This is a genomic window from Streptomyces sp. NPDC006552, assembly GCF_040611655.1.
Lineage (GTDB): Bacteria > Actinomycetota > Actinomycetes > Streptomycetales > Streptomycetaceae > Streptomyces.
Genome location: NZ_JBEXOS010000014.1, coordinates 1 through 54,029, shown reverse-complemented (window position 1 = coordinate 54,029; position 54,029 = coordinate 1). Strand labels below are relative to the sequence as shown.

Sequence of the window (54,029 nt, the reverse complement as noted above, 5' to 3'; positions counted from 1 at the left end):
GGATGACTCAGTTCCCGGCGACCGACTTCACGGCCACCGTCACCGGCGCCGAACCAGAGACCAGTTCGAGCGTCAGGCCCGCCGTGGCGGGGGTGTCCACCAGCTCGGCGATGACCGCGGCCACATCGTCACGCGGAACCGATCCGCGCCCGGTCGAGGCCTCCAGGCGGACCAGTCCGGTGCCCGCGTCGTCGGTGAGGGACCCGGGCCGCAGGATGGTCCAGTCCAGGCCCGTGCGGCGGCGTACGTCGTCGTCGGCCGCGCCCTTGGCACGCAGGTACACGTCGAAGATCTCGTCGCCCTGGTGCGCGGAGTCCGCGCCCATCGACGAGATCACGATGTACCGGCGCACCCCGGCCCGCTCCGCCGCGTCGGCGAAGAGCACGGCGGCGTCCCGGTCGACGGTGTCCTTACGGGCGGTGCCGCTGCCCGGCCCCGCGCCCGCCGCGAAGACGGCCGCGTCCGCCCCCTGGAGGTGCGCCGCGACCTCCTCCACGGACGCCGACTCCAAGTCGCACAGCACCGGCTCCGCACCGGCGGCGCGCAGATCGTCGCCCTGCTCGGGGTTGCGAATGATCCCCGCTGCTTCGTCACCGCGCGCGGAGAGCACCCGCTCCAGCCGCAGCGCGATCTGACCGTGACCTCCTGCAATGACAATGCGCATGCTTCCGACCGTACGCCCGGCGACGGCAGTTCACCGCGCAACCACCTCCGGGGCTCGCCGCCCGACCGCCCGTCTCGCCCCGCCCGTACATGTGGCGCGCTAAGCCGGGCCGCCTCCCTCGTACTTGGCCGTCCTTCCTTGCCGGGGCAGATCGAGCGCCACGGCGGCCGCGGAGTCGCAGTACTCCCGTACGGCGCTGGTCCGCGCCACCACCCGCCCCCGGTGCACGACGATGCGGCTGTAGGCGAGCGACAACGCGGCGGACAGCCGTTCGCCGCGTACCGCGAGCAGCTCCGCGGGGAAGCCCGCCTCCAGGCGCACCTCCGGCAGCCCCATCGCCGCCCTGGCCGCCGAACTCACCGCTTCGTACGCGTCCTCGGCCCGTAGCCCGTGACGGGAGGCCAGCAGGTAGGCGGCCTCCAGAGGGTCGCCCCGGCCCACCGGGTTCGACAGGTCCCGCAGGGCCCCGCTGCCCGCCGCCACGCGCACCCCGGCCGCGCGCAGCAGGCGGACCGGCGCGACGTCCCGGCTGTCCACCCCCGCGCAGCCGCTCTGCGGCAGGCACACGGCCATCACCCCGGCCGAGGCGAGCCGGTCCACGGTGCGTCGCGCCGCCTCGCCCTGCACCCGCGCGAGGCCGCCCAGAGGTCCCACGACGACCCCGGAACGCAGCCCGGCCGCGGCCGCCGCGAGCCGGCCGAGCCGTACCGGGTCGGCCCCGTCCGTGTGCAGGTCCACCGGGCAGCCGTGCTCGGCGGCGACCTCAAGTACCGCCTCTACGTAACCGGTCGGGTCGGGGTCCAGGTCGGGGCAACCGCCTACTACGGATGCGCCCATCTTCACCGCGTCCCGCAACATCGCGAGCCCGTCCGCCCCGGCGAGGCCGGTCAGCAACCGGGGCATCGCCACCGTCCGCAGATCCGCGAGCCCCACCAGCGAACGCCGCGCCTTCAGGGCGGCCTCCATCGAACCGAGCCCCTCCATGTCGCCGATCCGCACATGGGAGCGCAACGCGGTGGCACCGTGCCCGAGTTGCAGCAGCGCGGACTCGGTGGCGCGCCGCTGGACGTCCCCGGCGTCGTAGGAGACGGGTCCGTCGCAGTCGGCGGACAGGGCCGTGTCGCCGTGGGCGTGCGGCTCGGCGGGGGCGGGCAGCAGGAGGTAGCCGGAGAGGTCCACGCGCGCGGTGCGGGCGGTCAGGCTGCCGACCGTGCCGACCGCCTCGATGCGCCCGCCGCCCAGCCGCACGTCCACGGTCCTGCCGTCGGCGAGCCGGGCGCCGCACAGCAACAGGCCGGAGCCGTCGGGCGCGTCGCCTGGAGAGCCGGGGGAGCCGGGGGAGGGGGGCTGCTGAGGCGGGGTGTCGGGCATCGCGCTCCAGAGGGCTCGTCGGACTCGTGCTGCGGGCAAGATCACGCAGGGGTGGGACGAGCCTAGGACGGCGGCGAGGGAGCTTCACGGAGGCCGAATTAGTCGTACAGATGGGGTCCGTGAGGCGGCCGCGTCACGGACCCCAAACGGATTTGGGCGTCGGCGCGCAACCGTGTAATGTCTTCATCGCTCGCCCCAATAGCTCAGTCGGTAGAGCGTCTCCATGGTAAGGAGAAGGTCTGCGGTTCGATTCCGCATTGGGGCTCTGGTGTGAAGTTCCCTCACCTCCGGGTGAGGGGTCATCGCATCACAGCGGTGTAGCTCAGTCGGTAGAGCAAGCGGCTCATAATCGCTGTGTCACCGGTTCAAGTCCGGTCACCGCTACTGACAGTAGCCGATTGTGGGGTCTGTCCTTCGGTCGGCTACTCTTTTATGCGTTGAACCTGTCCCATCCGTTCGTCAAGGAGCACTCACGTGGCTGCCACAGACGTCCGCCCGAAGATCACGCTGGCCTGCGTGGAGTGCAAGGAGCGGAACTACATCACCAAGAAGAACCGGCGTAACGACCCGGACCGACTGGAGATGAAGAAGCACTGCCCGCGTTGCAACGCGCACACCGCGCACCGCGAAACGCGATAAATCAGGCTTGTACTCGAGGCCGTCCCCGTAAGGGGGCGGCCTCGAGTCGTTGACACACCCAGGAGGTGCCGAGTCCATGGCGCTCGACCAGTCCTTCGTGGGGCGGACCTACCCGCCCACCGCCCCGTACGAGGTCGGCCGGGAGAAGATCCGTGAGTTCGCCGAGGCCGTGGGGGACGCCAACCCCGCCTACGTCGACCGCGAGGCCGCCCAGCGACTCGGCCACGTGGACGTGATCGCCCCGCCCACCTTCGTCTTCGCGATCTCCTTCAAGGCCGCCGGCGACGTCGTGCACGACCCGGAGCTGGGGCTCGACTACAGCCGCGTCGTCCACGGCGACCAGAAGTTCGCCTATACGCGCCCGGTGCGCGCGGGCGACAAGTTGACGGTCACCTCGACGATCGAGGGCATCAAGTCCCTCGCGGGCAACGACATCATCGACGTCCGCGGCGAGGTCCACGACGAGGCGGGCGAGCACGTCGTGACCGCCTGGACCAAACTCGTCTCGCGCGCCGCTGAGGGGGCCTGACCATGGCGACGACCATCAAGTACGCGGACGTCGAGGTCGGCACCGAGCTGCCGGCGCAGACCTTCCCCGTGACCCGCGCCACCCTCGTCCAGTACGCGGGCGCCTCCGGTGACTTCAACCCGATCCACTGGAACGAGAAGTTCGCCGTCGAGGTCGGCCTGCCGGACGTGATCGCGCACGGCATGTTCACCATGGCCGAGGCGATCCGCGTCGTCACCGACTGGACCGGCGACCCGGCCGCCGTCGTCGAGTACGGTGTGCGCTTCACCAAGCCGGTCGTCGTCCCGAACGACGACAAGGGCGCCGAGATCGCGGTCAGTGCCAAGGTCGCGGCCAAGCTCGACGACAACCGCGTCCGGGTCGACCTGACCGCCATGAGCGCGGGCCAGAAGGTCCTCGGAATGTCGCGGGCGGTCGTGCAGCTCGCTTAGCAGGGGCCGACCGGCCGCTACGTAGCAGAGAGTAAGGGGCGTCCTCCCGGAGGACGCCCCTTACGTGTGCTCTTGCGCACACTCGTCAGAGTGCACGCGGCCCCTTGACCCAGGTAGTGATTGGCCACTAACTTAGCCGCATGGTCAGGATGAGTGCCGAGGAGCGGCGCGAGAGCGTCATTCGTGCGGCGATGATCGAATTTGCCCGCGGTGGCTACAAGGGGACGTCCACCGAGGCGATCGCCAAGCGCGTCGGGGTGTCGCAGCCCTACCTCTTCCGGCTCTTCCCGGACAAGGAGGCCATCTTCCTCGCGGCGGCCTGGCGCTGTTGCGAACGGACCACCGAGGTGTTCCGCACGGCGTCCGAGGGGCTCGAAGGTGAAGCCGCCCTGCACGCGATGGGGGCGGCGTACCAGGCGCTCATCGCCGACGAGCCCGAAGTGCTGCTCATGCAGATGCAGATGTACGTCGCCGTGGCCTCGGCGGAGGCCGGGGGGGACCGGGAGTTCGGAGAGACGCTGCGGGCCGGCTGGATGGAGATGTACGACACCACCCGCCTCGCGCTGGGGGCGGACGTCGGTGACACCACCCAGTTCCTCGCCTACGGCATGCTCGTCAATGTCCTGGTCTCCATGGGCTTCCCGCCCGACCACCGGGTCTGGACCGGCTTCTACGAGTCGGTGCAGCCGGGGAAGTGAACCCGCGCACCACCACGGTGCGCATCTGCTCGGCCAGAGAAGTTAGTCATCAATAACTAACCATCGATCGCTGGGGGAACCGATGTCAGCAGCACAGCCACACCCGTCCGCACCGCGCGGGGGAGCCGTATGGGCCCTCGTCATCACCAGCGTCGCCGGCTTCATGGCGGCGCTCGACAACCTCGTCGTCACCACCGCCCTGCCCTCCATCCGCACGGACCTCGGCGGCGCCCTCGACGACCTGGAGTGGACGGTCAGCGCCTACACGCTCACCTTCGCCGTGCTGCTGATGTTCGGCGCGGCGCTCGGCGACCGGTTCGGCCGCAGGCGCCTCTTCCTGGTCGGCCTGACCGTGTTCACCGGGGCCTCGGCCGCCGCGGCCCTCGCCACCGGTATCGAGCCGCTCATCGCGGCCCGCGCGGTCCAGGGCGTCGGCGCCGCGATCATGATGCCGCTGACGCTGACCCTGCTGACCGCGGCCGTCCCGGCGGCCAGGCGCGGGATGGCGTACGGCATCTGGGGCGCGGTCAACGGCCTCGCCGTCGCCTCCGGACCGCTCATCGGCGGCAGCCTCACCGAGCACGTCTCCTGGCACTGGATCTTCTGGCTGAACGTTCCGCTGGGCCTCGCGCTGCTGCCCCTCGCCCGGCTGCGCCTGAGCGAGTCCTACGGCTCCGGCGCGCGCCTGGACGTCGTCGGCACCCTGCTCGCCAGCGGCGGCCTCTTCGGCATCGTGTACGCCCTGGTGCGGGCGCCCCGCGACGGATGGAGCAGCCCGGTCGTCCTGATGGGCCTCTTCGCCGGGAGCGCGCTGCTGGCCGGATTCGTCCGCCACGGCATCCACGGCAAGAACCCCATGCTTCCCATGCGGCTGTTCCGCTCCCGCGCCTTCGCCGGCATCAACGCCGCGAGCCTGCTGATGTTCCTCGGCATGTTCGGGTCGATCTTCCTGCTCAGCCAGTTCATGCAGGGCGTGCTCGGCTACTCGCCGACCGAGGCGGGCCTGCGGATGCTGCCGTGGACCGGGATGCCGATGCTCATCGCGCCGGTCGCCGGATACCTCGCCGACCGGATCGGCGGCCGCCCGGTCGTCGCCAGCGGCCTGTTCCTCCAGGCCCTCGGGCTCGCGTACTACGCCCTGACGGTCGCGACCGACGTCTCCTACACCGCCCAGCTGCCCGCGCTCATCATCAGCGGCGTCGGGATGTCCCTGTACTTCGCGCCCGCCTCCCACCTGGTCATGTCCAGCGTCCGGCCGCACGAGCAGGGCATCGCCTCCGGTTCCAACAACGCCCTGCGCGAGGTCGGCGGCGCCCTCGGCATCGCGGTGATGTCCTCGATCTTCGCGGCGCAGGGCGCCTACGACTCCGCGCAGCACTTCGTGGACGGCATACGGCCCGCCTTGTGGGTGGGGGCCGCGGCGGTCGCCGTCGCCGGTGCCGCCACGCTCTGCATCCCGCGACGGACCACCACAGAGGCGGAGCCGGACGTCGAACCGGCTCTCGTCCTGGAAAACGCCTGACATCCGTACGCACCCGACCTGACACCCGTGCGCACTGAAAGGGACCACTCGTGCCGACCTTGCCCTGGACCGTGCCGAACACCCCACCCGCGCGCGCGAAGGCCACCGTCTTCGCCTCCCGCTTCGAGACCCGCACCCTGTGGGGCGCCCTGTACTTCTTCTTCCATACGCCCACGGTCTGGCGCCAGGTGAGCCGCGCCCCCGGCGCCTACGGGGCGAGCCTGAAGGCGCAGCCCCTGAAGCGCACGTTCTGGACCCTCTCCGCCTGGGAGTCGCCCCAGGCGCTGAAGGACTTCGCCGCCCGCGCGCCGCACGGGCCCGTCGCGGCCGGACTGCGCGGGCAGATGCGGTCCGTCACCTACCGCACGTGGCAGGCATCGGCCGAGGAGCTGCCGGTCGGCTGGAAGGACGCCATGCGGCGCTTCCCGTGACCCCCGGCCCACCGCCCGTGCCTCCGGGCCCGGGGACGGCCCCGTCCGAGCGGCGGGGCCGTTCTCGTACCCTGGGGCGCGTGCAGGAACTCCACGACGCTCCCCTCGCCCCCCTGACCACCTTCCGGCTCGGCGGTCCCGCCACCCGGCTGCTGACCGCCACGACCGACGCGGACGTGATCGACGCCGTGCGCGAGGCCGACGCCGCCGGCACCCCGCTGCTGATCATCGGCGGCGGCAGCAACCTCGTCATCGGCGACCAGGGCTTCGCGGGCACCGCCCTGCGCATCGCCACCAAGGGCTGCACCCTCGACGGCACGAAGCTGGAGCTGGCGGCCGGCGAGGTCTGGACCGACGCCGTGGAGCGCACCGTCGAGGCGGGGCTCGCGGGCATCGAGTGCCTCGCCGGCATCCCCGGCTCGGCCGGCGCGACGCCGATCCAGAACGTGGGGGCGTACGGCCAGGAGGTCTCCGCCACGATCACCGACGTGGTCGCCTATGACCGCACCACCGGCGAGACGCTGACGCTGGCCAACGCCGACTGCGCCTTCTCGTACCGCCACAGCCGCTTCAAGGCCGAACCCGACCGCTACGTGGTGCTGCGTGTGCGCTTCGAGCTGGAGGACGCGGGCGGTCTGAGCGCGCCCATCAAGTACCCGGAGACCGCCCGCACCCTCGGTGTCGAGGCCGGGGACCGGGTGCCCGCCGCGACCGCGCGCGAGACCGTCCTGAAGCTGCGCGCGGGCAAGGGCATGGTGCTCGACCCCGAGGACCACGACACCTGGTCGGCCGGCTCGTTCTTCACCAACCCGATCCTCACGGAGGCGGAGTTCGCCGCCTTCCGCGCCCGCGTGGCCGAGCGGCTCGGCCCCGACGCGACGGCGCCCGCGTTCCCGGCGGGCGAGGGGCTCACGAAGACCTCGGCGGCCTGGCTCATCGACAAGGCGGGCTTCACCAAGGGGTACGGGACCGGCCCGGCCCGCATCTCCACCAAGCACACCCTCGCCCTGACCAACCGCGGCGCGGCCACCACCGAGGACCTGCTCGCCCTGGCCCGCGAGGTCGTGGCGGGCGTCCGGGACGCCTTCGGCGTGACCCTGGTCAACGAGCCGGTCACCGTCGGCGCCCACCTCTGAGAAGCCCCGGCGGCGTGACAGCGCCTAGTAGGCGACCCCGACGCCCTGCTTGACCGTCGCCGGGTCGTCCACCATGGCCAGCATCGCGTGCGCCACGTCCGCGCGGGAGATGAAGCGGCCCGAGCGCGGGAACCCGCCCACGACCTTCCGGTAGGAGCCCGACAGCGGCTTGTCCTGCAGCCGCGGCGGGCGCACCGAGGTCCAGTCGGTGGCGCTGCGCGCCAGCTCCGCCTCCATGGCGGCCAGATCGACGTAGATGTTCTTCAGGAGCGCGTCGACCACCTTCATCGCCGCGCGGTCCCGCAGCGGCTGGTGCGCGGGCTGCGGGCCGACGGGCGCCGCGCTGACCACCACGAGCCGGCGCACGCCCTCCGCCTCCATCGCCTTCAGGACCGAACGGGTCAGCTCCGTCGCGATCCCCGCGTCCGCGCGCTTGCGGGCGCCGAGTCCGGAGAGCACGGCGTCGCGGCCCGCGACCGCCGGACGCAGCGACGCGGGGTCCGCCAGGTCGCCGCGGAACACCTCCAGGCCCCCGCCGGCGACCGTGAACCGCGCCGGGTCCCGCACCACCGCCGTGACGTCGTGGCCGGCCGCCAGGGCCTGCCGGACGATCTCCTGCCCGATGCCGCCCGTGGCACCGAAAACCGTGAGCTTCATGGTCTACCCCCAGAGTGCGACCGCCGGTGGGTGAGTATTCACTCACCAGCTCTCGCCCTTAGAGTGAGTGAGTACTCACCCCCGCGTCAAGCATGTTGGAGGCCGCATGGACCAGAGACCGGCCCGTGTCCGCATCATCGAAGCGGCCCACGACCTCATGCGGGACATCGGCCTCGTCCGCACCACCACCAAGCAGATCGCCCTGGCCGCCGGGTGCTCGGAAGCGGCGCTCTACAAGTACTTCGCCAACAAGGAAGAGCTGTTCGTCACCGTGCTCCGCGAGCGGCTGCCGAAGCTCGGCTCGCTCTTCGGCCGGCTGCTCACCGAAAGCGCGGAGGACCCCGACCGCACCGTCGAGGAGAACCTCACCGACATCGCGCGGGAAGCGGCCCTCTTCTATGAGCAGACGTTCCCGATGGCCGCGTCCCTGTATGCGGAGCCCCAGCTGAAACGGCGCCATGAAGACGTCATGCGTGAGCTGGGCACCGGACCGCACCGGCCGATCCAAGGGCTCGACGCCTACTTGCGCGCCGAACAGCGCGCGGGCCGCATCCATGCCGAAGCCGACACGTATGCGGCCGCCTCCCTCCTCCTGGGAGCCTGCGCGCAGCGCGCCTTCGCCTACGAGATGTCCCCGGACGGCAAGCCGCCGGAGTCCGTGGACATGTTTGCGACCCGCATCGCCCGCACGCTCCTCACCGGCATCGCATAAAGTCTCCTCGTTCCAGGGGGAGGGATCTTCGATGCGTGCAGCGGTACGCCGGACGGCCGTGTCCGCGGCGGGCGCGGTGCTGGTGGCCATGGTCGCGACGGCCGGATGCAGCCGGGCGGCCCCCACCGGGGACGACAGCGCGGCCGCAACCGACGGCCAGAGCGCCTACGCCACCGTCGGCCGGCTGCCCGAGCGACTGGACTCCGACGGCACCACGGTCGTGGTCGGCTCGCCGTCGGCCGATACACGCGTGCGCCTCTACGAAGACCTGCGCTGCCCCGTGTGCGAGGAGTACGAGGTCGAGGGCGGCGGCGCGGCCCTGCGCGCGCTCGCACTGAAGGGCGAGGTCAGGACCGAGTACACCCTGGCCTCCTTCCTCGACGACCGCTTGGGCGGCGGCGGCTCCAAGCGCGCCGCCAACGCCCTGCGGGCCGCCCTGGCACAGGACAAGTTCATCGAGTTCCACGACGTCCTCTTCGCCCACCAGCCCGAAGAGGCCGTCGACGGCTACACCGACGCCTTCCTGCTGCGCATGGCGTCCCGCGTACCGGGGCTGCGCGGCAAGGAGTTCGACACGGCGGTGCGGACCATGAAGTACCGCGACTTCGTGACCGCGTCGCAGGCGGCCTACGAGCGGGACGGAGCCCGCGGAACGCCCACGTTCGCGGTCAACGGCGACGTCGTACCGGACCATCTGCGCGGCGCCATGTTCGAGCGGCAGCTGCTTCCGGTCGCGGTCCGGATGCTGGCCTCCGGGATCACACCGCCCCCGCAGGAGCCGTAGCGCTCACCCGGCCAGCCACTCGTCCACCCCGCCGAGCAGCTTCTCCTTGACCTCCACGGGCGCGGCCGAGCCGCGCACGGACTGCCGCGCCAGCTCGGCGAGTTCGGCGTCGGAGAAACCGTGGTGGCGGCGCGCGATGTCGTACTGCGCGGCCAGGCGCGAGCCGAACAGCAGCGGGTCGTCGGCGCCCAGCGCCATCGGCACCCCGGCCTCGAAGAGGGTGCGCAGCGGCACGTCACCGGGCTTCTCGTAGACGCCGAGCGCCACGTTCGAGGCCGGGCACACCTCGCAGGTCACCCCGCGGTCCGCGAGCCGCTTCAGCAGCCGCGGGTCCTCCGCGGCCCGCACCCCGTGCCCGATCCGGGTGGCGTCCAGATCGTCGAGGCAGTCCCGCACGGACGCCGGACCGGTCAGCTCGCCGCCGTGCGGCGCCGACAGCAGACCGCCCTCGCGCGCGATGTGGAAGGCCCGGTCGAAGTCGCGCGCCATGCCGCGCCGTTCGTCGTTGGAGAGCCCGAACCCGACGATGCCCCGGTCCGCGTAGCGCACGGCGAGACGCGCCAGGGTACGGGCGTCCAGCGGGTGCTTCATGCGGTTGGCGGCGACCAGGACGCGCATCCCGAGCCCGGTCTCCCGCGAGGCCCGGTCGACGGCGTCGAGGATGACCTCCATCGCGGCGATCAGCCCCCCGAGGCGCGGCGCGTACGACGTCGGGTCGACCTGGATCTCCAGCCACCCCGACCCGTCCGCGATGTCCTCCTCCGCGGCCTCCCGTACCAGGCGCTGAATGTCCTCGGGAGCCCGCAGACAGGAACGCGCCGCGTCGTAGAGCCGCTGGAAACGGAACCAGCCGCGCTCGTCCGTGGCCCGCAGCTTCGGCGGTTCGGCGCCGGTCAGCGCGTCGGGCAGCCGCACGCCGTACTTGTCGGCGAGTTCGAGCAGGGTCGTGGGCCGCATCGACCCGGTGAAGTGCAGATGCAGATGGGCCTTGGGCAGCTGATGTACGTCACGTCCTACACGCTCCATCCCAAGATCTTGCCGTACACACATGTCGTACTGGTAGCGCCTGTCTTCGTTCGGGGCCCCGCCCGAACGAAGAAACGGGCCGCCTCCGTAAGGAAGCGGCCCGTTCCGGCGCGGCGTACGGCAGTGGATCAGTCCTGCGCCTCGGTCAGCAGCTTCTGGATGCGCGAGACGCCCTCGACGAGGTCCCCGTCGCCCAGCGCGTACGAGAGCCGCAGGTAACCCGGGGTACCGAAGGCCTCGCCCGGAACGACCGCGACCTCGGCCTCCTCCAGGATCAGCGCCGCGAGTTCGACGGAGTCCTGCGGGCGCTTGCCGCGGATCTCCTTGCCGAGCAGCCCCTTCACGGACGGGTACGCGTAGAAGGCACCCTCCGGCTCCGGGCAGACGACGCCGTCGATCTCGTTGAGCATCCGCACGATCGTCTTACGACGCCGGTCGAAGGCCTCGCGCATCTCCTCGACGGCCGTCAGGTCGCCGGAGACGGCGGCGAGCGCGGCCGCCTGCGCCACGTTGGAGACGTTCGACGTGGCGTGCGACTGGAGGTTCGTCGCGGCCTTCACCACGTCCCTGGGGCCGATGATCCAGCCCACGCGCCAGCCGGTCATCGCGTACGTCTTCGCGACACCGTTCACGACGATGCACTTGTCGCGCAGCTCCGGGAGGATCGCCGGCAGCGACGTGAACGTCGCGTCCCCGTAGACGAGGTGCTCGTAGATCTCGTCCGTCATGACCCACAGGCCGTGCTCCACGGCCCAGCGGCCGATCGCCTCGGCGTCGGCCTCGCTGTACACCGCGCCCGTCGGGTTCGACGGCGAGACGAAGAGCACGACCTTCGTGCGCTCGGTGCGGGCGGCCTCCAGCTGCTCGACGGAGACGCGGTAGCCGGTCGTCTCGTCGGCCACGACCTCCACCGGCACACCGCCGGCGAGCCGGATCGACTCCGGGTAGGTCGTCCAGTACGGCGCCGGGACGATGACCTCGTCACCCGGGTCGAGGATCGCGGCGAACGCCTCGTAGATGGCCTGCTTGCCGCCGTTGGTCACCAGGATCTGCGAGGCGTCGACCTCGTAGCCGGAGTCACGCAGCGTCTTCGCGGCGATCGCTGCCTTCAGCTCGGGCAGGCCGCCGGCCGGCGTGTAGCGGTGGAACTTCGGGTTCTTGCACGCCTCGATGGCGGCCTCGACCACATAGCCGGGCGTCGGGAAGTCGGGTTCACCGGCGCCGAAGCCGATCACCGGGCGCCCGGCGGCCTTCAGGGCCTTGGCCTTGGCGTCGACGGCGAGGGTCGCGGACTCGGAGATGGAACCGACGCGGGCCGAGACCCGGCGCTCTGTAGGAGAGGAACCAGCAGACGGAGAAGGAGTTGCAGCGCTCATCACCCCATCGTTCCAGACCGGAAACCCGCCTGGCACACGGGTTTGGCAGACCATGAGATCCGCCCTTGATCCACAGGCGGCCCGTATCTGTTCGACGAGGGGCCGCGGAGCACGTACACTCACTGCTCGTTGGCCTTCACCGGTCGCACCTTCCAAGCGCACTCCGTGCATCTGGGCGGATGCGGTACGTTGGGGGAAACAAAGGGTCGTAGCTCAATTGGTAGAGCACTGGTCTCCAAAACCAGCGGTTGGGGGTTCAAGTCCCTCCGGCCCTGCTCACACTCCTTCGCCAGGATGTGTGCGGATTGTACGTACTGCATTGCACCGCCGTGCGGCTCAACCGGGCGCGGCACGGCCACGACCCGGAATCAGGTGAGGACGAGTGACGGACGCCGTGGGCTCCATCGACATGCCTGATGCCCAGGATGAGGCGCCGGAGTCCAAGAGGAAGGCCCGCAAGGGCGGCAAGCGCGGCAAGAAGGGCCCCTTCGGCCGCCTCGCTCTCTTCTACCGCCAGATCGTCGCGGAGCTCCGTAAGGTCGTCTGGCCGACTCGCAACCAGCTCACCACGTACACCACCGTGGTGATTGTGTTCGTCGTCATCATGATCGGCCTGGTGACCGTGATTGACTATGGGTTCAACCATCTCGTCAAGTACGTCTTCGGCTGAGCCGACAGCGGAGGGCGCCGGGACCGGCGCCCCTTTCGCATGTTCCACCCCTATGTATCCAGGAAGAAGCAGCCACAGTGTCTGACCCGAACCTGAACGAGGCGACCGAGCCCGTCGAGCCCGTTGAGGACTCGCTCGACATCGTCGAGGCGGCAGACGCCGAGGAGCCGGACCAGGCCGAAGCTGCCGACAGCGCCGCGGGCGAGCCCGCCGAGGAAGCGGCCGTCGAGGCCGACACCGACGGCGAGACCGACGCCGCTGACGACGCCAGCGCCGAGGACACCGACGCCACCGAGGACGAGGCCGACGCGGCCGAGGCCGAGGACGTCGTCGCCGAGCCCGTCGACCCGGTCGCCGCCCTCCGTGACGAGCTGCGCGGCCTGCCCGGCGAGTGGTACGTGATCCACACCTACGCGGGCTACGAGAAGCGCGTGAAGGCCAACCTCGAGCAGCGTGCCGTCTCGCTGAACGTCGAGGAGTTCATCTACCAGGCCGAGGTCCCCGAAGAGGAGATCGTCCAGATCAAGAACGGCGAGCGCAAGAACGTCCGGCAGAACAAGCTGCCCGGTTACGTTCTCGTCCGCATGGATCTGACGAACGAGTCGTGGGGCGTCGTCCGCAACACCCCCGGTGTCACCGGCTTCGTGGGCAACGCCTACGACCCGTACCCGCTGACCCTGGACGAGATCGTCAAGATGCTCGCCCCGGAGGCCGAGGAGAAGGCCGCCCGCGAGGCCGCCGAGGCCGAGGGCAAGCCGGCTCCGTCCCGCAAGGTCGAGGTCCAGGTCCTGGACTTCGAGGTGGGCGACTCGGTCACCGTCACCGACGGCCCCTTCGCGACGCTGCAGGCGACGATCAACGAGATCAACGCCGACTCGAAGAAGGTCAAGGGCCTCGTCGAGATCTTCGGCCGCGAGACCCCGGTCGAGCTGAGCTTCGACCAGATCCAGAAGAACTAGTACAACCAGCACCTTCTGGACAGACGCTTCCGAACAGGTCAGACGGGCTCTTCAAAGCCCCTCTGACCTGCTCGGTTTTTAGCTGCGCATAGATACCCGTTATCTTTGTGCGGTATGCCTCCATCCGGATGATCCGGACGATCATTCACCACGATGGCGGCTGAACACTCTCACTAAGACCCGGAGAGAGAGCACATGCCTCCCAAGAAGAAGAAGGTCACGGGGCTCATCAAGCTCCAGATCCAGGCCGGCGCTGCCAACCCGGCCCCGCCGGTCGGTCCCGCGCTGGGCCAGCACGGCGTCAACATCATGGAGTTCTGCAAGGCCTACAACGCCGCGACCGAGTCGCAGCGTGGCTGGGTCATCCCGGTGGAGATCACGGTCTACGAGGACCGCTCCTTCACCTTCATCACCAAGACCCCGCCGGCCGCGAAGATGATCCTCAAGGCCGCTGGTGTCGACAAGGGCTCCGGCGAGCCGCACAAGACCAAGGTCGCGAAGATCACCGACGCGCAGGTCCGCGAGATCGCCACGACGAAGATGCCCGACCTCAACGCCAATGACCTGGACGCCGCGTCCAAGATCATCGCCGGCACCGCCCGTTCCATGGGCATCACGGTCGAGGGCTGACCCCACCCCCGTAGGACGAACCGTGGAAGGGCCTGCTCGGCCCGGACCACGACTCCTCAGAACACACAGGAGCAGAAGTGAGCAAGCGCAGCAAGTCTCTCCGCGCTGCGGACGCCAAGATCGACGCGGACAAGCTCTACGCCCCGCTCGAGGCCGTCCGTCTCGCCAAGGAGACCTCCACGTCGAAGTTCGACGGCACCGTCGAGGTCGCCTTCCGCCTGGGCGTTGACCCGCGCAAGGCCGACCAGATGGTCCGTGGCACCGTGAACCTCCCGCACGGCACCGGCAAGACCGCCCGGGTCCTGGTCTTCGCGACCGGTGACCGTGCAGCGGCCGCGGAAGCCGCGGGCGCCGACATCGTCGGCTCCGACGAACTGATCGCGGAGATCGCGCAGGGCAACCGCCTGAACGAGTTCGACGCCGTCGTCGCCACCCCGGACCTCATGGGCAAGGTCGGCCGTCTGGGCCGCGTGCTCGGTCCCCGTGGCCTCATGCCGAACCCGAAGACCGGCACCGTGACCCCGGACGTGGTCAAGGCCGTGAACGAGATCAAGGGCGGCAAGATCGAGTTCCGCGTCGACAAGCACTCGAACCTGCACTTCATCATCGGCAAGGCGTCCTTCGACGACAGCCAGCTGGTGGAGAACTACGGCGCGGCGCTGGAGGAGATCCTCCGTCTCAAGCCGTCCGCCGCGAAGGGTCGCTACATCAAGAAGGCCGCGATCAGCACCACGATCGGCCCCGGCGTTCCGGTCGACCCGAACCGCACCCGCAACCTCCTCACCGAGGAGGACCCGGCAGCTGTCTGACCGGGGATGAGCTGAGAAGCTCGCTTGAAGTCGGCGACGGGCCCCGCACCTTCCGAGGTGCGGGGCCCGTTCCTCTTTTCCGCTCCGTCCGGGTGCGGTGCTGCGCTAGCGTCGCGGTGACCGACCGGGGGAGCGGATGGCAGCACTGACGTACGTACGACGGGCCCTGGGCGCCGCCGCGGTGTGCGCGCTGCTCGGGGCGTGCGGCGGGCAGGCGAAGGACCGGGGCGCCGTCGACGCGCTGCGCACGGCCCAGCGGAGCGTGGCCGCGGCGGGCTCGGCGCGGATCGAGGCGACGATGGACACCGGCGACCGGCTCGCCTCGCGCAGCGCGGGCACCCTGCGCTGGTCCGGCGGGGTCGAGGGCACGCTCACGGTGCGCGTCACCGGCGGCGTCCTGGCCGCCTCCACCCGGAGGCTGGGCGGCGACCCGTCCCAGACGCGCTTTCTGCCGGACGCCTACTACACGCGGATGACCGACGCCTTCGCCGCCTCGCAGGGCGGCCGGCACTGGATCCGCCACCGGTACGACGCGGACAGCGACCCGAACCCGGCCGGTTCCCTCAAGGCGCTCGCCGCCGCGGCGGACGTACGCGAGGTGGGCGAGGAGAGCGTGCGCGGCCGGCGTACCCGCCACTACCGGGGCACCGCCGGCGGACAGCGTGTCGACGTCTGGATCGACGACCGGCATCTGCTGGTGCGGCGCACCCAGCGGGCCGGTGACTTCTCCAGCACCGTCCACTATCGCGACTACGGCACCGCCGCCGGCGCCGAGCGCCCGCCCGCGCCCGACACCGTCGACCTGGCGGACGTACGAAGCGACGGGTAATCCCGGACCGATGTCCGAGGGGTCGGTTATCGTGCGATGAGTACTGGTGTTCCTAGGGGTGGGATCGAGATGACCGTTGTCGTACGACGTACCGTCGGCGCCGCTGCCGCGACCGTGCTGCTCTGTACCGGGGCCGTGGCCTGTGGGGGCGGCTCGGACCGGGCGGCCGACCAGAGCCCGCAGACGCGTACGCAGGCGACGCGGGCGCTGACCGCCGCGTACAAGAAGACCGCCGAGGCCAAGTCCGCCAAGGTCGAGATGGTGATGAAGACGCCGGCCGCGCTCGGCGCCGCGGGGAGCATGAAGATGTCCGGCACGATGGGCTGGGACCCGACGGTGATGGACATGACGATGTCCGGCTCCGCCTTCTCCTCCCTCGACCGGGACGCGCCGAAGAGCATGCGCATGGTGTGGCAGGACGACGTCATGTACATGGACGTAGGTGCCAAGGCCGCCGCCGAGATGGACGGCAAGCACTGGATGAAGATGGACCTCGGCGCCGCCGCCAAGGGGTCCGGCGACGACCAGCTCTCCCGCCAGATGACCGGCAGCCTGGACAGCATGAACCAGGACCCGGCGCAGCAGATCGCGGTCCTCCTGGACTCGCCGAACCTCAAGCACCTCGGCTCCGCCGAGATGGACGGCGTGCGGACCCAGCACTACAAGGGCAAGCTGACCGTCGACGAGATGATGGCGAAGAACGACTCGCTGAAGCTCCTCAGCAAGGCCGAGCGCGACAAGATGCTGGCGAACGTCAAGAAGGCCGGCTTCAAGGACTACGACACCGAGCTGTGGGTCAACGACGACGACCTGCCGGTCCGGATGGACGTCACCATGAACAGCGCGCAGGGCGCCGCCGAGATCTCGATGCGGTACTCGGACTACGGCGCCGCGGTCAAGGTCGACGTGCCGCCCGCCGGCCAGACCTTCGACCTCATGCAGATGCTGAAGAAGATCGGCGGCGCGCTGGGCGAGAGCGCGGGCGGCGCCGGCCTGGGTTCGGCCGCCGGCAGCGACGCCTGAGCGGATTTGCCCCGCGCCGTCCTCGTCACGTAATCTTCCACAGAAGCCAAAGACCGCTGGTCGTTGCCGTGCGCTCGTCAGAGAGTGCGGTGGCCGAAGGATCCGCTGAATTTGCGGACGACCCGCGCAGGTGTTCGTGGAAGTGCTCCCGAGTCCGCAAGGATCCGGTCGAGCTCACGCCCCGTGCGCCTGCGCCGGGGCGTTTCGTCGTCCCAGCCTCCTTTTGAGCGGTCCTCATCACCCGGAAGGAGGCCGACGCTCTATGCCGACGCCCGACAAGGCTGCCGCGGTAGCCGAGCTCACGGACAAGTTCCGCAGCTCGAACGCCGCTGTGCTGACCGAGTACCGGGGTCTCACCGTGGCCCAGCTCAAGCAGCTGCGCCGTTCGCTCGGTGAGAACTCCGAGTACGCCGTGGTGAAGAACACGCTGACCAAGATCGCGGCCAACGAGGCCGGGATCAACACGCTGGACGACCTCTTCACGGGTCCGACGGCGGTTGCCTTCGTCACCGGTGACCCGGTGGAGTCGGCGAAGGGTCTTCGTGACTTCGCCAAGGACAACCCCAACCTCGTCATCAAGGGCGGTGTCCTTGACGGCAAGGCGCTCTCCGCCGACGAGATCAAGAAGCTCGCGGACCTCGAGTCCCGCGAGGTTCTGCTCAGCAAGCTTGCCGGTGCCTTCAAGGGCAAGCAGTCTCAGGCTGCTCAGCTCTTCCAGGCGCTGCCCTCGAAGTTCGTCCGCACCGCGGAGGCGCTTCGGGTCAAGCAGGCCGAGCAGGGCGGTGCCGAGTAATTCGGCTCGCGTCATGACCCTCGCCGCCTAGGCGAAGGGTCGTAGCGGGCCGAACGTACGCCCGCCTCACATGTACACACCGGCACCAGCCGAATTAGTGGAAGGATCGCCCATCATGGCGAAGCTCAGCCAGGAAGACCTGCTCGCCCAGTTCGAGGAGATGACCCTCATCGAGCTCTCCGAGTTCGTGAAGGCGTTCGAGGAGAAGTTCGACGTCACCGCCGCCGCGGCCGTCGCCGTCGCCGGTCCCGCCGCCTCCGGCGCCCCGGCCGAGGCCGAGGCCGAGCAGGACGAGTTCGACGTCATCCTCACCGGTGCCGGCGAGAAGAAGATCCAGGTCATCAAGGTCGTGCGCGAGCTCACCTCCCTGGGCCTCAAGGAGGCCAAGGACCTCGTCGACGGCACCCCGAAGCCGGTCCTCGAGAAGGTCGCCAAGGACGCCGCCGAGAAGGCCGCCGAGTCCCTCAAGGCCGCCGGCGCCTCCGTCGAGGTCAAGTGACCTTGCGAGTCTGCTGACTCCTTTTCGGTGAAACTGCTCCTCCGGGAGCTGTAACGCCGAGGTACCGAAGGGCGATCACCCAACTGGGTGGTCGCCCTTCGGCGTTGTCTGGCGCGCAGGCCGAGGGTGCTGGGCACTGTCGGTGGCGCGGGATATGGTGATCTTCGTTGTGGCTGCGCCGCCCCTGTTCGCCAAGAGGGGGCCTTGACGAACCGCACGCAGCGCGCAATTCTCAGGACGCGTCGTCACATCGATCCGGATCCGAGGCATGGATCGGCGACGAAGAGGGCAGTAAAGAGGTGCGCTCAGCGCACAAGGCATGCCGCAGACGGTGGACGGTTGAGAACAACGAGGGTGTCAAAAAACCCGCACTGGACATCAGTGGGCCTTCTGGCTACACTGTCCCTTTGCGCTGCCTGTTAGCTGCCCCCTGCCCGTCACCAGGGGCATGCCCTCGCTTGAGCACAGTGGACTGAATCAGCCCTGACCTGGCCATCCGGCCGAGTCCGGGACGACTCTGTCGCTCTGCCCGGCTGGGACCGGTACGCGCGTAGTGAGTCCGAGCCCTCGGAAGGACCCCCTCTTGGCCGCCTCGCGCAACGCCTCGACCGCGAATACGAACAACGGCGCCAGCACCGCCCCGCTGCGCATCTCCTTTGCAAAGATCAAGGAGCCCCTCGAGGTTCCGAACCTTCTTGCGCTGCAGACCGAAAGCTTTGACTGGCTGCTCGGCAATGACGCGTGGAAGGCTCGTGTCGAGGCGGCTCTCGAAAGCGGACAGAACGTCCCCACCAAGTCCGGTCTGGAGGAGATCTTCGAGGAGATCTCCCCGATCGAGGACTTCTCCGGGTCGATGTCTCTGACCTTCCGCGACCACCGCTTCGAGCCTCCGAAGAACTCGATCGACGAGTGCAAGGAGCGCGACTTCACCTTCGCCGCCCCGCTCTTCGTCACCGCCGAGTTCACCAACAACGAGACCGGCGAGATCAAGTCCCAGACGGTCTTCATGGGCGACTTCCCGCTCATGACCAACAAGGGCACCTTCGTCATCAACGGCACCGAGCGTGTCGTGGTGTCCCAGCTGGTCCGCTCGCCGGGTGTCTACTTCGACTCCTCCATCGACAAGACGTCCGACAAGGACATCTTCTCGGCCAAGGTCATCCCCTCGCGTGGTGCCTGGCTGGAGATGGAGATCGACAAGCGCGACATGGTCGGTGTCCGCATCGACCGCAAGCGCAAGCAGTCCGTCACCGTCCTGCTCAAGGCGCTCGGTTGGACGACCGAGCAGATCCTGGAGGAGTTCGGCGAGTACGAGTCCATGCGCGCCACCCTGGAGAAGGACCACACCCAGGGCCAGGACGACGCGCTGCTCGACATCTACCGCAAGCTCCGCCCGGGCGAGCCGCCCACGCGCGAGGCCGCTCAGACGCTGCTCGAGAACCTCTACTTCAACCCCAAGCGCTACGACCTCGCGAAGGTCGGCCGCTACAAGGTGAACAAGAAGCTCGGCGCGGACGAGCCGCTGGACGCCGGCGTGCTCACCACCGACGACATCATCGCCACGATCAAGTACCTGGTGAAGCTGCACGCCGGTGAGACGGAGACGGTCGGCGAGTCCGGTCGTTCGATCATCGTCGAGACCGACGACATCGACCACTTCGGCAACCGCCGTATCCGTAACGTCGGTGAGCTCATCCAGAACCAGGTCCGTACGGGTCTCGCCCGTATGGAGCGCGTCGTGCGCGAGCGCATGACCACGCAGGACGTCGAGGCGATCACGCCGCAGACCCTGATCAACATTCGCCCGGTCGTGGCGTCGATCAAGGAGTTCTTCGGTACGTCGCAGCTGTCCCAGTTCATGGACCAGAACAACCCGCTCTCGGGCCTGACGCACAAGCGTCGTCTCAACGCCCTGGGCCCGGGTGGTCTCTCCCGTGAGCGGGCCGGCTTCGAGGTCCGTGACGTGCACCCCTCGCACTACGGCCGCATGTGCCCGATCGAGACGCCCGAAGGCCCGAACATCGGTCTGATCGGTTCGCTCGCCTCGTACGGCCGGATCAACGCGTTCGGCTTCATCGAGACGCCGTACCGCAAGGTCACCGACGGTGTCGTCGGTGACGAGGTCGACTACCTCACCGCCGACGAAGAGGACCGGTTCGTCATCGCCCAGGCCAACGCGCCGCTGAGCGATGAGTTCCGCTTCGAGGAGGCCCGCGTCCTGGTCCGCCGCCGTGGCGGAGAGGTCGACTACGTCCCCGGTGACGACGTCGACTACATGGACGTCTCGCCGCGCCAGATGGTGTCGGTCGCGACCGCCATGATCCCGTTCCTCGAGCACGACGACGCCAACCGTGCCCTCATGGGCGCGAACATGATGCGTCAGGCCGTCCCGCTCATCAAGAGCGAGGCGCCGCTCGTCGGCACCGGCATGGAGTACCGCTGCGCCACCGACGCCGGCGACGTGCTCAAGGCCGAGAAGGACGGTGTGGTCCAGGAGGTCTCCGCGGACTACATCACCATCACCAACGACGACGGCACGTACACCACGTACCGCCTGCACAAGTTCTCCCGCTCGAACCAGGGCACCTCGGTCAACCAGAAGGTTGTCGTGGACGAGGGCGCCCGCGTGATCGAGGGCCAGGTCCTGGCCGACGGTCCCGCCACCGAGAACGGCGAGATGGCGCTCGGCAAGAACCTGCTGGTCGCGTTCATGCCGTGGGAGGGTCACAACTACGAGGACGCGATCATCCTGTCGCAGCGCCTCGTGCAGGACGACGTCCTCTCCTCGATCCACATCGAGGAGCACGAGGTCGACGCCCGTGACACCAAGCTCGGCCCGGAGGAGATCACCCGGGACATCCCGAACGTCTCCGAGGAGGTCCTCGCCGACCTCGACGAGCGCGGCATCATCCGGATCGGTGCCGAGGTCGTCGCCGGCGACATCCTCGTCGGCAAGGTCACGCCCAAGGGCGAGACCGAGCTGACCCCGGAGGAGCGCCTGCTCCGCGCGATCTTCGGTGAGAAGGCGCGCGAGGTGCGCGACACCTCCCTGAAGGTGCCGCACGGTGAGATCGGCAAGGTCATCGGCGTCCGCGTCTTCGACCGTGAAGAGGGCGACGAGCTGCCGCCGGGCGTGAACCAGCTGGTCCGCGTCTACGTGGCGCAGAAGCGCAAGATCACGGACGGTGACAAGCTCGCCGGCCGCCACGGCAACAAGGGCGTCATCTCCAAGATCCTGCCCATCGAGGACATGCCGTTCCTCGAGGACGGGACGCCGGTCGACATCATCCTCAACCCGCTGGGTGTGCCGTCCCGAATGAACCCGGGACAGGTCCTGGAGATCCACCTCGGCTGGCTCGCCAGCCGCGGCTGGGACGTCTCCGGCCTCGCGGACGACTGGGCGCAGCGCCTCCAGGCCATCGAGGCCGACAAGGTCGAGCCCGGCACGAACGTCGCCACCCCGGTGTTCGACGGTGCGCGCGAGGACGAGCTGGCGGGTCTGCTCAACCACACGATCCCGAACCGCGACGGCGAGCGCATGGTGCTCCCGACCGGTAAGGCGCCGCTGTTCGACGGCCGCTCCGGCGAGCCGTTCCCGGAGCCGATCTCGGTCGGCTACATGTACATCCTCAAGCTCCACCACCTGGTCGACGACAAGCTCCACGCCCGGTCGACCGGTCCGTACTCGATGATCACCCAGCAGCCGCTGGGTGGTAAGGCCCAGTTCGGTGGCCAGCGCTTCGGTGAGATGGAGGTGTGGGCGCTGGAGGCGTACGGCGCCGCGTACGCCCTCCAGGAGCTGCTGACGATCAAGTCCGACGACGTGACCGGCCGCGTGAAGGTCTACGAGGCCATCGTCAAGGGCGAGAACATCCCCGAGCCCGGCATTCCTGAGTCCTTCAAGGTGCTCATCAAGGAAATGCAGTCCCTGTGCCTCAACGTGGAGGTGCTGTCCTCGGACGGCATGTCCATCGAGATGCGCGACACCGACGAGGACGTCTTCCGCGCAGCGGAGGAGCTCGGCATCGACCTGTCCCGGCGCGAGCCGAGCAGCGTCGAAGAGGTCTGACGGGAGTCCGGCGGGGGGCTCTCACCGAGCCCCCCGCCGACCCCGCGACCCCCGTTTCAGACCACAGACTTACAACCCTGAGAGGGATTGACGCATAGTGCTCGACGTCAACTTCTTCGATGAGCTCCGGATCGGTCTGGCCACCGCTGACGACATCCGTCAGTGGAGCCACGGCGAGGTCAAGAAGCCAGAGACCATCAACTACCGCACGCTCAAGCCGGAAAAGGACGGGCTCTTCTGCGAGAAGATCTTCGGTCCGACCCGGGACTGGGAGTGCTACTGCGGCAAGTACAAGCGTGTCCGCTTCAAGGGCATCATCTGCGAGCGCTGTGGCGTCGAGGTCACGCGCGCCAAGGTGCGCCGTGAGCGGATGGGCCACATCGAGCTCGCCGCTCCCGTCACGCACATCTGGTACTTCAAGGGCGTTCCGTCGCGTCTGGGCTACCTGCTCGACCTCGCCCCGAAGGACCTCGAGAAGGTCATCTACTTCGCCGCGTACATGATCACGTACGTGGACGAGGAGCGCCGTACCCGCGACCTGCCCTCCCTGGAGGCGCACGTCCAGGTCGAGCGTCAGCAGGTGGAGAACCGCCGCGACTCCGACCTGGAGGCCCGCGCCAAGAAGCTCGAGACCGACCTGGCCGAGCTGGAGGCCGAGGGCGCCAAGGCCGACGTGCGCCGCAAGGTGCGCGAGGGTGCCGAGCGCGAGATGAAGCAGCTGCGCGACCGTGCGCAGCGCGAGATCGACCGTCTGGACGAGGTCTGGGCGCGCTTCAAGAACCTCAAGGTCCAGGACCTGGAGGGCGACGAGCTGCTCTACCGCGAGCTGCGTGACCGCTTCGGCACGTACTTCGACGGTTCGATGGGTGCCGCGGCGCTGCAGAAGCGCCTGGAGTCCTTCGACCTCGACGAGGAGGCCGAGCGCCTCCGCGAGATCATCCGTACCGGCAAGGGCCAGAAGAAGACCCGTGCGCTCAAGCGCCTCAAGGTCGTCTCCGCGTTCCTGCAGACCTCGAACAGCCCCAAGGGCATGGTTCTGGACTGCGTGCCGGTCATCCCGCCGGACCTGCGTCCGATGGTGCAGCTGGACGGTGGCCGCTTCGCGACCTCCGACCTGAACGACCTGTACCGCCGCGTGATCAACCGCAACAACCGCCTGAAGCGCCTTCTCGACCTCGGTGCGCCCGAGATCATCGTGAACAACGAGAAGCGCATGCTCCAGGAGGCCGTCGACGCGCTCTTCGACAACGGCCGTCGTGGCCGCCCGGTCACGGGCCCCGGCAACCGTCCGCTGAAGTCGCTCTCCGACATGCTCAAGGGCAAGCAGGGCCGCTTCCGCCAGAACCTGCTCGGCAAGCGTGTGGACTACTCCGCGCGTTCCGTGATCGTCGTCGGTCCGCAGCTCAAGCTGCACCAGTGCGGTCTGCCGAAGGCGATGGCGCTTGAGCTCTTCAAGCCGTTCGTGATGAAGCGCCTGGTCGACCTGAACCACGCGCAGAACATCAAGAGCGCCAAGCGCATGGTGGAGCGCGGCCGCACGGTCGTCTACGACGTCCTCGAAGAGGTCATCGCCGAGCACCCGGTGCTGCTGAACCGTGCTCCCACCCTGCACCGCCTCGGCATCCAGGCCTTCGAGCCGCAGCTGGTCGAGGGCAAGGCCATCCAGATCCACCCGCTCGTCTGCACCGCGTTCAACGCGGACTTCGACGGTGACCAGATGGCCGTGCACCTGCCGCTCTCCGCGGAGGCGCAGGCCGAGGCCCGCATCCTGATGCTGTCCTCGAACAACATCCTCAAGCCCGCCGACGGCCGTCCGGTGACGATGCCGACCCAGGACATGGTCCTCGGTCTGTTCTTCCTCACCACCGACGGTGAGCTCCGTGACACCAAGGGCGAGGACCGCGCGTTCGGCTCCGTCGCCGAGGCGATCATGGCGTTCGACGCCGGCGAGCTGGCGCTGCAGTCGCCGGTCGACATCCGCTTCCCGGTGGGCACCATCCCGCCGCGCGGCTGGACCCCGCCGGTGGCCGAGGAGGGCGAGCCCGAGTACCAGGCGGGCGACAGCTTCCGGCTGCGTACGACCCTGGGCCGCGCGCTCTTCAACGAGCTGCTGCCCGAGGACTATCCGTTCGTCGACTACTCGGTGGGCAAGAAGCAGCTCTCCGAGATCGTCAACGACCTGGCCGAGCGCTACCCCAAGGTCATCGTGGCGGCGACGCTCGACAACCTGAAGGCGGCCGGCTTCCACTGGGCGACCCGTTCCGGCGTCACCGTGGCCATCTCCGACATCGTCGTCCCTGAGGCGAAGGTCGAGATCGTCAAGGGGTACGAGGCCCAGGACGAGAAGGTCCAGAAGCAGTACGAGCGCGGTCTCATCACGAAGGAAGAGCGCACTCAGGAGCTCATCGCGATCTGGACCAAGGCGACCAACGAGGTCGCCGAGGCGATGAACGCGAACTTCCCGAAGACCAACCCCATCTTCATGATGGTCGACTCGGGTGCCCGAGGAAACATGATGCAGATGCGCCAGATCGCCGGTATGCGCGGTCTGGTGTCGAACGCCAAGAACGAGACGATCCCGCGCCCCATCAAGGCCTCCTTCCGTGAGGGCCTGTCGGTGCTGGAGTACTTCATCTCGACGCACGGTGCTCGTAAGGGTCTGGCGGACACCGCGCTGCGTACGGCCGACTCGGGTTACCTCACCCGTCGTCTGGTCGACGTCTCGCAGGACGTCATCATTCGCGAGGAGGACTGCGGCACCGACCGCGGTCTGCGCCTCAAGATCGCCGAGCGCGGCGCCGACGGCGTGCTGCGCAAGACGGACGACGTCGAGACGAGCGTCTACGCCCGCATGCTCGCCGAGGACATCGTGGTGGACGGCAAGGTCATCGCGCCTGCCAACGTCGACCTCGGTGACGTCCTCATCGACCAGCTGGTCCTGCACGGCGTCGAGGAGGTCAAGACCCGCTCGGTCCTGACCTGTGAGTCGGCGGTCGGCACCTGTGCCTTCTGCTACGGCCGTTCGCTCGCCACCGGCAAGCTGGTCGACATCGGTGAGGCGGTCGGCATCATCGCCGCCCAGTCCATCGGTGAGCCCGGTACCCAGCTGACGATGCGTACCTTCCACACCGGTGGTGTGGCCGGTGACGACATCACCCAGGGTCTGCCCCGTGTCGTCGAGCTCTTCGAGGCCCGTACGCCGAAGGGTGTCGCCCCGATCTCCGAGTCCGCGGGCCGCGTCCGCATCGAGGAGACCGAGAAGACCAAGAAGCTCGTCGTCACCCCCGACGACGGCAGCGACGAGATCCCCTTCCCGATCTCCAAGCGTGCCCGTCTGCTGGTGGGCGAGGGCGACCACGTCGAGGTGGGCCAGAAGCTCACCGTGGGTGCCACCAACCCGCACGACGTGCTGCGCATCCTGGGTCAGCGTGCCGTCCAGGTCCACCTGGTCGGCGAGGTCCAGAAGGTCTACAACTCGCAGGGCGTGTCGATCCACGACAAGCACATCGAGATCATCATCCGGCAGATGCTGCGCCGCGTGACGATCATCGAGTCCGGCGACGCGGAGCTGCTGCCGGGCGAGCTCGTCGAGCGCTCGAAGTTCGAGACCGAGAACCGTCGTGTGGTCACCGAGGGCGGTCACCCCGCCTCCGGCCGTCCGCAGCTGATGGGTATCACCAAGGCCTCGCTGGCGACGGAATCCTGGCTGTCGGCCGCCTCCTTCCAGGAGACGACCCGAGTCCTGACGGACGCGGCGATCAACGCCAAGTCCGACAGCCTCATCGGCCTCAAGGAGAACGTCATCATCGGTAAGCTCATCCCGGCCGGTACGGGTCTGTCCCGCTACCGCAACATCCGGGTGGAGCCCACCGAGGAGGCCAAGGCCGCGATGTACTCGGCCGTCGGCTACGACGACATCGACTACTCGCCGTTCGGCACGGGCTCCGGCCAGGCCGTTCCGCTGGAGGACTACGACTACGGTCCGTACAACCAGTAAGCGGGTCGCTGCTTGAACCGCAGGGCGGTCACTCCGGGTATACCGGGGTGGCCGCCCTGCGGCGCGTTGCCGCATGATGGAGGGCACAAAAGTGTCCGGGTCCCGGGGGAGTGGTCTCGTGTCGAATTCTTCGTGGCAGCCGGCGCCCTGGCCGCCGCAGCACGGTCAGGGGCAGCAGCCGTCGATGCTGGCCGCGCACGCGGACCGGGAGCGGGCGGTGGACGTGCTGCGGGCCGGGTTCGCCGAGGGGCGGCTGCCGCAGGGGGAGTACGAGAACCGGGTCGAGCGGGCCTATCAGGCGCGGACCGTGGGCGAGCTGAGCGTGCTGGTCGCGGACCTGCCGCAGGGGCCCGTACCGCAGCAGTCGTTCCCGAGCGCGCCGGTGCCGCGGACGTTCCTGCCGGCGCCGCCGCTGCCCGCCCCGACCAACGGCAAGGCCGTGGGCGCCCTGGTGTGCGGGGTGTCGACCTTCTTCTCGGCCGGGCTCACCGGAATTCCCGCGGTGATTCTGGGGCACATGGCTCGCGGCGAGATCCGGCGGAGCCGGGAGCAGGGCGACGGGATGGCCGTCGCCGGGCTGGTGCTCGGGTGGCTCTCCGTGGTGGGCTGGGCGGTCTTCCTCATGTTCGTGGTGGTCGCCGCGGGGGCCGACGGCGGCTGAGCCGCGCCCGGCGTGTCCTGGCTGTGGGGTTTTGTTTTGACCGCAGCGTATGAGATAGGTACGCTCAGACCTTGTGCCTGGGGTGTGCCTGGGCTCGTGTGCGTGTTTTCAGCCGCACGGCGAGTCCCGATCGGTTTCCGATCAAGGTCACCGCAATCTGCCGCGTTCCCGCCCTGGTGCGGGGGTGTGCAGTATTCGACACACCCGACCGCGTGGGTCGGCGACGTTCCAGGTTAGTTTCACGATCGGCACACAGAAACCGGAGAAGTAGTGCCTACGATCCAGCAGCTGGTCCGGAAGGGCCGGCAGGACAAGGTCGAGAAGAACAAGACGCCCGCGCTCGAGGGTTCGCCCCAGCGCCGTGGCGTCTGCACGCGTGTGTTCACGACCACCCCGAAGAAGCCGAACTCGGCCCTCCGGAAGGTTGCGCGTGTGCGTCTGACCTCCGGCATCGAGGTCACGGCCTACATCCCGGGTGAGGGACACAACCTGCAGGAGCACTCCATCGTGCTCGTGCGTGGTGGCCGTGTGAAGGACCTGCCTGGTGTTCGTTACAAGATCATCCGCGGTTCCCTCGACACCCAGGGTGTCAAGAACCGCAAGCAGGCCCGCAGCCGCTACGGCGCCAAGAAGGAGAAGTAAGAATGCCTCGTAAGGGCCCCGCCCCGAAGCGCCCGGTCATCATCGACCCGGTCTACGGTTCTCCTCTGGTGACCTCCCTCATCAACAAGGTGCTGCTGAACGGCAAGCGCTCCACCGCCGAGCGCATCGTGTACGGCGCCATGGAGGGTCTGCGTGAGAAGTCGGGCAACGACCCGGTCATCACGCTGAAGCGCGCGCTGGAGAACATCAAGCCGACCCTCGAGGTCAAGTCCCGCCGTGTCGGTGGCGCCACGTACCAGGTGCCGATCGAGGTCAAGCCGGGTCGCGCCAACACCCTCGCGCTCCGCTGGCTCGTCGGCTACTCGCGTGCCCGTCGCGAGAAGACGATGACCGAGCGTCTGACGAACGAGCTGCTCGACGCCTCGAACGGCCTCGGCGCGGCCGTCAAGAAGCGCGAGGACACGCACAAGATGGCCGAGTCCAACAAGGCCTTCGCGCACTACCGCTGGTAGTCGCTACCCCCATCGAGACCGAGAGAAGACTGAAGCCTTATGGCTACCACTTCACTTGACCTTGCCAAGGTCCGCAACATCGGGATCATGGCGCACATCGACGCGGGCAAGACGACGACGACCGAGCGGATCCTGTTCTACACGGGCGTGTCGTACAAGATCGGTGAGGTCCACGACGGCGCCGCCACGATGGACTGGATGGAGCAGGAGCAGGAGCGTGGCATCACGATCACCTCTGCTGCCACCACCTGTCACTGGCCGCTCGAGAACGACGACTACACGATCAACATCATCGACACCCCGGGGCACGTCGACTTCACCGTAGAGGTGGAGCGTTCGCTGCGCGTCCTCGACGGTGCCGTCACGGTGTTCGACGGTGTCGCCGGCGTTGAGCCGCAGTCCGAGACGGTGTGGCGTCAGGCCGACCGTTACGGCGTGCCGCGCATCTGCTTCGTCAACAAGCTGGACCGCACGGGCGCCGAGTTCCACCGCTGCGTCGACATGATCGTCGACCGCCTCGGTGCGACCCCGCTCGTCATGCAGCTGCCCATCGGTGCCGAAGCCGACTTCAAGGGCGTCGTCGACCTCGTCACGATGAAGGCGTTCGTCTGGTCGGCCGAGGCCGCCAAGGGCGAGGCGTACGACATCGTCGACATCCCCGAGACGCACGTCGAGGCCGCTGCGGAGTACCGCGGCAAGCTCCTCGAGGCCGTCGCGGAGAACGACGAGGAGATGATGGAGCTGTTCCTGGAGGGCACCGAGCCCACCGTGGAGCAGCTGCACGCCGCCGTGCGTCGCATCACCATCGCCTCGGGCAAGGGCGGCGACACCACCGTCACCCCCGTCTTCTGTGGCACCGCGTTCAAGAACAAGGGCGTCCAGCCCCTGCTCGACGCCGTCGTGCGCTACCTGCCGACCCCGCTCGACGTCGAGGCCATCGAGGGCCACGACGTCAAGGACCCCGAGGTCGTCGTCAAGCGCAAGCCGTCGGACGACGAGCCGCTGGCCGCTCTCGCCTTCAAGATCATGAGCGACCCGCACCTCGGCAAGCTCACCTTCGTCCGGGTTTACTCGGGCCGCCTGGAGTCCGGCACCGCGGTGCTGAACCCCGTCAAGGGCAAGAAGGAGCGCATCGGCAAGATCTACCGCATGCACGCGAACAAGCGTGAGGAGATCGAGTCGGTGGGCGCCGGTGACATCGTCGCCGTCATGGGTCTGAAGCAGACCACCACGGGCGAGACGCTCTGTGACGACAAGCAGCAGGTCATCCTGGAGTCCATGGACTTCCCGGCGCCTGTCATCCAGGTCGCCATCGAGCCGAAGTCCAAGGGTGACCAGGAGAAGCTGGGTGTCGCCATCCAGCGTCTCTCGGAGGAGGACCCCTCCTTCCAGGTTCACTCGGACGAGGAGACCGGCCAGACCATCATCGGTGGTATGGGCGAGCTTCACCTCGAGGTGCTCGTCGACCGCATGAAGCGCGAATTCCGCGTCGAGGCGAACGTCGGCAAGCCCCAGGTCGCGTACCGCGAGACGATCCGTCGGGCCGTCGAGCGGGTGGACTACACCCACAAGAAGCAGACCGGTGGTACCGGTCAGTTCGCCAAGGTGCAGATCGCGATCGAGCCCATCGAGGGCGGCGAGGCGTCGTACGAGTTCGTGAACAAGGTCACCGGTGGCCGTATCCCGCGGGAGTACATCCCGTCGGTGGACGCCGGTGCGCAGGAGGCCATGCAGTTCGGCATCCTCGCCGGCTACGAGATGACGGGCGTCCGCGTCACGCTTCTCGACGGTGCCTACCACGAGGTCGACTCCTCCGAGCTGGCCTTCAAGATCGCCGGTTCGCAGGCCTTCAAGGAGGCCGCGCGGCAGGCGAAGCCCGTGCTGCTCGAGCCGATGATGGCCGTCGAGGTCACCACGCCCGAGGACTACATGGGCGATGTCATCGGTGACATCAACTCCCGCCGTGGCCAGATCCAGGCCATGGAGGAGCGCAGCGGTGCTCGCGTCGTGAAGGGCCTCGTGCCCCTCTCGGAGATGTTCGGCTACGTCGGAGACCTCCGCAGCAAGACGTCGGGTCGCGCAAGCTACTCAATGCAGTTCGACTCCTACGCCGAGGTTCCGCGGAACGTCGCCGAGGAGATCATCGCGAAGGCCAAGGGCGAGTAACTCACCCGAGTACACGCTTTAGGCTTGACACCATCCGCCCGGGGATCGACTCCGTAAGGCAAGATCCCTGGCGGCTGGCTTCCCAGCAAAGATCACCTGGCGCCGATGAAGCAAGGCGTACAGAACCACTCCGCAGGAGGATTCAGTGGCGAAGGCAAAGTTCGAGCGGACTAAGCCGCACGTCAACATCGGCACCATCGGTCACATCGACCACGGTAAGACGACCCTCACGGCCGCCATTACCAAGGTGCTGCACGACGCGTACCCGGACCTGAACGAGGCCTCGGCCTTCGACCAGATCGACAAGGCTCCCGAAGAGCGCCAGCGCGGTATCACCATCTCGATCGCGCACGTCGAGTACCAGACGGAGACGCGTCACTACGCGCACGTCGACTGCCCCGGGCACGCGGACTACATCAAGAACATGATCACGGGTGCCGCGCAGATGGACGGCGCCATCCTCGTGGTCGCCGCCACCGACGGCCCGATGCCGCAGACCAAGGAGCACGTGCTCCTGGCCCGCCAGGTCGGCGTTCCGTACATCGTCGTCGCCCTGAACAAGGCCGACATGGTGGACGACGAGGAGATCCTGGAGCTCGTCGAGCTCGAGGTGCGTGAGCTCCTCTCCGAGTACGAGTTCCCGGGCGACGACCTTCCGGTCGTCAAGGTCTCCGCTCTGAAGGCCCTCGAGGGCGACAAGGAGTGGGGCAACTCGGTCCTCGAGCTCATGAAGGCCGTGGACGAGAACATCCCGCAGCCCGAGCGCGACGTCGACAAGCCGTTCCTGATGCCGATCGAGGACGTCTTCACGATCACCGGTCGTGGCACCGTCGTCACCGGTCGCATCGAGCGTGGTGTCCTCAAGGTCAACGAGACCGTTGACATCGTGGGCATCAAGCAGGAGAAGACCACCACCACGGTCACCGGCATCGAGATGTTCCGCAAGCTGCTCGACGAGGGCCAGGCCGGTGAGAACGTCGGTCTGCTCCTCCGTGGCATCAAGCGCGAGGACGTCGAGCGCGGCCAGGTCATCATCAAGCCCGGTTCGGTCACGCCGCACACCGAGTTCGAGGCCCAGGCCTACATCCTGTCGAAGGACGAGGGTGGCCGTCACACCCCCTTCTTCAACAACTACCGCCCGCAGTTCTACTTCCGCACCACGGACGTGACCGGCGTCGTGACCCTCCCCGAGGGCACCGAGATGGTCATGCCGGGCGACAACACCGAGATGAGCGTCGCGCTCATCCAGCCCGTCGCCATGGAAGAGGGCCTCAAGTTCGCCATCCGTGAGGGTGGCCGGACCGTCGGCGCCGGCCAGGTCACCAAGATCAACAAGTAAGTCCGCTTACTTGCTGGGTCTTGTCGGGTCCCTCCGGGGACCTGACACCTGGTAGCTCCTGCGAGCTCTGAAAGGGCCCGTACGACTTCGGTCGTACGGGCCCTTTTGCGTGTCCGGTCGTTCTCCGGGGGCGCTATGCCTGGGTGACCGCCGGGCGCCACAGCCAGGGGCGGCCGTCGGGGGAGAGCCCGGCCACGGTGGGGCCGCGGCCCCCGGCGGTCGGGGCCGGGCCGTCCAGGGTGGCGGGGGCGTTGGCCGGGCGGGTGACGCGGCCGTCGTGCCAGAGCTGGACGCGGCCGTCCAGGTCGCGGCCGAGGAGGTAGCCGTCCGCGGCGGCCACCGGGCCGTAGCCGGGGAAGCGCACGGCCGGGCCGCCCGGTGAGAGCAGGCGGTCGGAGGCGGGCGGGCGGTAGTAGAGCCGGCCGCCCGCGGCGGCGATCGCGTCCGCGGGGGCGGGCAGGCCGGGCAGCGGGTCCGCGCCGTCGGGCGTCCAGTGGTGGACCGTGTAACGCCCGGGTGCGTACACGTGCACCTGCCCGTCGTCGCCCACGACCGCGGTCAGGCCGTCCTGGACGGGGCCGCCGCCGAGGTCGCGCCAGGGGGACCAGACGGGCCGGTCGGCGGCGCGGACGCGGGTGCTGATGCCCTGGTCGGCGTTGCGGACGAAGAGGTGGACGCGGCCGTCGGGCGCGGTGACCGTCACCGGGACGCCGATGCGGCGGCCGCGGTCGGGGTCGGTCTCCGGATTGCCGAGGCTGGTCCAGGAGCCGTACGTACGCGCTCCGCGCTGCTCCAGGGCGACGATCTCGCGCAGGTGGGTCGCGCCCCGGCCCGCGAGCGCGGCCAGGCGCAGCCCGCACACCAGATGGCGGCCGTCCCTCAGCGCGGTGGCGCTCAGCACCGGGGCGAGCGGGCCGCCGCCGAGGTCGGCCGGGGCGCCGAACGCGCCATCCTTCTCGTCGTAGCGGACCGCACGCAGCCCCAGGACGCCGTACGCGCTGAGCGCGCCGTCACGGTGCTCCCGGAGGGCGAGGCGCGGGCCCGGGTAGCGGTAGTGGGTGGCGCGGACCCAGCCCTTGCGGTTGGTGAGGGGGCGGTCGCCGCCGACGTTGTAGTCGCCGCAGCCCGCGGGGTTGCCGCACTGCCAGTCCGGGGCGGCGCCGTACGGGACCAGGTGGGCGGCCTTCTCCGCCAGGACCCGCGGCGGGAGGTTCTTGGGCCAGTGGTGGTTGTAGTAGCCGCGGAAGGCGGTGGCCACGAACGCGGGCGGCCCGCCCTTGCTCCCCTGCGCCCAGCGGATCAGCGCGGCCCAGGTGAAGCAGGCCACGGCGGTGTGGTCGGCGTGGTCGGAGTAGCCGATCTGCTCGCTGTCGCGCAGCTGGGTGAGCCGGTCGCTGTCCTGGATGTCGGGGTCCGGGTCGAGGGTCTGCACGAGGGTCGGCCGGTAGCGCGCGAAGAGGGCTACGAGGACGTCGACGAGGGAGTCGTAGTCGTAACTCTGGACCGCGCGCAGCGGGGAGCCCTCCGGGACGAGGGTGTGCAGGTGCAGGCCCTTCTCGCGCCACAGGGCGGGCACGCCCATATGGCCGGCCGGGGTGTGCATGGCGAGGTCGAGGTGGACCAGCTCGACGCGGCGGCCGCGGTGTTCGAGGGAGCTGACCTCGGCCCGGAAGCCGTTGGGCAGGCGCAGGACGCCGTTGTCCCAGCGGGTGAAGACAGGCAGGCCCAGCTGGGTCGCGTAGGACTGGCGCAGGCCCTGGTGGCGGGCGGCGGAGTAGGCCGCCTTGTCGGGGGCGGGGGTGCGGTCGGCGGGCGTCTTGTTCCTGCCGTCGGCCTCGCCGGCCGTGACGTAGACGCAGACCAGCGGGGTGCCGGCGGCGAGCGAGTGCTGCGTGTCCGGGTTCATGAAGTACAGGTCGTCGTCGGGGTGGGCGAGGACCTGCATCAGCAGCGCGCGCTCCGCCTGGGCGGCGGTGCGGCCGGTGGCGGGGGAGGGGGTGGTGGTGCGGGGTGGGGCGGTGCCGGTGCGGGAGCAGGCGGTGAGGGGGGTGGCGGCGGCGAGGAGGGCGGCGCCGGTGGTGAGGAGGGTGCGGCGGGACGTGCCCGGGCTCCGCCCCGGTGACCTTCCGGGCTTTCGAGGCTGTTCGGGCCCGGGTATGGCAGGTCGGTTCCGCACGGTGACGCTCACTCCGTCCGCTGGGGAGGCAGCGGTGGGTGGGGCGCTCGCCTCTAAGTCAGGTGGTGGTGCTGGGTTTCACCTGTTCAGAGGGGTTGTGGGGGGTTCGGGTTCCCTGGGCGTACATGTTCTGTTCATGGGTGGGCGCGAGGGTCAGCGGTAGCGGATGACGTGCAGGGCCCGTACGCCGGTCTCGTCCAGGGTGACCTGGTCCTCGGACGAGCCGTCGAAGAGGAGGACGCCTGTTTCGGTGGTCAGGGCCGTCACCAGCCAGCCCACCGCTTCGCGGCCCCGGCCGTCCGTGCGCCGGACCCAGATCAGGGCGCGGGAACCCGCCGGGTAGGCGGAGACCTCCTCCGCCGCCGACTGCCAGCGCTGGTGGTCGGAGGCGGAGAGGACCGGGCCCAGCTCGGCGAGGGTCGGCTCGAACCAGTACGCGCGACCGGGGGCCGGGGGCGCGGGGAACGCGCCCGTGCCGGGGGTACCACCCTGGTCCCAGTGGGCGAGCCAGGCCCAGGGCGCGGCGTTCGGCACGTGGAAGGGAGCGGTCGAGTCCTTCGGCACGACGACCGTCGCGTCCAGCAGGGTGTCCTGCCAGCGGCCGGTCCGCAGGTGGCGCCGGGTGTCGCAGGAGAACACCCAGCCGCGCCGCGTCTCGTCACCGGGACCGGGCCCGACGAGTTCCACCTCGCCGCCGTACGCGCCCTCGAGCCACTGCCGCGCCTTGTCGCGGGCAGCCTCGAAGTCGGGTGCGGCCCGCTCCCACGGCGCCCGGGACCCGCCGGGAGTCGCGCGTACGAGCAGCAGTTCGCGCACGTTGTCGGTGTCGAGGCGGGCCAGCGAGGAGGTCAGCCCGTCAAGGAAGACGACGCGGCCCTTGTTGTTGTGGCCGTACAGGAGATGCCCGGACACCTCGTGCCCGGCGACCTCGCGGCGCACCCATACGACGCCCCGGGTGTCGGGTCCCGGCTCGGCGAGCGCCTGTACTACGTCGTCCCAGTTGCTCACCGGCACCGGTGCGAACTCCGGGAAGTAGCGCCGCAGCATCCGGTCCCACCACCCCGGCGCCTCGTCCGACGGCTGCCACGGCAGGGGCGTCGAGGGCCCGCCGCCGATCATCGCGTGCACCGTGACGAGGCAGCCGCGGGCGTTGATCCGGCGGGGCTGGTTCGCCACGCGCGCGACGGCCTCGTCGTGTGTCGCCGCGGGCCCGAGGTCCCCGAAGGGGGCGCTCGGTGACGGGTGGAAGGGGCTGCTGCCGTCCCTCGGCACGACCACCGAGGCCGCGAGCATGGGGGTGCCCGGGTAGCCGGGCTGGGGCAGCGTGCGGCAGGCGAAGAGCCACGCGGCGGGGGACTCGTGCACGGGGTGCGGGGCGGCCAGCTCCACCAGGCCCCGGTAGGTGTGGTGGAGCCATGCCGCGGCGGCGTCGGCGGGAGTCGTCACGTTCACTCCTTGGGCGGCCAGTCGCCCGAGGCGCGCCGGCTCATGTAGTCCTCCACCGGGAAGACACTGGGCGGGAAGTGGGGCTTGCTGCCGTCGTGCGGGACGATGACGACGCTGGTGACCGGCGACTGGAGCCAGTCCCCGGACTCGACGTGCTCCTTGAAGTCGAAGCGCACCACCCAGCCGTAGGGGTGGTCGACAGACTCCTGCGGGAACATGACCAGGGAGTCCGTCCGGTCCGGGTAGACCCTTTCGAGGAGCGCGGCGGCGGCCTGCACGGCTTCGGCTCTGCTCGGCATTATGGAGCCCCATTTCTGTACGGGACGTGCATGATTTCCTTCGCGCCGCTCTCCAGCATTCCGAGCTTTCCGCTCTGGCCGTCGAGGAACACCACCCCGTGTTCGGTGTTCACCGCGTTGAAGAAGTGCCCGGAGTCCCCGCGTCCGATGAAGACGGCACTCCTGGAACCCTCACCCCGTGCCTGGAGGTCGCGAATGACGTCATCGTAGCTGTCGGCCCGGTGCCACGCGGTCGACGGATCCTTGACGCCCAGCTGCTCCACGTCCAGGTGGCCCGGGCCCGGCCTGGGCGCCGCGCTGACCTCGACACCGTCGAGCCGGCGGTCGACCGTGACCGTGGTGTGCGCGCAGTTCTGGGTGTAGCCGTCCTCCCACCGGTTATTGACGTCTTTCAGCCACGGGTACTGGTCGTCGAGGAATTCCTGCGCCTTGTGCGGGTCCACCGAATCGGCGTGAATGGCCTTTTCTTTGACATGCGGGGTGCTCTGCGCCAGGTCGTCCCATTTCTTCGGCGCCGCGCCCGCCGCCTCGTCCGCGTATTTCGCCCCGCCCTTCGCGACCTGGGAGGCGCCCGACTCCAGGCCCTCCTTCATCGCCATGCGCATGCCGCCGCGGGCCAGACCGGCGCCTTTGGTGCCGATGAGTTCGGGGAGAAGGCGGCCGACGAACTCGGAGGGGTCTTTCTTGAAGCCGTCGACGGCGGCGGTGACGATCCGTTCGGGGTGCGCGGCGGTGGAGACGAGGCCGGAGAGCGTCATGGAGACGTTCTGGAGGTACGCGGCCGGGTGCGTGAGGTTGTAGGGGTCCGTGGGGTTGAGACCGCGGGCGAAGTTGACCAGGCCCGCGGTGCCCTTGAGGGCGCCGCCGACGACGTGGGTGAGTTCGGTGTTGTACGCCTGGTAGCCGTCGACGAGGTCGTTGCCCAGCCGGTCCAGCGGCGGGGGCTCGGCCGGGGCGTGCGCCAGGGCGGCCCTGACCTTGGCCTGCGCGTCGGAGGCGGCGGTGTTGCGCTGCTTGCGCGCGGTGCCGAGCTTGTCCCGGGCGGCCTGGATGTCGGCCTTGCCGGGGTCGTGGAACGGTTCCGGCTCCGGGCCGGGGTCCTGGTCCGCCTTGATCTTGGCGTTGTAGGCGTCGATCTTCTTGTTGTAGGCGCCGACCGCGTCCTCGGAGGACTTCTTGCCCTTCTTGTAGAGCTCGACGGCCTCCTTCGCCTGGCCCTGCGCCCACTTGACGGTGTCGGCGTAGGACTCCAGGGCGCCGGCCGCCGTCTCGCAGGCGTCGGCGGCCTGCGCCCATTTGGTGGGGTGCAGCTCGAACTTCTTGCGGAACGCCTCCCCGCCCTCGCCCCGCCAGTCGCCCGAGTCGACCTTGCGCATCCCGGCCGCGACATGGTCGAAGGCGGTGTGGAAGTCCTTGAGGTGCTTGGCGGACTCGCGGATCTTGTCGGGGTTGCCGTGGACGAGCTCGTCGGCCTCCTCGGTCTGGCCGAGCTGCTGTTCGCCAGGGGTGGCCCCGAGGTCGGAGGCGACGTCGTCGCCCCAGTCCTCGACCGCATCGGCGGCGTCGTGCAGACCGACTCTGTCGAGGCCCTCACCGACCTTGTCGGTGCCCCAGTCGACACCCTCGCCGACGAGCTTCTTGCCCGCGTCGACGCCGTCCTCCAGCTTGCCGAGACCGTCGTTGATCCCGTCCTTCAGCGCCCCGCCCGCGTCCTTCAGGCCGTCACCGATGTCACCGAGCAGACCCATGGCTACTCACCCCCGCCCTGCTGCTCGGCGGCCTTCGCCCGCGCCTCGGGGGAGGGGCCGAACTTGTCGTCGAGCCACTGGTCGTACTCCGCGTCCGACACCCCGGCCGCGCCGTGCAGATTCTCCGGGTTGAGGCCCAGTGGACCGACCGTGTGCGAGGTCATCACGTCCCGGCCGGCGTCCTTCCAGCCCTGCTCACTGCTGGCCAGGGCCTGGTCGAAGGACTCCTTGCTGTAGTCCACGCCGCCGTACGCCCCGGACTTCGCGATGTCGCCCCAGCCCTGCTGGGTCACCTCGTCCTCGGAGGCGTACGGATTGCCGATCGCGGAGTTGGTGATGACCTTGAGGGAGCCCTCGACGTACTGCTCCGTCTCGTAATACGTGCCCGCCGACAGGCCCGTCCTGACCGCGAACGAGTTGCCCTCGTTGACCAGCGAGCGCACCCCCCACTCCCAGCGCTCGCAGAAACTCCTGAAGTCACCGGTCAGCCCCTCGTGGCCCAGCTCCAGACCGGACAGCGCGATGTCACCGAAGCCGCGCCCGGCCCCGGCCTCGCCGACCATGCCGAGTTCCTTCAGCTCCGCCAGCGCCTCGGTCAGCCCCTTGGCGACCAGGCCGAGGCCGTCCGCCCGGAGGTCCTTGCCGCCGCCCCCGCCGCCCGTCATGCGCCTGCCCCCTGGTGGTCCTCGCCGAGGTCGCGGTCGACCGCCGCCTCGTCCGGAACGATCCCCATGACCGGCGGGAACACCATCCCGTCCGGCCCGTCCGCGCAGTCCAGTGCGACCCCGCACGGCACCCCGGCCGCCGGGACGGCGACGTCGAGGAGCTTCGCGCCCAGCACCGTCCGGTACGTCCACTCGCGGGAGAACTCACCGCGCGCCCGCGCATAACGCGCCAGCGCCTGCTCGTCGGAGAACGCCAGGATGAACCGGATCCCGTTCAGATCGGCGGTCAGCATGGCCTGCTCACCGGCGTCACCACCCGCACCGGCGGCGCCTTCCGGGTCCCCGCCCAGCGGCACCAGCACCGCCGTCCGCCGGAACTCGCCCAGCAGTTCGGCGAACTGCCGTTTGCGCGCCGCCACCGCCGGGTCCTCGGCGGGTCCTGGTCCGGTGCCGGGCGGTTCGCTCGCGGCTCCGGCCCCCTTCGCGGGCGGCGGCTGAGCGGCCGGCCCGCGGACCGGCTCCGTCAGGTCCGCGTACTCCGCGAGACGTGATCTTGGCATTCGCGGCGGTTCGGCCGCCGCACCCCCGTGCTCCGACATGCCGCCCATCATCACAGCGGCCCCCGCCACCACCGCAACCACCCCGGTTTGACCTCGGTCACACACGGGGTAATCTCTACGCTTCGATTGGCCCCCGGCATGCCCCGTATGGCAGACTGTCGGGGTTGCTCGGTTGAGTGCCGATGCTGCGCGCCTCCCGCCGGGAGGACCGGAAGCGAGTCCCACAGTACTCGTCGCCTTATCTGTCAAGGGTTTGCGAAAACCCACGGGCAGCACTGGGGCGGACGTACGGGAATCTTTCGGGAAGTGCGGTGCGGTGGCTGAACCAGGCACCCGGTGGGTTTCTTCCCCCGGACCCGCGGCCTTGGGCCGCAGCCCCCTTAGCAGGGAAATCCGTATGGATATTTCTGTCAGCGGGACTGCGACACGCCCGACCGCGTGGGGCGGAGGAAGTGTGAAACAGGACCCCCGGGTTCCAGAGCGTCACGAGAGACAGGACTACTAAGTAGCCATGGCGGGACAGAAGATCCGCATCCGGCTCAAGGCCTACGACCACGAGGTCATCGACTCCTCGGCGAAGAAGATCGTCGAGACGGTGACGCGTACTGGTGCGTCGGTCGCGGGCCCGGTGCCGCTGCCTACCGAGAAGAACGTGTACTGCGTCATCAAGTCGCCGCACAAGTACAAGGACTCGCGCGAGCACTTCGAGATGCGCACGCACAAGCGCCTGATCGACATCCTCGACCCGACGCCGAAGACCGTTGACTCCCTCATGCGACTCGACCTTCCGGCCGGCGTCGACATCGAGATCAAGCTCTGAGGGCCGGTGATCTGAAGATGACTAAGCAGATCAAGGGCATCCTGGGCGAGAAGCTCGGCATGACGCAGGTGTGGGACGAGAACAACCGCGTTGTTCCGGTCACCGTCGTCAAGGCCGGCCCGAACGTCGTGACCCAGGTCCGTACGAACGACGCGGACGGCTACGAGTCGGTCCAGATCGCCTTCGGCGAGATCGACCCGCGCAAGGTGAACAAGCCCCTCAAGGGTCACTTCGCCAAGGCCGACGTCACCCCCCGTCGTCACCTCGTCGAGATCCGTACCGCTGGTGCCAGCGAGTACACCCTCGGCCAGGAGATCACCGCTGAGACCTTCGAGTCCGGCGTGAAGGTCGACGTCACCGCGAAGAGCAAGGGCAAGGGCTTCGCCGGCGTCATGAAGCGCCACAACTTCAAGGGTGGCAAGGCGTCGCACGGTGCCCACCGTGTGCACCGCATGCCCGGATCCATCGGTGGCTGTGCCACCCCCGGCCGTGTCTTCAAGGGCATGCGCATGGCGGGTCGCATGGGCAACGAGCGGGTCACCACCCAGAACCTGACCGTTCACGCCGTTGACGCGGAGAAGGGCCTGCTCCTCATCAAGGGCGCGGTTCCTGGTCCGAACGGCGGCCTCGTCCTGGTCCGCACCGCGGCCAAGGGGGCCTGAGGACTATGAGCACCATTGACATTCTGTCGCCCTCCGGCGACAAGACCGGGACCGTTGAGCTCCCGGCCGAGATCTTCGATGTAGAGAAGATCAGCATCCCGCTGCTCCACCAGGTTGTCGTCGCGCAGCTGGCCGCGGCCCGTCAGGGCACGCACAAGGTCAAGCGTCGTGGCGAGGTCCGTGGTGGCGGTAAGAAGCCTTACCGCCAGAAGGGCACCGGCCGCGCGCGCCAGGGTTCGACCCGTGCGCCGCAGTTCGCCGGCGGTGGCGTCGTCCACGGCCCGCAGCCGCGTGACTACTCGCAGCGGACCCCGAAGAAGATGAAGGCCGCGGCCCTGCGCCACGCTCTCACCGACCGGGCCCGCAACGCTCGCATCCACGTCGTCACCGGCGTGGTCGACGGCGAGGTCTCGACCAAGGCCGCCAAGTCGCTGCTCGGCAAGATCAGTGAGCGCAAGAACGTGCTCCTGGTCCTCGACCGTGCCGACGAGGTCGCGCTGCTCTCCGCTCGCAACCTGCCCCAGGTCCACATCCTGGAGCCGGGCCAGCTGAACACGTACGACGTTCTCGTCTCGGACGACGTGGTCTTCACCCAGGCCGCTTTCGAGTCCTTCGTGTCTGGCGCCCCCTCCGCGGAGCGGAACGCTGACACCGAAGGGAGCGAAGCCTGATGGCTACGCGTCACCCGAGCATCGCCTCGAAGGCCGCCAAGGCCAAGAAGGTAGCGCGCGTCGCCAAGGCGAAGCGCCACGCCACCGAGGGCAAGAACACCGTTGAGACGCCGCTGAGCAAGTCGTTCACGGACCACCGTGACGTTCTCGTCAAGCCGGTCGTCTCCGAGAAGAGCTACGCGCTCCTCGACGAGGGCAAGTACACCTTCATCGTGGACCCGCGTGCCAACAAGACCCAGATCAAGCAGGCCGTCGAGGCGGTCTTCTCGGTCAAGGTCTCCGGGGTCAACACGATCAACCGTCAGGGCAAGCGCAAGCGGACCCGCACCGGCTTCGGCCAGCGTGCGAACACCAAGCGCGCGATCGTGACCCTCGTTGAGGGCGACCGTATCGACATCTTCGGCCAGGCCTCCTAACGGAGCGCCCTGGTCCGAATATCGGACGAGGACTGAGAAATGGGAATCCGCAAGTACAAGCCGACTACGCCGGGGCGTCGTGGCTCCAGCGTCGCCGACTTCGTCGAGGTCACGCGGTCCACGCCGGAGAAGTCGCTGGTCCGCCCGCTGCACAGCAAGGGCGGCCGTAACAACGCCGGTCGGATCACCGTTCGCCACCAGGGTGGCGGACACAAGCGTGCCTTCCGAGTGATCGACTTCCGTCGTCACGACAAGGACGGCGTGCCGGCGAAGGTCGCGCACATCGAGTACGACCCGAACCGCACCGCGCGCATCGCGCTCCTGCACTACGCGGACGGCGAGAAGCGCTACATCCTGGCCCCCCGTGGCCTGCAGCAGGGCGACCGGATCGAGAACGGCCCGACGGCCGACATCAAGTCCGGCAACAACCTGGCGCTGCGCAACATCCCGGTCGGTACCACGATCCACGCGATCGAGCTCCGTCCCGGTGGTGGCGCCAAGTTCGCCCGTTCCGCGGGTGCCTCCGTGCAGCTGCTGGCGAAGGAGGGCACGATGGCCCACCTTCGTATGCCTTCCGGTGAGATCCGCCTGGTCGACGTGCGCTGCCGCGCCACCGTCGGCGAGGTCGGCAACGCCGAGCAGTCGAACATCAACTGGGGCAAGGCCGGCCGTATGCGCTGGAAGGGCGTCCGCCCGACCGTGCGTGGTGTCGTCATGAACCCGGTCGACCACCCGCACGGCGGTGGCGAGGGCAAGACCTCCGGTGGTCGCCACCCGGTCTCGCCCTGGGGCAAGAAGGAAATGCGTACTCGTGATCGCAACAAGGCGAGTAACAAGTACATCGTCCGCCGCCGCAAGTCGAACAAGAAGCGCTAGGAGCGGGTTTAGATGCCGCGCAGTCTCAAGAAGGGACCCTTCGTTGACGGCCACCTCGTGAAGAAGGTGGACGCTCAGAACGAAGCCGGTTCCAAGAACGTCATCAAGACCTGGTCCCGCCGCTCGATGATCATCCCCAGCATGCTGGGTCACACGATCGCGGTGCACAACGGCAAGACCCACATCCCGGTGTTCGTCACCGAGTCGATGGTCGGCCACAAGCTCGGCGAGTTCTCGCCGACGCGCACCTTCCGGGGTCACGTCAAGGACGACCGGAAGTCGAAGCGCCGCTAAGGCGGGGTGGAATCGACTATGACAAACACCGAAGGGACAACCATGGAAGCCAGGGCCCAGGCGCGGTACATCCGCGTCACGCCCATGAAGGCCCGCCGCGTGGTGGACCTCATCCGTGGCATGGATGCCACGGAGGCTCAGGCGGTCCTGCGTTTCGCCCCGCAGGCCGCGAGCGTGCCGGTTGGCAAGGTGCTGGACAGCGCCATCGCCAACGCTGCACACAACTACGACCACCCGGACGCTTCTTCGCTGGTCATCAGCGAGGCGTACGTGGACGAGGGCCCGACCCTGAAGCGGTTCCGTCCGCGTGCCCAGGGCCGTGCCTACCGGATCCGTAAGCGGACCAGCCACATCACCGTGGTCGTCAGCAGCAAGGAAGGAACCCGGTAATGGGCCAGAAGGTAAACCCGCACGGGTTCCGGCTCGGTATCACCACCGACTTCAAGTCGCGCTGGTACGCCGACAAGCTGTACAAGGACTACGTCAAGGAAGACGTCGCCATCCGTCGGATGATGACGTCCGGCATGGAGCGCGCCGGCATCTCGAAGGTGGAGATCGAGCGCACCCGTGACCGCGTGCGGGTGGACATCCACACCGCTCGTCCCGGCATCGTCATCGGCCGCCGTGGCGCCGAGGCCGACCGCATCCGCGGTGACCTCGAGAAGCTCACGGGCAAGCAGGTCCAGCTGAACATCCTCGAGGTCAAGAACCCCGAGGTCGACGCTCAGCTGGTGGCCCAGGCCGTCGCGGAGCAGCTGTCCTCCCGTGTCTCCTTCCGTCGCGCCATGCGTAAGAGCATGCAGTCGTCGATGAAGGCCGGCGCCAAGGGCATCAAGATCCAGTGTGGCGGTCGTCTCGGCGGTGCCGAGATGTCCCGTTCGGAGTTCTACCGCGAGGGCCGCGTGCCCCTGCACACGCTCCGCGCCAACGTGGACTACGGCTTCTTCGAGGCCAAGACGACCTTCGGCCGCATCGGCGTGAAGGTCTGGATCTACAAGGGCGACGTCAAGAACATCGCCGAGGTTCGCGCCGAGAACGCCGCGGCCCGCGCCGGCAACCGTCCGGCCCGTGGCGGCAACGACCGCCCGGCCCGCGGTGGCGGCCGTGGTGGCGAGCGTGGCGGTCGCGGTCGCAAGCCGCAGCAGGCCGCGCCGGCTGCCGAGGCCCCCAAGGCCGACGCTCCCGCCGCTGCCGCTCCGGCTGCCGAGAGCACCGGAACGGAGGCCTGACCGAAATGCTGATCCCCCGTAGGGTCAAGCACCGCAAGCAGCACCACCCGAAGCGCAGCGGCATGTCCAAGGGCGGCACGCAGGTCGCGTTCGGCGAGTACGGCATTCAGGCCCTCACCCCGGCCTACGTGACGAACCGTCAGATCGAGGCCGCTCGTATCGCCATGACGCGTCACATCAAGCGTGGCGGCAAGGTCTGGATCAACATCTACCCGGACCGTCCCCTCACCAAGAAGCCTGCCGAGACCCGCATGGGTTCCGGTAAGGGTTCCCCGGAGTGGTGGGTCGCCAACGTCAAGCCCGGACGCGTGATGTTCGAGCTGTCGTACCCCAACGAGAAGACCGCGCGCGAGGCGCTGACTCGTGCGGCTCACAAGCTGCCGATGAAGTGCAAGATCGTCAAGCGCGAGGCAGGTGAAGCGTGATGTCGACCGGTACCAAGGCGTCGGAGCTGCGCGAGCTGGGCAACGAGGAGCTCCTCAACAAGCTCCGCGAGGCCAAGGAAGAGCTGTTCAACCTCCGCTTCCAGGCGGCGACGGGTCAGCTCGAGAACCACGGCCGGCTCAAGGCCGTCCGCAAGGACATCGCGCGGATCTACACCCTCATGCGTGAGCGCGAGCTGGGCATCGAGACGGTGGAGAGCGCCTGATGAGCGAGAAGACTGTGACTGAAGAGACTGCCGCCCGCGGCTTCCGCAAGACCCGTGAGGGTCTTGTCGTCAGCGACAAGATGGACAAGACCGTCGTCGTCGCCGTCGAGGACCGCGTCAAGCACGCCCTGTACGGCAAGGTCATCCGCCGTACGAACAAGCTCAAGGCGCACGACGAGCAGAACGCTGCCGGCGTCGGCGACCGCGTCCTCCTGATGGAGACGCGTCCGCTGTCCGCCACCAAGCGCTGGCGCATCGTCGAGATCCTCGAGAAGGCCAAGTAATTCTCTGAGGGGTATCCCTCAGGGTTCGTTCCGCCAGGCTCGGCAGGGGTTCGCATAGAACCCCTGCCGGGAACCGGCAGACAAACAGGAGATAGACGTGATCCAGCAGGAGTCGCGACTGCGTGTCGCCGACAACACGGGTGCGAAGGAAATTCTCACCATCCGTGTTCTCGGTGGCTCGGGTCGCCGCTACGCGGGCATCGGTGACGTCATCGTCGCCACCGTCAAGGACGCGATCCCCGGTGGCAACGTGAAGAAGGGTGACGTCGTCAAGGCGGTCATCGTTCGCACCGTCAAGGAGCGCCGCCGTCCGGACGGCTCGTACATCCGCTTCGACGAGAACGCCGCCGTCATTCTGAAGAACGACGGCGACCCTCGCGGCACCCGTATCTTCGGCCCCGTCGGCCGTGAGCTGCGCGAGAAGAAGTTCATGAAGATCATCTCGCTCGCGCCGGAGGTGCTGTAAGCATGAAGATCAAGAAGGGTGATCTGGTTCAGGTCATCACCGGCAAGGACAAGGGCAAGCAGGGCAAGGTCATTGCCGCTTACCCGCGCGACGAGCGCGTCCTGGTCGAGGGTGTCAACCGGGTCAAGAAGCACACCAAGGCCGGCCCCACGGCCTCCGGCTCGCAGGCCGGCGGCATCGTGACCACCGAGGCCCCGATCCACATCTCCAACGTCCAGCTGGTCGTGGAGAAGGACGGCAACAAGGTCGTCACGCGCGTCGGTTACCGCTTCGACGACGAGGGCAACAAGATCCGCGTTGCCAAGCGGACGGGTGAGGACATCTGATGACTACCACCACGAACCCGCGTCTGAAGCAGAAGTACCGCGACGAGATCAAGGGCAAGCTGCAGGAGGAGTTCTCCTACGAGAACGTCATGCAGATTCCCGGCCTCGTCAAGATCGTGGTCAACATGGGTGTGGGTGACGCCGCGCGTGACTCCAAGCTCATGGACGGTGCCGTCCGCGACCTGACCACCATCACCGGTCAGAAGCCGGCCATCACCAAGGCCCGCAAGTCCATCGCGCAGTTCAAGCTGCGTGAGGGCCAGCCGATCGGTGCCCACGTCACGCTCCGTGGCGACCGCATGTGGGAGTTCCTGGACCGCACCCTGTCGCTCGCGCTGCCGCGCATCCGCGACTTCCGTGGTCTGTCCCCCAAGCAGTTCGACGGCCGTGGCAACTACACCTTCGGTCTGACCGAGCAGGTCATGTTCCACGAGATCGACCAGGACAAGATCGACCGCGTCCGGGGTATGGACATCACCGTGGTCACCACGGCGACCAACGACGACGAGGGCCGCGCCCTCCTTCGTCACCTCGGCTTCCCGTTCAAGGAGGCGTAAGCGAGATGGCGAAGAAGGCTCTGATTGCCAAGGCTGCTCGTAAGCCCAAGTTCGGTGTGCGTGCCTACACCCGCTGCCAGCGCTGTGGCCGCCCGCACTCCGTGTACCGCAAGTTCGGCCTGTGCCGCGTCTGCCTTCGTGAGATGGCTCACCGTGGCGAGCTGCCGGGCGTGACCAAGAGCTCCTGGTAGTTCCCGCTTTTCGGGACTGCTTGGATCTCTCGGTAAGCAAGGGGTCGGCAGAGACTCCCGCTCTCATGGCTTAGGCTAGGAGGGTTGGGCGCTCTGCCGCCCTCACCGACTTACTACGCCGTAGGTCCCCGCGCCGCACCCGTCCCGCCCCTGTGTGGGGAGAGGGATGGCGCATACAGGAAACCCCGGCGAGAGAGGCCGAAGGCCAATTCATGACCATGACTGATCCGATCGCAGACATGCTTACGCGTCTGCGGAACGCGAACTCGGCGTACCACGACTCCGTGGCTATGCCGCACAGCAAGATCAAGTCGCACATCGCCGAGATCCTCCAGCAGGAGGGTTTCATCACCGGCTGGAAGGTCGAGGACGCCGAGGTCGGCAAGTCCCTCGTCCTGGAGCTGAAGTTCGGCCCGAACCGTGAGCGTTCGATCGCCGGCATCAAGCGGATCTCCAAGCCGGGTCTGCGCGTTTACGCGAAGTCCACCAACCTGCCGAAGGTCCTCGGCGGCCTCGGCGTGGCGATCATCTCCACGTCGCACGGTCTCCTGACCGGCCAGCAGGCAGGCAAGAAGGGCGTGGGTGGGGAAGTCCTCGCCTACGTCTGGTAGCGGAAGGGAACGGAGGAAACAGCTATGTCGCGTATTGGCAAGCTCCCCATCACGGTTCCCGCCGGCGTGGACGTCACCATCGACGGCCAGACGGTCTCGGTGAAGGGCCCCAAGGGCAACCTGAGCCACACCATCGTCGCGCCTATCGAGATCGCCAAGGGTGAGGACGGCGTCCTGAACGTCACCCGCCCCAACGACGAGCGTCTGAGCAAGGCCATGCACGGCCTGTCCCGCACGCTGGTGGCGAACATGATCACCGGCGTGACCACGGGTTACGTGAAGAAGCTCGAGATCAGCGGTGTCGGTTACCGCGTCCTGGCGAAGGGCTCCAACCTGGAGTTCTCGCTCGGCTACAGCCACCCGATCCTGATCGAGGCGCCCGAGGGCATCTCGTTCAAGGTCGAATCGGCGACCAAGTTCTCGGTCGAGGGCATCGACAAGCAGAAGGTCGGCGAGGTTGCGGCCAACATCCGCAAGCTGCGCAAGCCCGACCCGTACAAGGCCAAGGGCGTCAAGTACGAAGGCGAAGTCATCCGCCGCAAGGTCGGAAAGGCGGGTAAGTAAGCCATGGCATACGGTCAGAAGATCGCTAAGGGCGACGCTTACAAGCGTGCGGCAATCAAGCGCCGCCACATCCGTATCCGCAAGCACATCTCGGGTACGGCCGAGCGCCCGCGCCTCGTCGTGACGCGTTCGAACCGCAACATCGTGGCTCAGGTCATCGACGACGTTAAGGGTCACACCCTCGCGTCGGCGTCGACCCTGGACACCACGATCCGCGGTGGCGAGGGCGACAAGTCCGCCCAGGCCAAGTCGGTCGGCGCCCTGGTCGCCGAGCGCGCCAAGGCCGCCGGTGTCGAGACTGTCGTGTTCGACCGTGGTGGCAACCAGTACGCCGGGCGCATCGCCGCCCTGGCGGACGCCGCCCGCGAAGCCGGACTGAAGTTCTGAGCCGGTTCCGTAGCTAGCGGAAACAGAGAGAGGTAATTCCAATGGCTGGACCCCAGCGCCGCGGAAGCGGTGCCGGTGGCGGCGAGCGGCGGGACCGGAAGGGTCGCGACGGTGGCGCTGCCGCCGAGAAGACCGCATACGTTGAGCGCGTCGTCGCGATCAACCGTGTCGCCAAGGTTGTCAAGGGTGGCCGTCGCTTCAGCTTCACCGCGCTCGTCGTGGTGGGCGACGGTGACGGCACCGTAGGTGTCGGTTACGGCAAGGCCAAGGAGGTGCCGGCCGCCATCGCCAAGGGTGTTGAGGAGGCCAAGAAGCACTTCTTCAAGGTCCCCCGTATCCAGGGCACCATCCCGCACCCGATCACGGGCGAGAAGGCCGCGGGCGTCGTCCTGCTCAAGCCTGCTTCCCCCGGTACCGGTGTTATCGCCGGTGGCCCGGTGCGTGCCGTGCTCGAGTGCGCCGGCGTGCACGACATCCTGTCGAAGTCGCTCGGCTCGTCGAACGCGATCAACATCGTGCACGCGACCGTGGAGGCCCTGAAGGGTCTGCAGCGCCCCGAGGAGATCGCGGCCCGCCGTGGTCTGCCCCTCGAGGACGTCGCTCCCGCGGCCCTGCTGCGTGCGCGTGCCGGGGCTGGTGCTGCGTAATGGCACAGCTCAAGATCACGCAGACGAAGTCGTACATCGGCAGCAAGCAGAACCACCGCGACACCCTGCGTTCCCTCGGTCTCAAGGGGATCAACACGCAGGTCGTCAAGGAGGACCGCCCCGAGTTCCGCGGCATGGTGCACACCGTCCGCCACCTCGTGTCGGTTGAGGAGGTCTGATCATGGCGGAGAACAACCCGCTGAAGATCCACAACCTCCGTCCGGCCCCCGGCGCCAAGACCGCCAAGACCCGTGTCGGTCGTGGTGAGGCGTCGAAGGGTAAGACGGCCGGTCGTGGTACCAAGGGCACGAAGGCCCGTTACCAGGTTCCGGAGCGCTTCGAGGGTGGCCAGATGCCCCTCCACATGCGTCTTCCGAAGCTCAAGGGCTTCCGGAACCCCTTCAAGGTCGAGTTCCAGGTCGTGAACCTGGACAAGCTCACCTCGCTGTACCCCGAGGGTGGCGAAGTCACCGTCGCGGGTCTGGTGGAGAAGGGCGCTGTCCGCAAGAACAGCCTCGTCAAGGTCCTGGGCCAGGGCGAGATCTCCGTGGCGCTGCAGGTGACGGTCGACGCCGTCTCCGGCTCCGCCAAGGAGAAGATCACCGCCGCCGGCGGTACGGTCACCGAGCTCGTCTGATCCCGGACGCCGTCTCGATGGCATGAGCGATCCCTACCGGGGATACCCCACAAAAGGGGTATCCCCGGTTGGTCGTTCCTAGGGGGCCATGTCCGCCGGTAAGGTGGCGTCCGCTGTTAATTTCCGGGCTAGTTGAGTGCCCCCGGCACCAATCCCGGATGTTGACCGTTACCTATTCGTCGAATCCTCAAGACCGTCACCTCTGACGCACGCGCGCGGGGGTCGCAGGAGGCACCGTGCTCACCGCGTTCGCCCGGGCGTTCAAGACGCCCGACCTGCGCAAGAAGCTGCTCTTCACACTGGGCATCGTCGTGATCTACCGGCTCGGGGCCCACGTCCCGATCCCCGGCGTGGATTACTCGAACGTCCAGACGTGCATGGACGTGGCCAAATCCGGCACCGGCCTCTTCGGCCTGGTGAACATGTTCAGCGGTGGCGCGCTGCTGCAGATCACGGTCTTCGCGCTCGGCATCATGCCGTACATCACCGCGAGCATCATTCTGCAGCTGCTCACCGTGGTGATCCCGCGCCTGGAAGCTCTCAAGAAGGAGGGCCAGGCGGGGACGGCGAAGATCACGCAGTACACCCGGTACCTGACCGTGGCACTCGCCATCCTTCAGGGCACGGGCCTCGTCGCCACCGCCCGTACCGGCGCCCTGTTCCAAGGGTGCCCCGTCGCGAGTCAGATCGTGCCGGACCAGTCGATCTTCATCACCATCACGATGGTCATCACGATGACCGCCGGCACCTGCGTGATGATGTGGCTCGGTGAGCTGATCACCGACCGCGGCATCGGCAACGGCATGTCGATCCTGATGTTCATCTCGATCGCCGCCACCTTCCCGTCCGCGCTGTGGGCCATCAAGCAGGGCGGCTCGCTCGCCGACGGCTGGATCGAGTTCGGCACCGTCATCCTCGTCGGCCTCGTCATGGTCGGCCTGGTGGTCTTCGTCGAGCAGGCCCAGCGCCGGATCCCGGTCCAGTACGCGAAGCGCATGATCGGCCGCCGGTCCTACGGCGGTACGTCCACCTACATCCCGCTCAAGGTGAACCAGGCGGGTGTGATCCCTGTCATCTTCGCCTCGTCGCTGCTCTACATCCCGGCGCTGGTCGCGCAGTTCGCCGGTGGTGACTCGTCGTGGAAGCTGTGGATCGACGACCACCTGACCAAGGGAAATCACCCGATCTACATCGTTACGTACTTCCTCCTGATCGTGTTCTTCGCCTTCTTCTACGTGGCGATCTCGTTCAACCCCGAGGAAGTCGCGGACAACATGAAGAAGTATGGTGGCTTCATCCCGGGCATCCGGGCTGGCCGACCGACCGCTGAGTACCTCAGTTACGTACTCAACCGGATCACCTGGCCGGGTTCGCTGTACTTGGGGCTGATCGCACTCGTACCGACGATGGCGTTGGTTGGTTTCGGGGCAAACCAGAACTTCCCGTTCGGCGGCACCAGCATCCTGATCATCGTGGGTGTTGGTCTGGAGACGGTGAAGCAGATCGAGAGCCAGCTTCAGCAGCGCAATTACGAAGGGTTCCTCCGCTGATGCGAATCGTCCTCGTCGGGCCGCCTGGTGCCGGCAAGGGAACGCAGGCCGCGTTCCTTGCCCAGAACCTGTCGATCCCGCACATCTCCACGGGCGACCTCTTCCGTGCCAACATCAGCCAGGGCACGGAGCTGGGCAAGCAGGCCAAGTCGTTCATGGACGCGGGCCAGCTGGTACCGGACGAGGTCACCATCGGGATGGCCAAGGACCGCATGGAGCAGCCGGACGCCGTGAACGGCTTCCTGCTCGACGGTTTCCCTCGTAACGTCTCGCAGGCCGAGGCGCTCGACGTCGCCCTCAAGACGGACGACGTGAAGCTGGACGCGGTCCTGGACCTGGAGGTCCCCGAGGACGAGGTGGTCAAGCGCATCGCCGGCCGCCGCATCTGCCGCAACGACTCGGCGCACGTGTTCCACGTCGCGTACAAGCAGCCGAAGGCCGAGGGCGTCTGTGACGTCTGCGGCGGCGAGCTGTACCAGCGCGACGACGACCGGGAAGAGACCGTGCGCAAGCGGCTCGAGGTCTACCACACGCAGACCGAGCCGATCATCGGCTACTACGGGGAGCAGGGGCTCGTGAAGACGATCTCCGCGCTCGGCAAGGTCGAGGAAGTCACGGCGCGGGCCATGGAGGCCCTGGGCCGCTAGCCCCGCTCTTCTCCTGTACATGGCCAAGGCCGCGGTTCCCTGTCCCGGGGGCCGCGGCCTTAGTGTTGGGGGGTACGTATCCCTCGTACCGGATGACGGAGAGCGCAGGCCCCCATGGTGCAGATCAAGACCCCCGACCAGATTCGCAAGATGCGGGAGGCGGGGCTTGTCGTCGCGGCGATCCACGCCGCGACCCGTGAGGCGGCCGTGCCGGGCGCGACCACCCGGGACCTGGACGAGGTCGCCCGCAAGGTCATCGCCGAGCACGGCGCGAAGCCGAACTTCCTCGGGTACGGCGGGTTCCCCGCGACCATCTGCACTTCGAAGAACGAGGTCGTGGTCCATGGCATCCCGAGCGAGAAGGTCGTCCTGGAGGACGGCGACATCATCTCCATCGACGCCGGCGCGATCATCGACGGCTGGCACGGCGACGCCGCGTACACCGCGTTCGTCGGCTCTGGCCACTCGCCGGAGCTGCTGGAGCTCTCCCGGGTGACCGAGGAGTCGATGTGGGCCGGGATCGCGGCCATGAAGCAGGGCAACCGCCTGGTGGACATCTCCCGGGCGATCGAGACGTACATCCGCCGCCAGCCCAAGCCCGGCGGCGGCAAGTACGGCATTGTCGAGGACTACGGCGGCCACGGCATCGGCACCGAGATGCACATGGACCCGCACCTGCTGAACTACGTCGAGCGGCGCCGCGGCAAGGGCCCCAAGCTCGTCCCCGGCCTCTGCCTCGCCATCGAGCCGATGGTCTCCCTCGGCACCCCGAAGACCGAGGTCCTGGAGGACGACTGGACGGTCATCACGACCGACGGCACCTGGTCCTCGCACTGGGAGCACTCGATCGCCCTGACCGAGGAGGGCCCACTCGTCCTGACGGCCCCCGACGGCGGCAAGGCGAAGCTGGCGGAACTGGGTGTGACGGCGGCGCCGGACCCGCTGGCGTAGTGCTTGGGCGGGTCCCTGACCTGTGGGGGGCGGGGTACTGGGTCGTCACCGCCGGTCGGAGGCCGGCGCAGCCGCGCGAAGCTTGTGAGGCGCCCCGGCGCCGAGCCCGCGAGCGGGGCGTCCGGGAATCGGTCCGGCGGCAAGGCGAAGCTGGCGGAACTGGGTGTGACGGCGGCGCCGGATCCGCCGGCGTAGTGCTGGGCGGTGCGCCTGATCCGTTGGGGTAGAGGCGGTGTCGGGGGGCTTATCGATCTCCTGGGTAGGGCAGAATCCTCGGATTCGTCTTTCCGGGGGCGCTGACGTAGACTGACTCGTCGGCTCTCGTGTATCTGCATGTCCGCATGCGTAGCGAGAGTCGATCAAGGTAGTCGATTCGAAGGGCGAAGCGTGGCCAAGAAGCAAGGTGCCATCGAGATCGAAGGCACTGTCGTCGAGTCTCTTCCGAACGCCATGTTCAGGGTGGAGCTCCAGAACGGCCACCAGGTCCTGGCTCACATCAGCGGCAAGATGCGTATGCACTACATCCGTATCCTCCCTGACGACCGGGTCGTGGTGGAGCTGTCTCCGTACGACCTGACGCGTGGCCGGATCGTCTACCGGTACAAGTAGATCTTGCCCGGTCCCGCTTCCCGCGGGAGCGCCGGCAACTGACCCGGAGAACCTCACCCATGAAGGTCAAGCCGAGCGTCAAGAAGATCTGCGACAAGTGCAGGGTGATCCGCCGTCACGGTCGGGTCATGGTCATCTGCGACAACCCGCGCCACAAGCAGCGCCAGGGCTGACGCACGACTGACTGCAGTTCGTTCGCAGAGTTTCGCGCGACGCACGCAACACACTGAGTACATATGCAGGGCCCGCCGGCAGTGGACAGCACCCCTGACCACCGCGGCGACACCTTCGGTCGGAGGCCGGGGACCCAGTCGTACCGAACCGCCGGACAGGCGGGGACGGCGTCGGGGAGTGGCTCTGCTGCAGACCTCCGAAAATCAACAGGAGCCATGAATGGCACGCGTTGAAGGCGTTGACCTCCCGCGCGAAAAGCGCATCGAGGTTGCCCTCACCTACGTGTTCGGCATCGGCCGTACGCGCGCCCAGCTCACGCTGGACACCGTCGGTGTGGACCGCAACACCCGCGTTCGCGACCTGAGCGAGGAAGACCTCGTCAAGATCCGCGAGTACGTGGACCAGAACTTCCAGACCGAGGGTGACCTCCGTCGCGAGATCCAGGCCGACATCCGCCGCAAGGTCGAGATCGGCTGCTACCAGGGTCTGCGCCACCGTCGTGGTCTGCCGGTCCGCGGTCAGCGCACCAGCACGAACGCGCGTACCCGCAAGGGCCCGCGTCGCGCCATCGCCGGCAAGAAGAAGCCGGGCAAGAAGTAGTCCTCAGCGGACGCTTTTCAGCGGTCTTCGCTGTAGGACCGACCACCTCCCGTAGGAGAACGACATGCCCCCCAAGGGACGTCAGGGCGCTGCCAAGAAGGTGCGCCGCAAGGAAAAGAAGAACGTCGCTCACGGCCACGCGCACATCAAGAGCACGTTCAACAACACGATCGTGTCCATCACGGACCCGACCGGCAACGTGATCTCGTGGGCCTCCGCCGGCCACGTCGGTTTCAAGGGCTCCCGCAAGTCCACGCCGTTCGCCGCGCAGATGGCCGCCGAGTCGGCTGCCCGTCGCGCCCAGGAGCACGGCATGCGCAAGGTCGACGTCTTCGTCAAGGGCCCGGGTTCCGGTCGCGAGACCGCCATCCGTTCGCTCCAGGCGACCGGCCTCGAGGTCGGCTCCATCCAGGACGTCACGCCGACCCCGCACAACGGCTGCCGTCCGCCCAAGCGTCGTCGCGTCTGACCTCGGTCGGTCACGCAGGCCGCTTGGTCTGAGGTTCGCGGGCGGTACGGCTCTCTTGGGCGGTGCCGCCCGTACCCTTGCTGTATCTCAGGGCATCAAATAGTGGGTGCCCCTGAACTGAAGGACTTCTTTACATGCTGATCGCTCAGCGTCCCTCGTTGACCGAAGAGGTCGTCGACGAATTCCGCTCCCGGTTCGTGATCGAGCCGCTGGAGCCGGGCTTCGGCTACACCCTCGGCAACTCGCTCCGCCGTACGCTCCTCTCCTCGATCCCGGGTGCGGCGGTCACGTCCATCCGCATCGACGGTGTCCT

Annotated in this window: 63 protein-coding genes, 3 tRNA genes and 1 pseudogene; 56 read left to right on the top strand and 11 right to left on the bottom strand. The window is 68.3% G+C overall.

The window, feature by feature from the left end; translation table 11 throughout:
* Positions 1-7: 7 nt before the first annotated feature.
* A complete protein-coding gene (locus ABZY33_RS11470) occupies positions 8-664 on the bottom strand; it encodes an SDR family oxidoreductase (RefSeq protein ID WP_356491300.1) in 657 nt (218 codons plus the stop codon).
* Between the two features lie 99 nt (positions 665-763).
* Positions 764-2,035, bottom strand: a complete 1,272-nt coding sequence (locus ABZY33_RS11465; RefSeq protein ID WP_356491299.1) for an amidohydrolase family protein — start codon at positions 2,033-2,035, stop codon at positions 764-766.
* Between the two features lie 192 nt (positions 2,036-2,227).
* Here ABZY33_RS11465 and ABZY33_RS11460 point away from each other — a divergent pair.
* The 9 genes from ABZY33_RS11460 to ABZY33_RS11420 all read left to right on the top strand — a co-directional run bounded on the left by ABZY33_RS11460 (position 2,228) and on the right by ABZY33_RS11420 (position 7,421).
* Positions 2,228-2,300, top strand: a tRNA-Thr gene (locus ABZY33_RS11460).
* Positions 2,301-2,346: 46 nt separating this feature from the next.
* Positions 2,347-2,419 (top strand) — tRNA-Met (locus tag ABZY33_RS11455).
* 90 nt (positions 2,420-2,509) lie between these two features.
* Positions 2,510-2,674: a 50S ribosomal protein L33 gene (gene rpmG, locus ABZY33_RS11450; protein ID WP_004571794.1), complete on the top strand. Its 165-nt coding sequence runs from the start codon at positions 2,510-2,512 to the stop codon at positions 2,672-2,674.
* 76 nt (positions 2,675-2,750) lie between these two features.
* Positions 2,751-3,203, top strand: coding sequence for a MaoC family dehydratase N-terminal domain-containing protein (locus tag ABZY33_RS11445; protein WP_356491298.1), 453 nt, complete (start codon positions 2,751-2,753; stop codon positions 3,201-3,203).
* 2 nt (positions 3,204-3,205) lie between these two features.
* A complete protein-coding gene (locus ABZY33_RS11440; RefSeq protein ID WP_356491297.1) occupies positions 3,206-3,634 on the top strand; it encodes a MaoC family dehydratase in 429 nt (142 codons plus the stop codon).
* Between the two features lie 140 nt (positions 3,635-3,774).
* The gene (locus ABZY33_RS11435) at positions 3,775-4,332 is read left to right on the top strand and encodes a helix-turn-helix domain-containing protein (RefSeq protein ID WP_356491296.1); all 558 of its coding nucleotides are present in this window, start codon (positions 3,775-3,777) and stop codon (positions 4,330-4,332) included.
* A gap of 82 nt (positions 4,333-4,414) precedes the next feature.
* Entirely contained in the window at positions 4,415-5,854 is a 1,440-nt protein-coding gene (locus ABZY33_RS11430; RefSeq protein WP_356491295.1) for an MFS transporter, read from the top strand.
* Positions 5,855-5,904: 50 nt separating this feature from the next.
* On the top strand, positions 5,905-6,285 hold the full coding sequence (locus ABZY33_RS11425) for a DUF3291 domain-containing protein (RefSeq protein ID WP_356491294.1): 381 nt from the start codon (positions 5,905-5,907) through the stop codon (positions 6,283-6,285).
* 71 nt (positions 6,286-6,356) lie between these two features.
* Complete coding sequence (locus ABZY33_RS11420) at positions 6,357-7,421, top strand: UDP-N-acetylmuramate dehydrogenase (RefSeq protein WP_356491365.1); 1,065 nt, start codon at positions 6,357-6,359, stop codon at positions 7,419-7,421.
* A 24-nt stretch (positions 7,422-7,445) separates the two neighbouring features.
* Here the strand turns inward: ABZY33_RS11420 and ABZY33_RS11415 are convergent, their stop codons facing one another.
* Positions 7,446-8,078, bottom strand: a complete 633-nt coding sequence (locus tag ABZY33_RS11415; protein WP_356491293.1) for an NAD(P)H-binding protein — start codon at positions 8,076-8,078, stop codon at positions 7,446-7,448.
* 106 nt (positions 8,079-8,184) lie between these two features.
* Between ABZY33_RS11415 and ABZY33_RS11410 the strand changes: the two genes are divergently transcribed.
* Together ABZY33_RS11410 and ABZY33_RS11405 are read left to right on the top strand one after the other, a co-directional pair.
* Positions 8,185-8,790, top strand: a complete 606-nt coding sequence (locus ABZY33_RS11410) for a helix-turn-helix domain-containing protein (RefSeq protein ID WP_356491292.1) — start codon at positions 8,185-8,187, stop codon at positions 8,788-8,790.
* 31 nt (positions 8,791-8,821) lie between these two features.
* A complete protein-coding gene (locus tag ABZY33_RS11405; RefSeq protein ID WP_356491291.1) occupies positions 8,822-9,574 on the top strand; it encodes a thioredoxin domain-containing protein in 753 nt (250 codons plus the stop codon).
* Between the two features lie 3 nt (positions 9,575-9,577).
* Here ABZY33_RS11405 and ABZY33_RS11400 read toward each other — a convergent pair whose 3' ends face one another.
* Positions 9,578-10,600, bottom strand: a complete 1,023-nt coding sequence (locus ABZY33_RS11400; protein ID WP_356491290.1) for an adenosine deaminase — start codon at positions 10,598-10,600, stop codon at positions 9,578-9,580.
* A gap of 128 nt (positions 10,601-10,728) precedes the next feature.
* Positions 10,729-11,976, bottom strand: coding sequence for a pyridoxal phosphate-dependent aminotransferase (locus ABZY33_RS11395; protein ID WP_356491289.1), 1,248 nt, complete (start codon positions 11,974-11,976; stop codon positions 10,729-10,731).
* Between the two features lie 202 nt (positions 11,977-12,178).
* Here ABZY33_RS11395 and ABZY33_RS11390 point away from each other — a divergent pair.
* The 16 genes from ABZY33_RS11390 to tuf all read left to right on the top strand — a co-directional run bounded on the left by ABZY33_RS11390 (position 12,179) and on the right by tuf (position 31,535).
* Positions 12,179-12,251 (top strand) — tRNA-Trp (locus tag ABZY33_RS11390).
* A 107-nt stretch (positions 12,252-12,358) separates the two neighbouring features.
* Positions 12,359-12,646 (top strand): preprotein translocase subunit SecE, encoded by a 288-nt coding sequence (gene secE, locus ABZY33_RS11385; RefSeq protein WP_356491288.1) that lies wholly within the window; start codon positions 12,359-12,361, stop codon positions 12,644-12,646.
* A gap of 77 nt (positions 12,647-12,723) precedes the next feature.
* A complete protein-coding gene (nusG, locus tag ABZY33_RS11380) occupies positions 12,724-13,605 on the top strand; it encodes a transcription termination/antitermination protein NusG (RefSeq protein ID WP_356491287.1) in 882 nt (293 codons plus the stop codon).
* Between the two features lie 195 nt (positions 13,606-13,800).
* Positions 13,801-14,235 carry a 50S ribosomal protein L11 gene (gene rplK / locus ABZY33_RS11375; protein WP_356491286.1) on the top strand — a complete coding sequence of 145 codons (435 nt, stop codon included), beginning with the start codon at positions 13,801-13,803 and terminating at the stop codon, positions 14,233-14,235.
* Between the two features lie 77 nt (positions 14,236-14,312).
* The gene (rplA, locus tag ABZY33_RS11370) at positions 14,313-15,044 is read left to right on the top strand and encodes a 50S ribosomal protein L1 (protein WP_356491285.1); all 732 of its coding nucleotides are present in this window, start codon (positions 14,313-14,315) and stop codon (positions 15,042-15,044) included.
* A 136-nt stretch (positions 15,045-15,180) separates the two neighbouring features.
* Positions 15,181-15,873 carry a hypothetical protein gene (locus ABZY33_RS11365; RefSeq protein WP_356491284.1) on the top strand — a complete coding sequence of 231 codons (693 nt, stop codon included), beginning with the start codon at positions 15,181-15,183 and terminating at the stop codon, positions 15,871-15,873.
* A 69-nt stretch (positions 15,874-15,942) separates the two neighbouring features.
* Positions 15,943-16,896 carry a hypothetical protein gene (locus ABZY33_RS11360; RefSeq protein ID WP_356491283.1) on the top strand — a complete coding sequence of 318 codons (954 nt, stop codon included), beginning with the start codon at positions 15,943-15,945 and terminating at the stop codon, positions 16,894-16,896.
* A gap of 262 nt (positions 16,897-17,158) precedes the next feature.
* Positions 17,159-17,689 (top strand): 50S ribosomal protein L10, encoded by a 531-nt coding sequence (gene rplJ, locus ABZY33_RS11355; protein WP_356491282.1) that lies wholly within the window; start codon positions 17,159-17,161, stop codon positions 17,687-17,689.
* A gap of 115 nt (positions 17,690-17,804) precedes the next feature.
* The gene (gene rplL / locus ABZY33_RS11350) at positions 17,805-18,188 is read left to right on the top strand and encodes a 50S ribosomal protein L7/L12 (RefSeq protein ID WP_356491281.1); all 384 of its coding nucleotides are present in this window, start codon (positions 17,805-17,807) and stop codon (positions 18,186-18,188) included.
* A 583-nt stretch (positions 18,189-18,771) separates the two neighbouring features.
* Positions 18,772-22,257, top strand: a complete 3,486-nt coding sequence (gene rpoB, locus ABZY33_RS11345; RefSeq protein WP_356491280.1) for a DNA-directed RNA polymerase subunit beta — start codon at positions 18,772-18,774, stop codon at positions 22,255-22,257.
* A gap of 97 nt (positions 22,258-22,354) precedes the next feature.
* Complete coding sequence (locus ABZY33_RS11340; RefSeq protein ID WP_356491279.1) at positions 22,355-26,254, top strand: DNA-directed RNA polymerase subunit beta'; 3,900 nt, start codon at positions 22,355-22,357, stop codon at positions 26,252-26,254.
* A 118-nt stretch (positions 26,255-26,372) separates the two neighbouring features.
* Positions 26,373-26,915, top strand: coding sequence for a DUF1707 and DUF4190 domain-containing protein (locus ABZY33_RS11335; protein WP_356491278.1), 543 nt, complete (start codon positions 26,373-26,375; stop codon positions 26,913-26,915).
* Between the two features lie 270 nt (positions 26,916-27,185).
* Positions 27,186-27,557 carry a 30S ribosomal protein S12 gene (gene rpsL / locus ABZY33_RS11330; protein WP_003948652.1) on the top strand — a complete coding sequence of 124 codons (372 nt, stop codon included), beginning with the start codon at positions 27,186-27,188 and terminating at the stop codon, positions 27,555-27,557.
* Between the two features lie 2 nt (positions 27,558-27,559).
* Complete coding sequence (gene rpsG / locus ABZY33_RS11325; protein ID WP_119286186.1) at positions 27,560-28,030, top strand: 30S ribosomal protein S7; 471 nt, start codon at positions 27,560-27,562, stop codon at positions 28,028-28,030.
* Positions 28,031-28,069: 39 nt separating this feature from the next.
* Positions 28,070-30,196, top strand: coding sequence for an elongation factor G (gene fusA / locus ABZY33_RS11320; RefSeq protein ID WP_356491277.1), 2,127 nt, complete (start codon positions 28,070-28,072; stop codon positions 30,194-30,196).
* A gap of 145 nt (positions 30,197-30,341) precedes the next feature.
* Entirely contained in the window at positions 30,342-31,535 is a 1,194-nt protein-coding gene (gene tuf, locus ABZY33_RS11315) for an elongation factor Tu (RefSeq protein ID WP_356491276.1), read from the top strand.
* Between the two features lie 133 nt (positions 31,536-31,668).
* On the opposite strand, the gene ABZY33_RS11310 is transcribed toward tuf, so the two are convergent.
* The 6 genes from ABZY33_RS11310 to ABZY33_RS11285 all read right to left on the bottom strand — a co-directional run bounded on the left by ABZY33_RS11310 (position 31,669) and on the right by ABZY33_RS11285 (position 38,429).
* Positions 31,669-33,711 carry a PIG-L family deacetylase gene (locus tag ABZY33_RS11310; RefSeq protein WP_356491275.1) on the bottom strand — a complete coding sequence of 681 codons (2,043 nt, stop codon included), beginning with the start codon at positions 33,709-33,711 and terminating at the stop codon, positions 31,669-31,671.
* A 153-nt stretch (positions 33,712-33,864) separates the two neighbouring features.
* Positions 33,865-35,157, bottom strand: coding sequence for a YrhB domain-containing protein (locus ABZY33_RS11305; protein ID WP_356491274.1), 1,293 nt, complete (start codon positions 35,155-35,157; stop codon positions 33,865-33,867).
* Positions 35,158-35,159: 2 nt separating this feature from the next.
* Positions 35,160-35,456 (bottom strand): YrhB domain-containing protein, encoded by a 297-nt coding sequence (locus tag ABZY33_RS11300; protein WP_356491273.1) that lies wholly within the window; start codon positions 35,454-35,456, stop codon positions 35,160-35,162.
* Complete coding sequence (locus ABZY33_RS11295) at positions 35,456-37,204, bottom strand: putative T7SS-secreted protein (protein WP_356491272.1); 1,749 nt, start codon at positions 37,202-37,204, stop codon at positions 35,456-35,458. The genes ABZY33_RS11300 and ABZY33_RS11295 overlap by 1 nt, the downstream gene beginning before the upstream one ends.
* A gap of 2 nt (positions 37,205-37,206) precedes the next feature.
* On the bottom strand, positions 37,207-37,869 hold the full coding sequence (locus tag ABZY33_RS11290) for a hypothetical protein (protein ID WP_356491271.1): 663 nt from the start codon (positions 37,867-37,869) through the stop codon (positions 37,207-37,209).
* Positions 37,866-38,429 (bottom strand): hypothetical protein, encoded by a 564-nt coding sequence (locus tag ABZY33_RS11285; RefSeq protein WP_356491270.1) that lies wholly within the window; start codon positions 38,427-38,429, stop codon positions 37,866-37,868. The genes ABZY33_RS11290 and ABZY33_RS11285 overlap by 4 nt, the downstream gene beginning before the upstream one ends.
* A 511-nt stretch (positions 38,430-38,940) precedes the next feature.
* Here ABZY33_RS11285 and rpsJ point away from each other — a divergent pair.
* The 29 genes and pseudogenes from rpsJ to ABZY33_RS11140 all read left to right on the top strand — a co-directional run.
* The gene (gene rpsJ, locus ABZY33_RS11280) at positions 38,941-39,249 is read left to right on the top strand and encodes a 30S ribosomal protein S10 (RefSeq protein ID WP_003948644.1); all 309 of its coding nucleotides are present in this window, start codon (positions 38,941-38,943) and stop codon (positions 39,247-39,249) included.
* A gap of 17 nt (positions 39,250-39,266) precedes the next feature.
* Positions 39,267-39,911 (top strand): 50S ribosomal protein L3, encoded by a 645-nt coding sequence (rplC, locus tag ABZY33_RS11275; RefSeq protein ID WP_356491269.1) that lies wholly within the window; start codon positions 39,267-39,269, stop codon positions 39,909-39,911.
* A gap of 5 nt (positions 39,912-39,916) precedes the next feature.
* On the top strand, positions 39,917-40,582 hold the full coding sequence (gene rplD / locus ABZY33_RS11270) for a 50S ribosomal protein L4 (RefSeq protein WP_356491268.1): 666 nt from the start codon (positions 39,917-39,919) through the stop codon (positions 40,580-40,582).
* On the top strand, positions 40,582-40,998 hold the full coding sequence (gene rplW, locus ABZY33_RS11265) for a 50S ribosomal protein L23 (RefSeq protein WP_324772733.1): 417 nt from the start codon (positions 40,582-40,584) through the stop codon (positions 40,996-40,998). Before rplD ends, rplW begins: the two co-directional genes overlap by 1 nt.
* 39 nt (positions 40,999-41,037) lie before the next feature.
* Complete coding sequence (gene rplB / locus ABZY33_RS11260) at positions 41,038-41,874, top strand: 50S ribosomal protein L2 (RefSeq protein WP_356491267.1); 837 nt, start codon at positions 41,038-41,040, stop codon at positions 41,872-41,874.
* A 12-nt stretch (positions 41,875-41,886) separates the two neighbouring features.
* Positions 41,887-42,168: a 30S ribosomal protein S19 gene (gene rpsS / locus ABZY33_RS11255; RefSeq protein ID WP_018528354.1), complete on the top strand. Its 282-nt coding sequence runs from the start codon at positions 41,887-41,889 to the stop codon at positions 42,166-42,168.
* 42 nt (positions 42,169-42,210) lie between these two features.
* Positions 42,211-42,558 (top strand): 50S ribosomal protein L22, encoded by a 348-nt coding sequence (rplV, locus tag ABZY33_RS11250; protein ID WP_026290933.1) that lies wholly within the window; start codon positions 42,211-42,213, stop codon positions 42,556-42,558.
* Positions 42,558-43,397 carry a 30S ribosomal protein S3 gene (gene rpsC / locus ABZY33_RS11245; protein WP_356491266.1) on the top strand — a complete coding sequence of 280 codons (840 nt, stop codon included), beginning with the start codon at positions 42,558-42,560 and terminating at the stop codon, positions 43,395-43,397. Before rplV ends, rpsC begins: the two co-directional genes overlap by 1 nt.
* Positions 43,398-43,402: 5 nt before the next feature.
* Positions 43,403-43,822, top strand: a complete 420-nt coding sequence (gene rplP, locus ABZY33_RS11240) for a 50S ribosomal protein L16 (protein ID WP_018528356.1) — start codon at positions 43,403-43,405, stop codon at positions 43,820-43,822.
* The gene (gene rpmC, locus ABZY33_RS11235) at positions 43,822-44,046 is read left to right on the top strand and encodes a 50S ribosomal protein L29 (protein ID WP_018528357.1); all 225 of its coding nucleotides are present in this window, start codon (positions 43,822-43,824) and stop codon (positions 44,044-44,046) included. Before rplP ends, rpmC begins: the two co-directional genes overlap by 1 nt.
* Positions 44,046-44,330 carry a 30S ribosomal protein S17 gene (gene rpsQ / locus ABZY33_RS11230; RefSeq protein WP_018528358.1) on the top strand — a complete coding sequence of 95 codons (285 nt, stop codon included), beginning with the start codon at positions 44,046-44,048 and terminating at the stop codon, positions 44,328-44,330. The genes rpmC and rpsQ overlap by 1 nt, the downstream gene beginning before the upstream one ends.
* A 97-nt stretch (positions 44,331-44,427) precedes the next feature.
* The gene (gene rplN / locus ABZY33_RS11225) at positions 44,428-44,796 is read left to right on the top strand and encodes a 50S ribosomal protein L14 (protein WP_003974257.1); all 369 of its coding nucleotides are present in this window, start codon (positions 44,428-44,430) and stop codon (positions 44,794-44,796) included.
* A 2-nt stretch (positions 44,797-44,798) separates the two neighbouring features.
* Positions 44,799-45,122, top strand: coding sequence for a 50S ribosomal protein L24 (gene rplX / locus ABZY33_RS11220; RefSeq protein ID WP_356491265.1), 324 nt, complete (start codon positions 44,799-44,801; stop codon positions 45,120-45,122).
* Positions 45,122-45,679 (top strand): 50S ribosomal protein L5, encoded by a 558-nt coding sequence (gene rplE, locus ABZY33_RS11215; protein ID WP_324772721.1) that lies wholly within the window; start codon positions 45,122-45,124, stop codon positions 45,677-45,679. Before rplX ends, rplE begins: the two co-directional genes overlap by 1 nt.
* 5 nt (positions 45,680-45,684) lie before the next feature.
* Positions 45,685-45,870: a type Z 30S ribosomal protein S14 gene (locus ABZY33_RS11210; RefSeq protein ID WP_003956452.1), complete on the top strand. Its 186-nt coding sequence runs from the start codon at positions 45,685-45,687 to the stop codon at positions 45,868-45,870.
* Positions 45,871-46,082: 212 nt separating this feature from the next.
* Positions 46,083-46,481, top strand: coding sequence for a 30S ribosomal protein S8 (gene rpsH, locus ABZY33_RS11205; RefSeq protein WP_266713091.1), 399 nt, complete (start codon positions 46,083-46,085; stop codon positions 46,479-46,481).
* 24 nt (positions 46,482-46,505) lie between these two features.
* Positions 46,506-47,045, top strand: a complete 540-nt coding sequence (gene rplF / locus ABZY33_RS11200; RefSeq protein WP_356491264.1) for a 50S ribosomal protein L6 — start codon at positions 46,506-46,508, stop codon at positions 47,043-47,045.
* Positions 47,046-47,048: 3 nt separating this feature from the next.
* A complete protein-coding gene (gene rplR, locus ABZY33_RS11195; protein ID WP_356491263.1) occupies positions 47,049-47,432 on the top strand; it encodes a 50S ribosomal protein L18 in 384 nt (127 codons plus the stop codon).
* Positions 47,433-47,473: 41 nt separating this feature from the next.
* Positions 47,474-48,079, top strand: a complete 606-nt coding sequence (gene rpsE / locus ABZY33_RS11190; RefSeq protein WP_356491262.1) for a 30S ribosomal protein S5 — start codon at positions 47,474-47,476, stop codon at positions 48,077-48,079.
* A complete protein-coding gene (rpmD, locus tag ABZY33_RS11185; protein WP_356491261.1) occupies positions 48,079-48,258 on the top strand; it encodes a 50S ribosomal protein L30 in 180 nt (59 codons plus the stop codon). The genes rpsE and rpmD overlap by 1 nt, the downstream gene beginning before the upstream one ends.
* Before the next feature lie 2 nt (positions 48,259-48,260).
* Positions 48,261-48,716, top strand: a complete 456-nt coding sequence (gene rplO, locus ABZY33_RS11180; RefSeq protein ID WP_324772712.1) for a 50S ribosomal protein L15 — start codon at positions 48,261-48,263, stop codon at positions 48,714-48,716.
* A gap of 236 nt (positions 48,717-48,952) precedes the next feature.
* Positions 48,953-50,266, top strand: a complete 1,314-nt coding sequence (gene secY, locus ABZY33_RS11175; protein ID WP_356491260.1) for a preprotein translocase subunit SecY — start codon at positions 48,953-48,955, stop codon at positions 50,264-50,266.
* On the top strand, positions 50,266-50,913 hold the full coding sequence (locus tag ABZY33_RS11170; protein ID WP_356491259.1) for an adenylate kinase: 648 nt from the start codon (positions 50,266-50,268) through the stop codon (positions 50,911-50,913). Before secY ends, ABZY33_RS11170 begins: the two co-directional genes overlap by 1 nt.
* 114 nt (positions 50,914-51,027) lie before the next feature.
* Positions 51,028-51,864, top strand: a complete 837-nt coding sequence (gene map / locus ABZY33_RS11165) for a type I methionyl aminopeptidase (protein WP_356491258.1) — start codon at positions 51,028-51,030, stop codon at positions 51,862-51,864.
* Positions 51,865-52,251: 387 nt separating this feature from the next.
* Positions 52,252-52,473 (top strand): translation initiation factor IF-1, encoded by a 222-nt coding sequence (infA, locus tag ABZY33_RS11160; RefSeq protein ID WP_004927214.1) that lies wholly within the window; start codon positions 52,252-52,254, stop codon positions 52,471-52,473.
* Positions 52,474-52,532: 59 nt separating this feature from the next.
* Entirely contained in the window at positions 52,533-52,646 is a 114-nt protein-coding gene (gene rpmJ / locus ABZY33_RS11155; RefSeq protein ID WP_003974245.1) for a 50S ribosomal protein L36, read from the top strand.
* Between the two features lie 220 nt (positions 52,647-52,866).
* Positions 52,867-53,247 carry a 30S ribosomal protein S13 gene (rpsM, locus tag ABZY33_RS11150; protein WP_324772703.1) on the top strand — a complete coding sequence of 127 codons (381 nt, stop codon included), beginning with the start codon at positions 52,867-52,869 and terminating at the stop codon, positions 53,245-53,247.
* Between the two features lie 64 nt (positions 53,248-53,311).
* Complete coding sequence (gene rpsK / locus ABZY33_RS11145) at positions 53,312-53,716, top strand: 30S ribosomal protein S11 (protein ID WP_003948617.1); 405 nt, start codon at positions 53,312-53,314, stop codon at positions 53,714-53,716.
* Between the two features lie 134 nt (positions 53,717-53,850).
* Positions 53,851-54,029 (top strand): annotated as a pseudogene (locus tag ABZY33_RS11140) (DNA-directed RNA polymerase subunit alpha); the annotation flags it as partial.

Excerpts from the sequence above, each read along its gene's own strand:
- ABZY33_RS11470 (WP_356491300.1), bottom strand. The coding sequence starts at position 664 with ATGCGCATTGTCATTGCAGGAGGTCACGGTCAGATCGCGCTGCGGCTG.
- ABZY33_RS11465 (WP_356491299.1), bottom strand. The coding sequence starts at position 2,035 with ATGCCCGACACCCCGCCTCAGCAGCCCCCCTCCCCCGGCTCCCCCGGC.
- ABZY33_RS11445 (WP_356491298.1), top strand. The coding sequence starts at position 2,751 with ATGGCGCTCGACCAGTCCTTCGTGGGGCGGACCTACCCGCCCACCGCC.
- ABZY33_RS11440 (WP_356491297.1), top strand. The coding sequence starts at position 3,206 with ATGGCGACGACCATCAAGTACGCGGACGTCGAGGTCGGCACCGAGCTG.
- ABZY33_RS11435 (WP_356491296.1), top strand. The coding sequence starts at position 3,775 with ATGGTCAGGATGAGTGCCGAGGAGCGGCGCGAGAGCGTCATTCGTGCG.
- ABZY33_RS11430 (WP_356491295.1), top strand. The coding sequence starts at position 4,415 with ATGTCAGCAGCACAGCCACACCCGTCCGCACCGCGCGGGGGAGCCGTA.
- ABZY33_RS11415 (WP_356491293.1), bottom strand. The coding sequence starts at position 8,078 with ATGAAGCTCACGGTTTTCGGTGCCACGGGCGGCATCGGGCAGGAGATC.
- ABZY33_RS11410 (WP_356491292.1), top strand. The coding sequence starts at position 8,185 with ATGGACCAGAGACCGGCCCGTGTCCGCATCATCGAAGCGGCCCACGAC.
- ABZY33_RS11405 (WP_356491291.1), top strand. The coding sequence starts at position 8,822 with ATGCGTGCAGCGGTACGCCGGACGGCCGTGTCCGCGGCGGGCGCGGTG.
- ABZY33_RS11400 (WP_356491290.1), bottom strand. The coding sequence starts at position 10,600 with ATGGAGCGTGTAGGACGTGACGTACATCAGCTGCCCAAGGCCCATCTG.
- ABZY33_RS11395 (WP_356491289.1), bottom strand. The coding sequence starts at position 11,976 with ATGAGCGCTGCAACTCCTTCTCCGTCTGCTGGTTCCTCTCCTACAGAG.
- rplK (WP_356491286.1), top strand. The coding sequence starts at position 13,801 with ATGCCTCCCAAGAAGAAGAAGGTCACGGGGCTCATCAAGCTCCAGATC.
- ABZY33_RS11365 (WP_356491284.1), top strand. The coding sequence starts at position 15,181 with ATGGCAGCACTGACGTACGTACGACGGGCCCTGGGCGCCGCCGCGGTG.
- ABZY33_RS11360 (WP_356491283.1), top strand. The coding sequence starts at position 15,943 with ATGACCGTTGTCGTACGACGTACCGTCGGCGCCGCTGCCGCGACCGTG.
- rplJ (WP_356491282.1), top strand. The coding sequence starts at position 17,159 with ATGCCGACGCCCGACAAGGCTGCCGCGGTAGCCGAGCTCACGGACAAG.
- rplL (WP_356491281.1), top strand. The coding sequence starts at position 17,805 with ATGGCGAAGCTCAGCCAGGAAGACCTGCTCGCCCAGTTCGAGGAGATG.
- rpsG (WP_119286186.1), top strand. The coding sequence starts at position 27,560 with ATGCCTCGTAAGGGCCCCGCCCCGAAGCGCCCGGTCATCATCGACCCG.
- fusA (WP_356491277.1), top strand. The coding sequence starts at position 28,070 with ATGGCTACCACTTCACTTGACCTTGCCAAGGTCCGCAACATCGGGATC.
- ABZY33_RS11300 (WP_356491273.1), bottom strand. The coding sequence starts at position 35,456 with ATGCCGAGCAGAGCCGAAGCCGTGCAGGCCGCCGCCGCGCTCCTCGAA.
- ABZY33_RS11295 (WP_356491272.1), bottom strand. The coding sequence starts at position 37,204 with ATGGGTCTGCTCGGTGACATCGGTGACGGCCTGAAGGACGCGGGCGGG.
- ABZY33_RS11290 (WP_356491271.1), bottom strand. The coding sequence starts at position 37,869 with ATGACGGGCGGCGGGGGCGGCGGCAAGGACCTCCGGGCGGACGGCCTC.
- ABZY33_RS11285 (WP_356491270.1), bottom strand. The coding sequence starts at position 38,429 with ATGCCAAGATCACGTCTCGCGGAGTACGCGGACCTGACGGAGCCGGTC.
- rpsJ (WP_003948644.1), top strand. The coding sequence starts at position 38,941 with ATGGCGGGACAGAAGATCCGCATCCGGCTCAAGGCCTACGACCACGAG.
- rplC (WP_356491269.1), top strand. The coding sequence starts at position 39,267 with ATGACTAAGCAGATCAAGGGCATCCTGGGCGAGAAGCTCGGCATGACG.
- rplD (WP_356491268.1), top strand. The coding sequence starts at position 39,917 with ATGAGCACCATTGACATTCTGTCGCCCTCCGGCGACAAGACCGGGACC.
- rplW (WP_324772733.1), top strand. The coding sequence starts at position 40,582 with ATGGCTACGCGTCACCCGAGCATCGCCTCGAAGGCCGCCAAGGCCAAG.
- rplB (WP_356491267.1), top strand. The coding sequence starts at position 41,038 with ATGGGAATCCGCAAGTACAAGCCGACTACGCCGGGGCGTCGTGGCTCC.
- rpsS (WP_018528354.1), top strand. The coding sequence starts at position 41,887 with ATGCCGCGCAGTCTCAAGAAGGGACCCTTCGTTGACGGCCACCTCGTG.
- rplV (WP_026290933.1), top strand. The coding sequence starts at position 42,211 with ATGGAAGCCAGGGCCCAGGCGCGGTACATCCGCGTCACGCCCATGAAG.
- rpsC (WP_356491266.1), top strand. The coding sequence starts at position 42,558 with ATGGGCCAGAAGGTAAACCCGCACGGGTTCCGGCTCGGTATCACCACC.
- rplP (WP_018528356.1), top strand. The coding sequence starts at position 43,403 with ATGCTGATCCCCCGTAGGGTCAAGCACCGCAAGCAGCACCACCCGAAG.
- rpmC (WP_018528357.1), top strand. The coding sequence starts at position 43,822 with ATGTCGACCGGTACCAAGGCGTCGGAGCTGCGCGAGCTGGGCAACGAG.
- rpsQ (WP_018528358.1), top strand. The coding sequence starts at position 44,046 with ATGAGCGAGAAGACTGTGACTGAAGAGACTGCCGCCCGCGGCTTCCGC.
- rplX (WP_356491265.1), top strand. The coding sequence starts at position 44,799 with ATGAAGATCAAGAAGGGTGATCTGGTTCAGGTCATCACCGGCAAGGAC.
- rplE (WP_324772721.1), top strand. The coding sequence starts at position 45,122 with ATGACTACCACCACGAACCCGCGTCTGAAGCAGAAGTACCGCGACGAG.
- ABZY33_RS11210 (WP_003956452.1), top strand. The coding sequence starts at position 45,685 with ATGGCGAAGAAGGCTCTGATTGCCAAGGCTGCTCGTAAGCCCAAGTTC.
- rpsH (WP_266713091.1), top strand. The coding sequence starts at position 46,083 with ATGACCATGACTGATCCGATCGCAGACATGCTTACGCGTCTGCGGAAC.
- rplF (WP_356491264.1), top strand. The coding sequence starts at position 46,506 with ATGTCGCGTATTGGCAAGCTCCCCATCACGGTTCCCGCCGGCGTGGAC.
- rplR (WP_356491263.1), top strand. The coding sequence starts at position 47,049 with ATGGCATACGGTCAGAAGATCGCTAAGGGCGACGCTTACAAGCGTGCG.
- rpsE (WP_356491262.1), top strand. The coding sequence starts at position 47,474 with ATGGCTGGACCCCAGCGCCGCGGAAGCGGTGCCGGTGGCGGCGAGCGG.
- rpmD (WP_356491261.1), top strand. The coding sequence starts at position 48,079 with ATGGCACAGCTCAAGATCACGCAGACGAAGTCGTACATCGGCAGCAAG.
- rplO (WP_324772712.1), top strand. The coding sequence starts at position 48,261 with ATGGCGGAGAACAACCCGCTGAAGATCCACAACCTCCGTCCGGCCCCC.
- ABZY33_RS11170 (WP_356491259.1), top strand. The coding sequence starts at position 50,266 with ATGCGAATCGTCCTCGTCGGGCCGCCTGGTGCCGGCAAGGGAACGCAG.
- map (WP_356491258.1), top strand. The coding sequence starts at position 51,028 with ATGGTGCAGATCAAGACCCCCGACCAGATTCGCAAGATGCGGGAGGCG.
- rpmJ (WP_003974245.1), top strand. The coding sequence starts at position 52,533 with ATGAAGGTCAAGCCGAGCGTCAAGAAGATCTGCGACAAGTGCAGGGTG.
- rpsM (WP_324772703.1), top strand. The coding sequence starts at position 52,867 with ATGGCACGCGTTGAAGGCGTTGACCTCCCGCGCGAAAAGCGCATCGAG.
- rpsK (WP_003948617.1), top strand. The coding sequence starts at position 53,312 with ATGCCCCCCAAGGGACGTCAGGGCGCTGCCAAGAAGGTGCGCCGCAAG.